Below are 57,671 nucleotides of genomic sequence, written 5' to 3' on the forward strand. Positions count from 1 at the left end.
CACCACCCTGCTGCTGGTGCTGTACGCCGTGCAACTTGAGCAGCAGGCCCGCAGCCACGCGTCGAGAACCTCCGCGCAAGCCCAGGCACAATTGCTCAAGGCCTGGCCGGCCGGGCAGGCGCTGCCCAAGGCCGATCAGGTGCTGACCTTCAAACGCGGTGAAGTGCCGCGCCTCAACGATCAACCGGTGCTGGAGATCAGCGACAGCAACGGCTGGAACGAGATCAATCATCTGCCGCTGTTCGGCAACAACCCGCTGCTGGGCGCCGAAGTGTTCAGTCGTGGCGACGGCGAGCAAGTCGCGGTCATCGCCTATGGCCCGAGCCTGGCGCAAGTGTTCAGTGAACGCTTTGCCAACTACGCGGTGGCGGTGTTCATCCTGATGCTGGCCATGCTCGGCGCTTCGCAGTTGCTGATCCGCTTCCTGCTCAGTCAGCTCAACACGTTGAAGGATGTGATGCTGCACGTCGAGAAAAGCGGTGACCTCTCGGCCCGCGTGCCGCTGGCCTGCAAGGACGAAGTCGGACAAATGGCTAATGCGTTCAACGCGATGCAGGCCGGTTATCAGCGGGTGGTCACCACCGTTGCCAACACCGCGCGGCAACTCGACGTCGGCGCCGCACGTCTGGCGGCGAGCATGAACGAAGTGCGCCACGGCATGCTCGGTCAACAGAGCGAGACCGATCAGGCCGCCACCGCGATTAATGAAATGACCGCCACGGTTTATCACATCGCCCAGCACGCCGGCGCCACTCGCGACCTGTCGCAGACCGCCGATGGTCTGGCCGGCAGTGGCCAGCAAGTGGTCAGCCGCGTGCAACAGTCGATTGCCGGACTCTCCAGCGGTGTGCAGCAGACCGCCGAGATGATCCAGCGTCTGGCCGAGGACAGTCAGAAGATCAACGGCGTGGTCAGTGTGATTCACAGCATCGCCGAGCAGACCAACCTGCTGGCGCTCAACGCCGCCATCGAAGCAGCGCGTGCCGGCGAGATGGGCCGCGGTTTTGCGGTGGTCGCTGATGAGGTGCGCAACCTCGCCAAGCGTGTGCAGACCTCCACCGATGAAATCACCACCATGGTCTCGGCACTGCAGGCCGGGACCCGCGATGCGGTGGACTTCATGCAGGAGAGTTCGTACAAGGCCGACGACTGCGTGCAGCAGGCGCAGGAGGCTGGCGAGGCGCTGGCGGAAATCACTGGCGCCGTGGCGCAGATGCGCGAGAGCAACACGCAGATTGCGGTGGCGGCCGAGCAGCAGAGTCAGGTCGCGGAAGAGATGAATCGGGCGGTGGTGAGCATTCGTGATGTGACCGAAAACACCGTGCAGCAGACCGTGGATTCAGCGACCACCAGCAATGAGTTGGCGACGTTGGCCGGGGAATTGAGCAAGGCCATCGGTCAACTCAAACTTTAAGGGACTCATCGCGAGCAGGCTCACTCCTACAGGGGATTTGTGTGCGCAGCAGATCCTTTGTAGGAGTGAGCCTGCTCGCGATGGCGTCAATTGCAACACCATCGAATCCAGCCATTGCACCTATCACCGCCATAGCCAACCTTGATTCGCCGCCCTATCCGCCCCGGCCTATTCTTCAACCATGTGTTCAACATGGATCGAGGAGTAGTCAACATGGGCAAACGTCACCCCAATCTTCCCGCGTGGCAATGGCGCGCGTACCCGAACAATCACCAGCACCCGACCAATCTGGTGTTGCACCTGATTGCCGTGCCGCTGTTCATCGTTGCATTTCTGTTGATCGTGTCCGGCGTGTTCAGCCTGAGTCTGGCGAGTGTGGCGATCGGCGTGATCGGGATTGTCGCGGCGCTGGGTCTGCAGCGCCACGGCCACAGCCTGGAGGCGCAAGCCTCCGAGCCGTTCAGTGATCGCAAAGATGCCGTGTCACGCTTGCTGGTCGAGCAGTTCCTGACCTTTCCACGGTTCTTTCTCAGTGGCGGCTGGTGGCGCGCCTGGCGGGAGCGCCACCGTCGGCATTGAATGATTCAGGCAAAAATCGTCACAGTCTGCCGACTCATGGCGATCAACTCCCCCTCCGCGCTCCACAGCTTGGCGGCGACATGGCCGTAGCCGTCGGCGGCGTATTCGATGTCTGCCAGGTATTTGCACCAGTCCAGCGTGCTCAGGTCGCGTAGCGGCTGCACGAATTCGATGGTCCAGGTCAGCGTGCTGCCCGGTGCCGGTTTCTTCAGGTACGGCAACAAGGCCGGTGGCCACGCATCCACCAGCGCCAGCAGATGCGCCTCATTGACCGGTTCTTCCTTGACGTCCCCACGCAAACGCACCCAGCCGCCCATCTGCCGCGATGTGTTGCCGGTGAAAGGCATGCCGCCGACACTCCAGCGCATCGCCAGATGCCGCATGAATTCCGGGGTCACGCCCTTGATGTAGGGCAACTCCTGGCATTCATCCCAGTGTTTCATTTCGGCTGCCGGATAGGCGGCAACGGCCACTTCCGAAGGCCGCGAAGCGCCAAAGCTGCCCTGCACGATCGTCACTACCTGACCGTTCTGCACAGCCCGGCCCAGCACCTGGCTGACTGCCTTGCCTTCACGCAACACGTCGACTTCAAAACTCACGGGCACTTGCGGCTCGACCGGGCCGACAAAGGTGATCGCCAACGAACGCACCGGGCGATCAGCAGGCACTTTCGCGCGCATGGTCTCGTATTGCAGCGCCGCCACCAGGCCACCAAAACTGGCTCGCCCCTGACCCCACTCGGCAGGAATGGTCACTTCTGGCTGGCGACGGACCGCCTCGATCAGATCGGAAAAGCGCATGACAACCTCGGCAAGCGAAAAAAGGAATGCAGCGATCTTAACCAGCATGGCAGAGCGCCGCAGCGTCTATTCCGGTCAAATGGACTGACAGAAAGGCCTTAAGGTCAGGAAGATATTCGAATGTGGGAGCGGGCTTGCTCGCGAAAGCGGTGTATCAGTAGACACATCTGTGCCTGACACACCGCTTTCGCGAGCAAGCCCGCTCCCATAGGGGATCTGAGTGGATTCAGGATTTGAAGCAGGCAGCGCTGAGTTTTTCCAGCACCCGATCCGCCTTGGCTTCAGCCTTGATCAGGCCCGCCTGCCAGGTCGCGACGCAGGGTTGCAGATCGCTTTCCAGTTCGGCCCGCGCCAGCCACTGCCAGCAATCGTGCCAGTCACCCAACGCGCCCTGCGCCGACTTCAACCGCGCCAGCGCCGGCTCAGGCAGGCGATCGAGTTCCGGATAGGCTTCGATGCCATAGCGCACGCGTTTGATCAGCAAGCGCAGACGATGGCGGTCGTGGGCCGGATCGTGCAGCGCCTCGTCGAGTTTCTTCCATTGTTTGTGCAGGCGTTTTTCGATGCGTTTGCCCAGGCCCTTGAGCAGGCCCTGGCGCTCGGAAGCACGCAGGAATCGCGGGAAGGCATCGAGGATAATCAGCAGCGAAGCCACTTCGGCGCTCGCCGCCAATGTTGGATAGGCTTCGTCCATTTGCGCCATGCGCCGCTGCGCCGCTTGCGGTTGATCATGCTTGAGCAGATACGCCGCCAACACCTCGCGATCACGCCACGGTGTGGTCAATTGACCAACTGCCGACGCCGCGCCCTCCAGTTGTTCCACTCCCGGCAAACCACGCAAGGGTCGCAACAGGCTGCGCAAGCGCCGTACCGTGGTGCGCAAGTCGTGCAGCGCCTCGGGGTCGGTCCGCGCAGTCAGGCGCGCCTGACAGGCCAGCAGTCGCACTTCCAGGCTCAGGACATGAGCCACCAACCGATCCACCAACGCAGACATCGCTTGCTCCTGATTCACATGGCTTGAAGGATGAGTCTGCCGTGAGAAGGCAGGCGCATCCTTGCGTCAAGTCAGCAGCTTAGCGGCCGGCGCGGGATTCGCGAATATAGAAGCGAGCTTTCTCGGCCTTTTTGCTGCAGCCTTCAAAGCCTTCGAATTGCTGCTGAGTCTTGGCCGCCGTCAGCAACGACAGCGCCTTGGAGTAGCTGACCGTGCCGGCGAAACCCTCGGCCTTGGCCAGGTCCAGTTCATGCCACGCGGCATCCAGCTGACTGCCACAGCTGTCCCGATAAGCAGTCTTGCCAGCGCAACCGGCCAATGCCAGCGCGATCAACGGCACACAGATCCAGGCTTTCATCACTCACACCTCAAAATAGGTCAACAGTCGTGCAGGTAAGACGTTGCGGCGCGGGAAAAGTGCCTTGGCGCCCCATGAATCTGCGGCGACCAAAGCATAGCGCCGAGCGATCACGGAGTATCGAAAAAACGACGCCCCTGCCGTCTCCAGCGACCCAGGCGATTGTCGCCCGCCCCCCGAAGGGTGCATTGTGGAGCCTTGTCGGGAGGAAGTTTGATGAAAAAGCGTGTCGCACTGGTGCTGGGCTCCGGTGGCGCCCGGGGCTATGCCCATATCGGGGTCATTGAGGAGATCGAAAGACGCGGTTACGACATTGCCTGCATTGCCGGTTGTTCGATGGGCGCGGTGGTCGGCGGGATCTATGCGGCGGGCAAACTTGACGAGTACCGCACCTGGATCGAAACCCTCGACTATCTGGATGTGCTGCGGCTGGTAGACGTGAGTTTTCGCCTCGGTGCAATTCGCGGCGAAAAAGTCTTCGGGCAGATCCGCAAGATCGTCGGCGAGATCAACATCGAAGACCTGCGCATCCCCTACACTGCGGTCGCCGCCGACCTCACCAACCAGCAGGAGATCTGGTTTCAGGAAGGCTGCCTGCATCAGGCAATGCGCGCCTCGGCGGCGATTCCCAGCCTGTTCACCCCAGTGATGCAGGGCAACCGGATGCTGGTGGACGGCGGCATTCTCAACCCGTTGCCGATCGTGCCGGTGGTCTCTAGCCACTGCGACCTGATCATCGCGGTCAACCTCAACGCGACCAACCAGCGGCACTACAAATTGCCGGTGATTCAGCGTCCACCCGCGTTTCGTTCGCGCTTCGACAGCCTGCTCACTTCCCTCGGTTCGAAGATGCCATTCCGCCGCAAGCAGGCCGAGCAGTTGCTGTTGCTCGAACAGGAAGCCTTGCGCGCCGAGGCGGCAGACATCAACCCGTGGCTGGAAGGCAGCGAGCCGGAAAGTCAGCAACCGGCAGCGGCTCCCGAGCGCGAAGGCGCACCGAAATCCGCCACCGGTTCGTTCATCATCGACAACGTCGGGCCGGCGTCGCTGCTGGATCTGATCAACCAGAGTTTCGAGGTGATGCAGACCTCGCTGGCGCAGTACAAGATCGCCGGCTATCCGCCGGACATTCTGATCAACGTGCCGAAGCGCGTGTGCCGGTTTTTCGAGTTCTACAAGGCACCGGAGCTGATCGCGCTGGGACGGGAAATTGCGCGGGATACGCTGGATCGGTATGAGAGTGAGCAGAGTAGAGAGCCCTGATGTTCTCGACTGGCTGTAAGGGCCTCTTCGCGAGCAAGCCCGCTCCCACAGTGGCCGGTGAGAAACACAAATTTCAATCACACCGGAGAACCCTGTGGGAGCGGGCTTGCTCGCGAAGGCGGCAGCTCAACCAACCCAAAACCTACAGGCTGTTCTCACTCAACAACCGATACCCAACCCCCGCCTCCGTCACAATAAACCGTGGCCGCGTCGGATCATCCGCCAGCTTCTGGCGCAAATGCCCGACCACAATCCGCAAGTAGTGACTGTCCTCGGTATGCGTCGGCCCCCAGATGTCCTTGAGCAATTGCTGCTGGGTAATCACCCGCCCCGGATGCCGCGCCAGTTGCGCCAGCACCGCGTATTCCTTGCGGGTCAGCGCCACTTCGGCACCGTCGAGCAGCACCCGCCGATACGCCAGATCCACGGTCAACGGGCCAAACGTCAGCGCCGCTTGCTGGGCCTCGCCGGCCGGCGCCTGGCGCAACAAGGCGCGGACCCGGGCGAGGAATTCCTGGATGCCGAACGGCTTGGTCACGTAGTCGTTGGCACCGCCATCCAGCGCCTGGACTTTCTGCCCTTCACTGGCCCGCACTGACAGCACCAGCACCGGCGCGGTGGCCCATTCGCGAAACTCGCGCAGCACCTGCTGACCGTCCATGTCCGGCAGGCCGAGGTCGAGCACCAGCAAGTCGGGCTTGTTCAGCGCCGCCTGGGCCAGGCCTTCGGCACCGGTGCCGGCCTCCAGCACTTTGTAGCCTTGAGAGGCAAGGCTGATGCGCAGAAATTTGCGGATCTGCGGTTCGTCATCGATGACCAAAATGGTCGCGGTCTGGCTCATGAATTCACATCAACACAAAAGATTGGCAAGAGAGTAGCGCAGCCGGGCTCAGGCTTCATTGTCCATCCCCGGTTGCGCCTGCAATGGCAGGTGCAAGGTGATGCTGGTGCCACACCCGTCGATGCCCTCGGCGACGCTGATCCGCCCGCCATGCGCACCGACCATGCCCTGACAGATCGCCAGCCCCAGACCGGTGCCCTGCCCGCCGCGATCACCGCGCGCAGCGGTGTAGAACATGTCGAAAATCTTCGCCCGTTCATCCTCTGGAATTCCCGGCCCTTCATCGCTGACCGTGAAGAAGATCTCTTCGTCATTCGCCCCGGCACTCAATTGCAAACGACCGTGCGCCGGCGAGAAGCGCGCAGCGTTTTCCAGCACATTGACCAGCGCCTGTTCGATCAGCGCCGCATGCACGAACAGCAGCGGTAACTCGGACGGCACGTCGGTGCTGACCTGCAACGGCGCGAGCACCGCACGCAGGCGATTGAGCGAACTGCCGACGATGTCCGCCGGCGCTACCCAGTCGCGCGCGAGCTTCAATGCACCGTGGCCGAGGCGGGTCATGTCCAGCAGGTTCTGGATGTAACGGTCGAGGCGTTCGGCTTCGTCGCGGGTGCCTTCGAGCAACTCGCGGCGATCCTCCAGCGGAATGGCTTCGCCGAGGGCCAGCAGGCTGTCGATGCTGCCGCGCATGGCGGTCAGCGGTGTGCGTAAATCATGCGACACCGAGGCCAGCAACGCGCTGCGCAATTGCTCGGTTTCGCCGTGCAGGCGCGCAGCTTCCAGATCGTCCGCCAGTTGCGCCCGCGCCAGTGCCTGCGCCAGTGGCTGGCTCAACGCAGTGAGCAGGCGTCGACGCTGGCCACTCAAGGTCTGGCCTTCTTTGGCGCAGACCCCGAGCAACGCCAGCGGCCCGTCCTCCACTGACAGCGGCCACCACCACCAGCGACCGAACGGCAACGTGCCGGTGCCCATGCCGGCCGGTTGATCGTGTTGCCAGGCCCAGTCGGCGGCGGCGCGTTCGGATTCGCTGAACTCCAGCGGCCCGCCGGTCTCGACTTTCCAACCGCCCTGGCCGTCGCGGTTGAGCAGGCACAATTGCAGATCGCTCCAGCCGTTGAGGTGCTGCGCCGCAGCGCTGATCACTGCCTGACGATCCGTCGCGGCAGTGAGTTTGCGCGACAGATCCAGCAGCTCCGTGGTCTCTTCCTGCGTGTCGCGCAACGCCTGCAACTGCCGCCGCTGACGCGCCGCGAGGTTACCAGTGAGCGCCGCCATCAGCAGGAAGAACAGCAAGGTCAAAACGTCTTCTTCGCGCTGGATGGCGAAGGAAAAATTCGGCGGAATGAACAGAAAATCGTAAGTCAGAAACGACAGCGCCGCGCAGGCCAGCGCCGGGCCCAGGCTGCTGCGCACCGCCACCAGCAACACCGCCGCGAGGAACACCAACGAGATGTTCGGCAGCGGCAAAATACTCGATACCGCCCACGCCAGCGCACTGGCCAGCAGCGTGGCAACCAGCGCCAACAGATAGTCGAACCAGACCAGCGTCGGCGTCGTTCGCAGGCGCTGTTGCGGGTGTTCATGATCGTTGTCGAGTACGTTGATTTCCAGGCCGTGGGCCTGGCGCAGCAAACGCGCGGCGAGCCCACCACCGAACAGGCGACGCCGCAGACTCGGCCGCGACTGGCCGACCAGCAGCAGACTCGCACGGCGTTCGGCGGCATGCTGGATCAGGGTTTTCGCCACTTCGCCGGCGCGCAACAACACCACCTCACCGCCGAGGCGTTCAGCCAGTTGCTGGGCATTTTGCAGGCGCAGGCGCGATTGCTCGTCGCGCACCGTGCCGTTGTCGACGTGCACCAGACTCCACGGTAAATGCCGACGTTGGGCCACCCGGCTGGCGTGACGCACCAGGCGTTCGGCATGCGCATCGCCATCGACGCCGACCAGCAAACGCCCACGCACCGCCGGAGCCGCCTGACCGAGTTGGCGATAGCCTTGCGCGAGATCGTTATCAACCTGCGCGGCCGCCGTTTGCATCGCCAGTTCACGCAACGCGGTGAGGTTGGTCTGGGTGAAAAACGCATCGATCGCCGCCCGCGCCTGCTCCGGCACGTAGACCTTGCCTTCGCGCAGACGCTCCAGCAATTCACGCGGCGGCAGGTCGATCAGCAGCAGTTCGTAAGCCTCCTGCAGCACCCAGTCCGGCAGGGTTTCGCGCACCTGCACACCGGTGATGCCGCGCACCTGATCGTTGAGACTTTCCAGGTGCTGGACGTTGACCGTGGTGTAGACGTCAATGCCGGCGGCAAGCAGTTCCTGAATATCCTGCCAGCGCTTGGCGTGGCGACTGCCGGGGGCGTTGGTGTGCGCCAGTTCGTCCACCAGCACCAGTTTCGGCTTGGCCGCGAGCAAGCCGTCGAGGTCCATTTCTTCGAGCATCACGCCACGGTATTCCGAGCGCACCAGCGGCTGCTGCGGCAAACCGCCGAGCAGCGCTTCGGTTTCCGCACGACCATGGGTTTCGACGACACCGGCGATGACTTTCACGCCCTGGCGCAATTGCGTGTGCGCGGCCTGGAGCATGGCGTAGGTCTTGCCGACCCCGGGGGCGGCGCCGAGGAAAATCTTCAGCCGGCCACGGCCGTCGCGGGGCAGGTCTGCTAACAGCGCGTCGGCGCGGCCGGAGTCGCTCATGCTTGATCTCTTCAGTCAGATGTTTATGCGTTGCCAGTTGTGGCCTCTTCGCGAGCAAGCTCGCTCCCACAGGTTCAGTGTTGCTCTTGTGGGAGCGAGCTTGCTCGCGAATGGCAGCGCCGCAGAATTACAGCTTTTCCAGCGCCATGTTCAGCTCCAGCACATTCACCACCGGCGGGCCCACCAGCGGCTGTTCGATGTGCGCATCGAGCAGTTGCTGCAAGGTCGCCACCGGCAGGTTGCGCGCTTGCGCGACACGCGCCAGTTGATAGGCAATTGCCGCCGGAGGCAAGTGCGGATCGAGACCACTGCCGGAAGTGGTCAGCAACGCCAATGGCACCGGCCCCTGGCCTGGCACCTGCAACTTGTTGGCGTCGTCGATTACCCGAGTGGCCAGCGCCGGATTGCTCGGCGCGAGGTTGCTGGCGCTGCTCGATACGGTAGCAAACGCGCCCGCCGAAGGACGCGGATGGAACCACGCATCACCGACAAAATCCTGGGCGATCAGCGACGAGCCGCGCACCTTGCCGTCGGCATCGTGCACCAGGCTGCCGTTGGCCTGCTCAGGGAAAGCGACCTGCGCAACGCCGGTCACCACCAGTGGATAGGCCACGCCGGTGATCAGGGTCATCAGCACCACCAGGCTCAGGGCCGGACGTATCATTGTGGACATTGCAAAATCCTCGAATTCGTTGGGCAAACTTTTGCGGGGTGTCAGGGAGATCTTTTCCCCCTCACCCCAGCCCTCCCCCCCAAGGGGGCGAGGGGAAAGGGAGCCGATCTCTGCGCTTTTCCAGACCTGAGTTTGGCTCGCTATCCCAGGTCGGTACGCCTCTTACAAACACCTCAGTCAGTCCCCTCTCCCTCCGGGAGAGGGTTAGGGTGAGGGGCTCTTCCAACCTCAAACCAAATGCAAAGCCGTGAGCAGCATGTCGATCGCCTTGATCCCCACGAACGGCACCAGAATCCCGCCCAGTCCGTAGATCAGCAGGTTGCGGCGCAGCAGTGCCGCGGCGCTCGCCGCTTGCACCCGCACGCCACGCAGTGCCAGTGGAATCAGCACCACGATGATCAAGGCGTTGAAGACGATCGCCGAGAGGATCGCGCTCTGCGGACTGGTCAACTGCATGATGTTCAGCACGCCCAGTTGCGGATAAATCGCGGCGAACAATGCCGGCAGAATCGCGAAGTATTTGGCGACGTCGTTGGCGATGGAAAAGGTTGTCAGCGCGCCACGGGTCACCAGCAATTCCTTGCCGATCTGCACCACGTCCAGCAGCTTGGTCGGGTCGCTGTCGAGGTCGACCATGTTGGCTGCTTCGCGTGCGGCTTGCGTGCCGTCGTTCATCGCCATGCCGACGTCAGCCTGGGCCAGCGCCGGGGCGTCGTTGGCGCCGTCGCCGCACATGGCGACCAGACGACCGTCGTTCTGCTCAAGACGGATACGCGCCAGTTTCTTCTCCGGGGTGGCTTCGGCGAGCACGTCATCGACGCCCGCTTCTGCCGCGATGGCCGCAGCGGTCAACGGGTTGTCACCGGTGACCATCACCGTGCGAATCCCCAGTTTGCGCAGCTCGGCAAAACGCTCGCGAATGCCTGGCTTGACCACGTCCTTGAGATGGATCGCACCGAGCAGCTTGCCGTCGGCGCAGACCAGCAACGGCGTGCCGCCGCTCTGCGCGATCTTGTCGATTTCCCGCGACAGCGCCGGGGCCAGATCGGAGCGCTGTTGACCGAGGAAGGCCAGCAGCGAATCGACGGCGCCCTTGCGATAGACGCGGCCCTGATAGTCGACACCGGAGAGACGGGTTTCCGCACTGAACGGCACGGCAGTCAACGTATCCAGTGCCGGCTCGGTTTGCGGGTGCAGACCGCGCAGGTACTCGACGATGGATTTGCCTTCGGCGGTTTCGTCCGCCAGCGAGGCAAACAACGCGCCTTCGGCCAACTCGCGACCACTCACGCCCGGCGCGGCATACACCGCGCTGCAACGACGGTTGCCGAAGGTGATGGTGCCGGTCTTGTCCAGCAGCAGCACGTGCACGTCACCGGCCGCTTCCACGGCGCGACCGGATTTGGCGATCACGTTCAGCCGTACCAGACGATCCATCCCGGCAATACCGATGGCTGACAACAGGCCACCGATGGTGGTCGGAATCAGTGTGACCAGCAGCGCCACCAGGAACACCAGCGGCAGGCTGCCGTTGGCGAAGTGGGCGAACGGCTGCAGGGTCACCACCACCAGCAGGAAGATCAGCGTCAGGCCGATCAGCAGGATATCCAGCGCGACTTCGTTCGGGGTCTTCTGGCGTTTGGCGCCTTCGACCAGCGCGATCATACGATCGAGGGTCGATTCACCCGGGTTGGCGGTGATCTTCACCAACAACCAGTCGGACACCAGGCGCGTGTTGCCGGTGACCGCCGAGCGATCGCCGCCGGACTCGCGAATCACCGGCGCCGATTCACCGGTGATCGCCGCCTCGTTGACCGCCGCGATGCCTTCGATGACTTCGCCGTCACCGGGGATCATCTCCCCCGCTTCGACGCGCACCACGTCACCTTTGCGCAGGCTGGCGGCGGGCACCACCTGGAAGCTGCCATTGCCCAGTTTGCGCCGCGCGCTGAGGCCTTCGCTGCCAGCCTTGAGGCTGTCGGCGCGAGCCTTGCCGCGACCTTCGGCCAAGGCTTCGGCGAAGTTGGCGAACAGCACCGTGAACCACAGCCACAGAGCAATCTGCGCGGCGACGAAAGTCGGCACGACGTTGTCCGGGATGAAGCACAGCACGGTGGTGAAGATCGCCGTCAGTTCGACCACCAACATCACTGGCGAACGCACCAGTTGGCGCGGGTCAAGCTTGACGAAGGCTTGCACCAGCGCCGGACGCCAGAGGGCCGAGATCGCGGTTTTCGGTGCTTCTGCCGACTTGGTCGGCACCGCAGGTTTTGCAGGAACATGCATATTCATGATGGATTCCTTAGAAGCCCAAGCTCAGGTGTTCAGCAATCGGACCGAGCGCCAGAGTCGGCAGGAAGGTCAGGCCGCCTACCAGCAAAATGGTCACGGTCAGCAGGGTCACGAACAGCGGGCCGTGGGTCGGGAAGCTGTTCTGGCCGATCGGTGCGGTTTTCTTCATTGCCAGGCTACCGGCCAGGGCCAGTACCGGCAGGATGTAGCCGAAGCGACCGATCAACATGCCCAGACCGAGCATCAGGTTGTGGAACGGCGTGTTGGCGCTCAGGCCACCGAAAGCCGAGCCGTTGTTGGCGCTGGCCGAGGTGTAGGCATAGAGCAACTGGCTGAAACCGTGCGGTCCGGGGTTGCTGATGGTCGCCGCCGGGCCAGGCAGAGTGGCGGCAATCGCACCAAGCACCAGCACGCCGATCGGCATTACCAACAGAGTCACGACCAGCAATTGCACTTCCCGCGCCTGCAGTTTCTTGCCGAGGTATTCCGGTGTGCGGCCAATCATCAGGCCGGCGAGGAACACCGCGATCAACACGTTGAGCAACATGCCGTACAGCCCGGCACCGACGCCGCCGAAGATCACTTCGCCGACCATCATGTTGACCAGCGCCACCATGCCGCTAAGCGGGTTGAGGCTGTCGTGCATGCCGTTGACCGAACCGTTCGACGCGGCGGTGGTGGTCACCGACCACAGCACAGTGGCGGTGGTGCCGAAGCGCGCTTCCTTGCCTTCCAGCGGCGCGGTCTGCTCGACAGCGGCGTTGTTCAGGGTCGGGTTCGGCTGATATTCGGCCCACAGCGAAGTCGCGCCGCCGATCAGGAACAGTGCGAGCATGCAGGCGATGATCGCGCGGCTCTGACGCAGGTCTTTCACGTAATGACCGAAGGTGAACACCAGCGCCACCGGGATCAGGATGATCGAAGTGACTTCGAACAGGTTGCTCCACGCGGTCGGGTTCTCGAACGGGTGCGCCGAGTTCACACCGAAGAAGCCACCGCCGTTGGTACCCAGTTGCTTGATCGCAATCTGGCTGGCGGCCGGGCCAAGCGGGATCACTTGATCGACGCCCTGCATGGTGACGGCATTGACGTATTGCGCGAAGGTCTGCGGTACGCCCTGCCACACCAGATACAGCGCCAGCAGCAGGCACAGCGGCAGCAGGCCGTAGAGGGTGGCGCGGGTCATATCGACCCAGAAGTTGCCCAAGGTCTTGGCCGACTTGCGCCCGATGCCACGGCACAACGCAACCAGCACCGCGAGACCGGTGGCGGCACTGACGAAGTTCTGCACAGTGAGGCCGACCATCTGGCTCAGGTAGCTGAGCGTCGCTTCACCGCTGTAGGACTGCCAGTTGGTGTTGGTCATGAAGCTGACCGCGGTGTTGAACGCCTGGGTCCATTCCTGGCCCGGCAGATTTTGCGGGTTCAGCGGCAGGTGATCCTGAAACAACAGGATCGCGAACAGCAGCAGGAAACCGGCAAGGTTGAACGCCAGCAAGGCCAGCGTGTATTTCTGCCAGCTCTGCTCAGCCTGCGGATCCACCCCGGAAATCCGATAGCAACCGCGCTCGACCGGGCCGAGAATCGGCGTCAGCCAAGTGCGCTGACCTTCCATAACCTTGTAGTAGAAGCGCCCGAGGAACGGCGCCGGCAGCAAGACCACCGCAAAAAACGCGAGGATCAGCCAATAGTCATAACTGTGCATAGCCGCTCCTAGTTCCGGTCCGCGCGCAACAGCGCAACCAACAGATAAATGAACAGCCCGGCTGCCAACAGCAGGGACACCCCGTCCAGAACGCTCATGGAAGATCTCCGTATTACGGCGTATTGCCGCGTGTGGAGGCATTGTCGGAAAGGAGGCTGTAAAGGAACGAGACCGAGGGGTGCGGCGGCGCATAAAGAAAGCGTAAAGAGTCGGTTTATGCGTTCGTTACAGGTGGGTTTTGCGTCGTGTTGGCGGGCCTCTTCGCGAGCAAGCCCGCTCCCACAGGGGATTTGTGAACGCCACAGATCCAATGTGGGAGCGGGCTTGCTCGCGAAGACGGCATAACCGACAACATCGCACCCAACTGGCGCACAAAAAACGCTCATCCAGCCGCGAACATCCCCGATACGACAGCTTTCAGCGCATTACGACCTGACTCGCAGCAATGGCACGCCCACTGCACACGCCCTCCCCCGAGCTTTCCAAACCGTTCCGGGAGCATGCGCATGAACACACAACTCAAACCCACGCTGGGCACCTTGCACCTGTGGGGTATCGCCGTCGGGCTGGTGATTTCCGGCGAATACTTCGGCTGGAGTTACGGCTGGGGCGTGGCCGGCACGCTGGGTTTTCTGGTGACCTCGTTCATGGTCGCGACCATGTACACCTGCTTCATCTTCAGCTTCACCGAACTGACCACGGCGATTCCGCATGCGGGCGGGCCGTTTGCCTATAGTCGCCGGGCCTTCGGAGAAAAAGGCGGGCTGATCGCCGGACTGGCGACGTTGATTGAATTTGTTTTCGCACCACCGGCGATTGCGCTGGCGATCGGCGCCTACCTGAACGTGCAATTTCCGGCGCTTGACCCGAAACACGCGGCAGTCGGCGCCTACATCGTCTTCATGGGGTTGAACATCCTCGGGGTGAAACTGGCGGCAACCTTCGAGTTGATCGTCTGCGTGCTCGCTGTCGCCGAATTGCTGGTGTTCATGGGCGTGGTCGCTCCGGCCTTCAGCTTCAGCAACTTTGCGCTCAATGGCTGGGCCGGTTCGGACGTTTTTGGCGCACCAGCGATTGCCGGGATGTTCGCCGCAATTCCTTTCGCTATCTGGTTTTTTCTGGCCATCGAAGGTGCGGCCATGGCCGCCGAAGAAGCCAAGGATCCGAAGCGCACGATCCCCAAGGCCTACATCAGCGGCATCCTGACCCTGGTGTTGCTGGCGATGGGCGTGATGTTCTTTGCCGGTGGCGTCGGCGACTGGCGCACCTTGGCCAACATCAACGACCCGCTGCCGCAGGCGATGAAAACCGTGGTCGGCGATAACTCAGGCTGGCTGCACATGCTGGTGTGGATCGGTCTGTTCGGTCTGGTGGCGAGCTTCCACGGGATCATCCTCGGCTACTCGCGGCAGTTCTTCGCCCTCGCCCGCGCCGGTTACCTGCCGGCGTCGCTGGCGAAACTCTCGCGCTTCCAGACCCCACACCGGGCGATCATCGCCGGCGGCATCATCGGCATCGCCGCAATCTACAGCGACGGTCTGATCAATCTCGGTGGGATGACCCTTACCGCGGCGATGATCACCATGGCCGTGTTTGGCGCGATCGTGATGTACATCATGAGCATGCTCAGCCTGTTCAAACTGCGCAAATCCGAACCCAATCTAGAGCGCACTTTCCGTGCGCCCTGCTATCCGCTGATTCCGTTGATCGCGCTGGTGCTGGCGGTGGTTTGCCTGATTGCCATGGCTTGGTTCAACACACTGATCGGGCTGATTTTCCTCAGCTTCATGGCAGTCGGCTTCGGTTACTTCCTGCTCACCGGGCAACTGCGCGCTGATGCGCCGGCCGATGCGATGCTGACGGGGCGATAACCCATCATGTAGGAGCTGCCGAAGGTTGCGATCTTTTGATCTTGTTTTTGAAAAAGCAAAGTCAAAAGATCGCAGCCTTCGGCAGCTCCTACAGGGATTTCGGGTACACCGGGGATATCGGGCCTAGAATGGAACCACTGCGAACTCACTTCGCTCAAAGTGGTATGCAGCGTCGCTGGCGAAACCCTCGCTCGCCGAGCTGCCATTAAGGAGAGCCGTTATGCCCTGGTATGCCTGGTTGATTCTGGTCGTTGCAATCGGCTCGATCGTTGGCGGACTGATGATGTTGCGCGACACCGCCAACAAGGTTGAACTGACCGATGAGCAGCGGCGCCGCGTCGCTGAACGCAATGCCGAAGCGGATGCCCAGGACGGGCAGGACCGCTGAACAACAAACTCCGCCTGCCCGGCGGGGTTTTGTTTTCCACAGCTACTGTTCCCAAGCGGCCTTGGCCACGTGCAGGCCGTGCAAACCCTTGTAGGCGGCACGCTCCGGCTGGCTCCAGCCATCGAGCAGAGCGTCCTCCAGGCGATAGATCTCCACACCCAGCGGCCGGCATACGGCCAGCGGATCCTGCGCGTCCGGCCCCCACATCGCCAGCGACAGGTCGCCGCCGGGGCAGGTCGACAAGGCGCACAGCAAGTCGATTTCGGCGAAAAACTCCAGGTAGTCGCCCTTCTGCGCCGGACAGGCCTTCATGAAGTACAGGCCGTCGTGATTGAGGCCGGTGCACTGGAAGATATTCAACACGTCATGCACATCGAACTCGGTCAGGCCATGGGGCAGCACGGCGCGGGTCAGGTTGGAATGGCAGTGGTGGTGGAAGTCTTCGCCGGTGAGCATTTTGTTCACATACGGATCACAACGGGTGCCGAGCAAGTCATGCAGGCGTGCGCCGTGCTCGTCGATGCCGTAGGCGGCGAGACTGTCATCGGTGATGGTCACCAGCGGCCGCAGGAACGGCAGGTTCGACCACAAGCGACCGTGGGTGCTGACGTGCGCGCCCTGTAACTGGCGGGTACGCGCCGCCCATAGGCGCTCGCGCGGATCGTGGGCATTCCACACATTGAAGTCGCCCACCTGCGGCCCCACCGGTGTGGTGACACGAAACACGTGCCCGGCCGGCACGTGCCAGGCGCGGCCGGTGCGGATCGGCACCTCGAACTGTTCGATCAGCGTGCGCGCGCTCTTCTCAGCGCGAATCCGCTCGTAGAACGCGGTGTCGACCTGCAATGCCGAGCCTTTGCTGACTTGATAGGCCGCCGGATAGTCTTTGTACATGGGGCGCTTCCTCGCTGGTGGGTGCGAAACGAGCAACCACTATCCATGCCAACTTTTCTCGGCGTTACGACCCAGTTGGACGCATCTGCATGCTTTTTAGAAGTAGAAGTACAGTCACCATACCATTTCCATTGGGTAAGATGGCAACCTTGTTGCGGAGAGTTTCCAATGCGTTATTCGCAGGATCATAAAGCCCAGACCCATCAGCGCATCATCAAGGAAGCCTCCGAGCGATTCCGCAAGGACGGCATCGGTGCGACCGGCCTGCAGCCGCTGATGAAGGCGCTCGGCCTGACCCATGGCGGTTTCTATTCGCACTTCAAGTCCAAGGACGAACTGGTGGAAAAGGCCTTGCAGGCCGCGGGCGAGCAAGTAGCCGGGCTGTGCACGAACATCTTCGCCCAGGAACGACCGCTCGAGGCATTCGTCGATACCTACCTGTCCGAATGGCATCAGACCTCTCCGCACGAAGGCTGCCCGCTGCCAACCCTCTCGGCGGAGCTGGGCTTGCGTGGCCAGCCGAGCCCGACCAGCGATGCCGTGCTCAACGCGCGCCTGGCGCAAATCGCCGGCACCCTCGAAGGCGAAAACAGCGCCGAACGCAGCATCGTCATCATGTCGACCCTGGTCGGCGCCCTCCTGTTATCACGCAGCGTGGCGGACAGCGAATTGGCTCAGCGCATCCTCGACGTCACCCGCGATCAGGTGAAGCGCTCGCAGGACTAAGCCTGCCAGCGCTTGAACAACACGCTGGCATTGACCCCGCCAAAACCGAAGCCGTTGGACAACGCGTACTCGATAGGCAGCGCACGCGCCTGGCCGTGCACGATGTCGACGCCTGCGCTCGCTGGGTCCGGATTGTCCAGATTGAGCGTCGGCGGCACGATCTGATCGCGAATCGCCAACAAGGTGAAGATCGCTTCGAGCCCGCCGGCTGCGCCGAGCAGATGTCCGGTGGCGGATTTGGTCGAGGTCACGGCGATCGCATTCTGCGTGCCGAACAGCGACTTGATCGCCGCCAGTTCACCAAGATCGCCGACCGGGGTCGAGGTGGCATGGGCGTTGAGATGCTGCACCTGGTCCGCCGTGATGCCGGCCTGCGCCAATGCCAGGGCCATGGCCCGCCGCGCACCGCTGCCGTCTTCCGGCCCGGCAGTGAGGTGATAGGCGTCGGCGCTGGTGCCATAGCCGACCAGCTCGGCCAGCGGTTGCGCACCCCGCGCCAGGGCGTGCTCAAGGGATTCGATGACCACCAGACCGGCGCCCTCGCCCATGACAAACCCGTCCCGGGCACTGTCGAAGGGCCGCGAGGCACGCTCGGGCGTATCGTTGAAGCCGCTGGACAGCGCCCTGGCCGCGGCGAATCCGGCAAGGCTGACGCGATCAATGCACGCCTCCGCACCACCACAGATGGCGATATCCGCTTCACCGGCGCGGATCAGGCGTGCCGCATCACCGATAGCCTGCACCCCGGCGGCACAGGCGGTCACCGGAGCGCCCAACGGGCCTTTGAGGCCGTGCTGAATCGACACATGACCGGCGGCCAGATTGACCAGAAACGAGGGAATGGTGAATGGCGACAGGCGGCGCGGGCCGCGGCTGTCGGTGGTGCGTACCGCGTCGGCAATCGCGCCGAAGCCACCGACGCCGGAGCCGATAATGGTCGCCGTGCGCTCCTGATCACCCGCTTCGGAAGGCCGCCAGGCGGCTTGTTCCAGCGCCTGCCGGGCCGCTTCCAGGGCGAACAGAATGAAGCGGTCCATCTTCTTCTGCTCCTTCGGCGGCGTGGCGCGATCCGGATCGAAACCGCCTTCGGAATCCTCCTCCAGCGTCGGCACCACACCACCGACCCGAGTCGGCAGATCGGCAATCACTGCGTCCGGCAAATTGCGCAGCCCGGAACGTCCGGCCAGCAAGCGCTGCCAGACCACTTCGACGCCACTTCCCAAAGGAGACACCAGGCCCATGCCGGTGACGACTATTCGACGCTGATCCATACCGCAGTTACCCCTGATCAATTTTTGTAACGTTGTGCCGCCGAACTGCGCGACAGGTTCGGTGCCATCACCTGACGCGCGGCAACGAATGAATGCCACTCCCCGGCATCGGGCAGCGAGGGAATGGTGATCAACTCACCCTGATCCAGCCCCGCCAGTGCCGCATCGACCATCTCCCCCGCTTCCATGACCATTTCCGCCGGAATGCCACTGGCGTCGATGCCGGAGCGCTCCCAGATCTCCGTACGCGTCACGCCCGGCAACACCGCTTGCACCTTGACCCCGGTGCCGTCGAGTTCGGCATTCAGCGACTGCGTCAGGCTCAACACGTAGGCCTTGCTCGCGCTGTAGACGGCATTGAAACGCTCAGGGAACAGCGCAACCACCGAGGCGATATTGATGATCGTGCCACGCCCGGCCTTGGCGAAACCCGCGGCGGCGGCCGACGCCAGGCGGGTGACCGCCGTGATGTTGAGCTGGATCAGACGCTCCAGCTGCTCCATGTCGGCATTGGCCAACAGCCCCTCGGTGGCGACCCCGGCGTTGTTCACCAGCAGACTGATGGCCGAATCGCTGCGCAGGCGCTGCTCGACTTTGAGTACGTCGTCTTTGTGGGTGAGATCCGCCTTGAGCACTTCTACCTGTACGCCATGCTCCGCGCGCAGCTTGGTGGCGGCAGCCTCCAGCCGCTGTTCATCCCGCGCGACCAACAGCAAATCGTAGCCGCGCGACGCCAAACGTTCGGCGTAAATCGCACCGATGCCGGAGGAAGCTCCGGTGATAAGGGCCGAGCCCTGAGACTGGACAGCGTTCATAAATGTGCTCCCGGTGGGCGTAGGTGATGACATGAGCCATGAGTATAGCCATGACCCCGGAAAATATTACACACGTAATCTCACAGGATGCAAACGAATAAGATGAGCGCAATTGTGTGGCCCGCCGGCAGCTCAGTTCGGGTTCACAAGGAGCCCTTGTTGCCTTTGAAAGCCCGAGAACAGAGCGTTCAGACGAATATGACAGTTTTGCTGTCAATAGCTTGTGGACAGATTTTAGATACGCGAGAATGCAAAATATTGCTAAATATTTTTCAAAAGCGTACTGCGCGGCTTCCGACAGCACCTAATTTTTCAACGTGAGCGTTTAATGAATCTCCCTGCAAAAATACGTTCAGAGAATGAGCATCACGAGATCGATATTCCCGCACTCCTTCGGGATATCTGGAAGCAAAGAGGCATAATTCTGCTATTTACCGGACTGTCTACGGCAATTGCAGTGACTTATGCTTTAACCGCACAACCGCAATATAAAGTCCAAAACTACATTACACCTGTTGCCTTGGTAGAGCTGGACACGCTGAACGAGTCCGGGCTCTATAAAATCGCGCCGGAAGAAGCGCTAAAACGAGTTGGTTCGTCGCTTGAGTCCTATTATGTACGCCTGCAATTTTTCCAGGCAAATCCTGAGTTGCTGTCTCCGGTACAGCCCGATGGGATGTCCACAAAAGATGCGCTCGACCGTTTCAATGCGAATGCTTTTTCAGTTGAGCAGATAGACTCTAAAAAAGCCGCCAGTCTTTCCGATGCGATCCAATTTGGCGCGGAATATCCGTCGGGGATGGATGGCGTTTCTATCGTCAACAACTTCACCGACTTTGTAATCAAGCGCGAAAAAGAAAAAGTCGAAGCAGACTTTAATAAAATCATCGCCAACCGCATCGCCCAAACCGAGAGAAAGCTCGTTTCAAAGAAAGCTGCATATGAAGCTGAAACCGATTCAAAAATTGCAAAGCTTCTAGAGAAAGACCAACTCAAGAAGGAAAACCTTCAAGACGAGCTAAAGGCTCTGCGTCAGCAGTTGCAAACTCGCCGGCAGAATCGGATCAAGCAATTGGACGAAGCAATATCCATTGCCAAGAAACTGGGTATTGTCTCCCCGACTACACCGTCCGCGCTTGGTGAAGCATCGCAGACGAGGCAGGGCAATATGATTCGTACCGAGGTGAGCAACCAGACAATACCTCTGTACTTCATGGGTCAATCGGCACTGGAAGCAGAGCGCGCAACACTGGTTTCACGAAACTCAGATGATTTTACCGAACCTCGCGTTGACGAAATCCAAAAAGAGCTGAGTCTGCTGGCTACCAACCGCCAGGTAGCATTACTTAAACAACGTAGAAACGAAGAGCTATTCTTAAAAGGTTTGAGCGATATCCGCGAGGAACTGGCGCACCTGAAAAACCTGCATATCGACTTCGATCAATTCAATCTCGTTAATATCGACAGGTCGGCTTCACCGCCACCATCACCTATAAAACCCAAGAAAACGTTGATCGTCGGGTTGGGCTTGGTATTCGGGTTCATGCTCGGCATTGCAGTAGCTCTGGCACGGATAGTTATGTTTCCGAAAAAAATGATTGAGACATGAGCTGCACTTATCTGGCAATTATCTAGCGCCTGTCTAGTCCTGAAATAGGTTTACACCTGTTTCACCCTGACGCCCGATGCACCGCATCGGGCGTTTTGTATTTCAAAGACAGGTGCGGACGCTCACCGTTGTAGATCGATACCGACTCACTCACCATCTTCTTCGCCTGCGTTAAATCCTGTGGTCGCTGGAGCATAAGCTCTGTCTTTAATATCCCGTTGACCCGCTCTGCCAAGGCATTTTGGTAGCAGTCATAGCCGTCCGTCATTGAGCATCGAATACCGTACTTCGCGTGCAACGCTTGGTACATCCCCGAGCAATATTGGATACCTCTATCTGAATGATGCACCAACGGCTGCTCTGTCCGACGGTGCTTTACCGCCCGGCGCAGTGCCTGTGCTACCGACTCGGTGTGAAGGCTTTCATGGACGTGATAGCCCACGATCTTTCGCGAAAAAGCATCCGTTACCAGGCTCAGATAGGCCACACCGTCCTGAGTGGGCAAATAGGTGATGTCAGCCACCCAGACTTGTTCCGGGCCGCTTGGAACAACCTGATCAGGACCTGGCTTGAGCAGGTTCGGGTGGCGGTGAAAGCGATGATGACTATTGGTCGTCTTGTGATAAGACCGCTTGCGAGCTACCAATAAACGTCTTTCCCGCAGAATCGAAAACAGCCGATCTCGACCCACTTGCAGTTCAAGTTGGGGCTGGCAATGCAGCAAGTAATGCAGCTTTCGGGTGCCCAAACGCGGCTGCCGCTGACGTTTTTGCTGAACGAAATCGGCAACCTTCTGATCCAGCCCCAGACGAGCAGCATCGGCGCGATTGCGTTTGTAGTAAGCCTGTCGGCTTATCCCCATGAACTGGCAAGCCCTGCTGATGCTCAGGTTTTTGATTCGTTTTTGCGCGAGGACTTGCCGGGACGCTTTTTTACGACAGAGAGACCGTAGTCATTCTTCAAGACATCCACGACCGCCTCGAAAAACTGCGCTTTCTGATTGGACAGAGCTAACTGCTCTTCAAGCTCTTTGATGCGTTGCTCTGGCGTTAATGGTCGGTTTTTGTCGGGCATAGACCCCATCCTCGGCGAGCCAATGTATCTGCCTGGGCTCCAATCCTGCCGACCGTGCTTGCGTAACCACGTCAGAACGGTCGTTTTGCCTTGAATCCCGTAGCGCTCCTGAGCCTCTTTATAACTCAGCTCGCCTTTTTCGACCTGATCGACGACCGACAATTTAAAGGTCAGCGTGTAGTCTCGCTGACTACGCCTTTTTGCTGATTCCATTACGTCCTCCTGAAAAACAGATCAGAAGGTGTAAACCTTATTCAGGACGGGACAGCCTCATTAAAAAAAGGGCCGATCAATGATCGGCCCTTTTTTATATCTTCATTAATTAACTTCCAGCTTGTCACGGTTCCTTTCTAGGATTGCCTTGCCAATTCCCTTGACTTCAAGCAACTCATCCACTGATGCAAATGGTCCGTTATTGTCACGGTATGCAACAATCGCCTTTGCCTTTGCCTCACCAATACCACTCAGCTCGCGCTGAAGCGTGGATGCGTCTGCAGCATTAAGATCAACCTTATCTACATTCGCTTTGGTAACTGAGTCCATCACTACGGAAGACTCCACGGACCCCGTTTTAGCCTCAGGAGCAGCGATGGCGGCAATCGATGCGCCACTCAAGAGGGCAAACACCAACGAGTAGAAATAGCTTGTACGCATAAGATGACGCTCCATGACATTGATTGGGAAGCAGCTTTTCCTAAGCTGCTTCCCAAATTTAGGCGATATGCTGGAGCTGTCAAAAACGCCTACGTTACCGAATGTGAAACGATCAAGGCTCCAACCGGCGCTGCTGGTAGATCCAATCGACAATGTCACCATCGGGAGCGTAACCGCTGACGGTTTCACGAAGAAGCTGGCGAACGCGAACGTAGTCATCCTGCTCGACTGAGCTGAGCAATTCAGTCAGCTTGATTTTAAGCACGTCCCAGGGCAGATGATCCTCGTTGGCAGTCATGATCATCGGGTGTTGGGTGGCCGCCACGTTATCGCCGATCAGCAACTCTTCGTAGAGCTTTTCACCAGGCCGCAAGCCAGTGAACTCTATGGAAATATCGCCATGCAGATTCTTTTCCGAGCGAACGCTCAAGCCTGAAAGATGGATCATTTTTTCGGCGAGCTCGACAATTCTTACCGGCTCCCCCATATCCAATACAAAGACATCGCCTCCCTGCCCCATCGAGCCGGCCTGAATAACGAGCTGAGCGGCTTCTGGAATGGTCATGAAGTAACGCGTTATTTTCGGATGCGTCACCGTCAGGGGGCCGCCGGACTTTATCTGTTTGTGGAACAGCGGAATGACCGAGCCAGAAGACCCGAGAACATTTCCGAAACGGACCATGGTGAAGCGCGTCTTGTTAACGCGGGAAACATTGGTGCTATCACCAAACAAGACTGGAGCCACTTCCCGGCTCAGCGCTTGCAAGGTCAACTCAGCCAGACGCTTGGTACTGCCCATCACATTCGTCGGACGAACGGCCTTGTCAGTCGAGATCAATACGAAGTTGGCCACTCCCGCCTGAAGTGCCGCCTGCGCGGTATTCAACGTGCCGATGACATTATTGAGAACACCTTCGGCAATATTATGTTCGACCATCGGAACATGTTTGTATGCCGCAGCGTGGTAAACGGTATCGACGCGCCAGGTTTTCATCACATCGAGTAATTTATTCTGGTTACGCACCGAACCAAGGATAGGTATAAGCCGTATGTACAATGACTCTCGGGAAACACGTTGTTCCAGCTCGGAAAGAATACTGTATAGATTGAATTCGCTATGCTCGAAGAGCAGCAACGTCGTAGGGCGCAACAACAGAATCTGCCGACACAACTCGGAACCAATAGAGCCACCGGCCCCGGTCACCAGAACTGACTTGCCCTTGACGCAATGTTCAAGCAAATCCGCTTGTGCGGGTACCGCATCGCGCCCAAGAAGATCCGCGATATCGACTTCCTGAATATCATCGACCTTAACTCGGCCACTGGCCAAATCCATGAAACCAGGCACGCTTCGCACATGAAGGGGGAACCCCTCAAGGAAGCCGAGTATTTCACGTCGACGACCGCGATTGGATGACGGGATAGCCAGGAGAATTTCCTGAGCTCCGGTATTATCAATCATCTGTTGGATATGCTTTGGTTTGTAGACCTGTAGCCCGGAAATCACCCTATCGGCGATTCCACTGTCGTCATCAATAAATGCGACGGGGCGCATGACGCGCCCCATCCGTAACGCAGCAACAAGCTGATTACCTGCAGCCCCCGCCCCGTAGATGGCGACCTTCGGCAAGCCATTGTCCCGATTGGTGAACGGTACATGCTGCGCGGCACTGAACCAATCGCCTAAAAAATATTGACGCATCGCCAGGCGTAGCCCGCCGATCATGATCAAACTAAGCCACCAATAGTTGAAAATGATCGATCGCGGAACGACATTTTGATGATTACTGTACCAATACACCACGACACCAAGTATCAAAGACGACAATGTGACAGCTTTGATAATTGCAATCAGGGCATCATTTCCGAAATAGCGCATAACGGCGCGATACATTCCGAAACGAACGAAAAGAGGTATTGCCACGAGCGGTGCGCTGAGAAAGAGCCACAGATGCTGGGTGACCGGATTGACCATCTCGTCAAGCCCCAGACGCACAACGAATGCCATCCACAGAGCAGCCCAAACCAACGCGATATCAGTTAGCACCTGCAGAAAACGCTTGCGTCGCCTTGGTAGACTTAACAACTTTTCCCGAATCTTATCCATAACCCCTCTAAACACCTCTAGAAGCTCCTAACACCGATATCGCGTGCATTTTTCGTCAAAAACTTTTGAGAATCTTATGCTTTTTCGAGTTCACCAGCGTGAAATTTGAAAGCGAGAAAGACCAACGGCAAATATGCCAAAACGAGGCCCACGGCGCCGTCCAGGTGTTGCAGAACAACCAATACAGCGACAGGCAACAACCAGAAAAGATTGATCCCGGCTATCGCCAATGTGACAGGGCGGTGATTTCCAAACTGACGAGATGCATATTGATAGCCATGGCTACGATGCGCTTCATAGACCTTGTCGCCTCGCAACAGGCGTCGCATCAAAGTAAAGGTGGCGTCGACAATAAAAACACCGAGCAAAATCAGCCATACCCACAGATATTCCGCATTACTCCATGCGGCATGGAGCGACAAAATACCAAGCGTCAGACCGAGAAAGCCGCTGCCAGCGTCACCCATGAAAATTCGCGCAGGAGGGAAATTCCAGAAGAGAAAGCCAAGCACCGCCATTACCAACATTCCTGGCGCTACAGCCAACCCGCTATCATTGCCGATCCAATAGGTAACGCAGGCTCCCAGACACACACAGATAGCCTCGACACTCGCCAAGCCGTCAATTCCGTCCATGAAATTGTACAGATTGAGCATCCAGACCAGATAAAACGCACCTAGCACATAGCCAACCCAGCCGAGGTCCACGGTTTGTCCGAACACGTTGAGAGGTGCCACACCGCTAATCCAGTAGAGCGTCCACAGAGCGCCACAGAAATGCGCCAATAACCGCCAACGCGCTGCGATATGTCCATGATCATCGAGAAAACCCACGACAGCGATCCATCCACCGCCACCCAGCAATGCGATAGCCAGAGGCCAGGCAATGTCGCCAGTCCAGGCGAGAACCGGCAGCGCGACAAGGAAGCTGAGCACGATCGCGACGCCGCCACCGCGCGGAGTGGGAACCGAATGTGAACTACGAGCATTGGGAATGTCTATCAAACTCTGCGCCAATGCATATCTACGCAGCGCGCCGGTAGCCAGAAACGACATTCCTACAACTAAAGCCAACAACCATATTGTGTTCAAAAGTTAACTTCCTGAAGCAGCCAAAACCAATTCCTTTATTGAACCTTCGTCATGCGTAATTGACCCGGCTCAATGCTGCCTTTCGTTGGCCAAAAAGTAATTCGCTGTCAATAAAAGGGCATTGTCCACATTGACAGGTGGGGTCCACCCCAACAGCTCTCGAGTTTTGCTTATATCGACCTGTAACGATCCACATAAGCGCTGGGAAAGTGCTCGCTTTCCTAAAAGTAGTGCACTTTTCTCTAGCAGTACACTTGGTACCGGTAACAACCGCGCGGGCTTACCTAATGCCTTCGCCATCCTTTTCAACAGTTGAGTCGTAGATAAATCCTCGTCGTCGCTGACAAGGAAGGTCTGATTCGCAGCAGCCGGATGGCGAATACAGGTCACAATCAAATCAACGAGATTATCCAATGCAACGAGACTTCGCCGATTATGAATGGCGCCAAACGGCAAGGGGATGCCCTTCTCCAACCAACGCATCATGTTCAGAAAGTTGGCTTTAACCCCCGGGCCGTAAACAAGCGTCGGCCGAATGATCACGACCTCCATGCCGGATAGGGCCGCGATCTCGCGTAATCCTTGCTCCGCTTCCATCTTGGAAACACCGTATGGATCTATCGGAGCAGGAGCGGCATCGGCGGTGTACGGCGCGTTGATCGACGTGCCTTCGCCGTTTACTTTGATCGAACTGATGAAAACAAAGCGACGAACCCCTGAGTTGGCGGCCTCACGAGCGAGTTTTAGAGTACCCTCGACATTGACCTTGCGAAATGCCTCAAGCGGGTCTGACTCAGTGTCATTCATAACGTGCACGCGAGCGGCACTGTGAATCACTGTCTCTACTTGATCCAGTGCTTCAGACCAGTCGGTATCAGCCTGAAGACCGGAAATACCCACGGTTTTAACATCTCGATAAAAGTCAGGTAATGCGTGTGCACGAATAGCTGCCACCGGCTCCACATCGTCTGAACTCATCAATCGATCCAGTACCGCACGACCGACGAAACCTGTGGCACCTGTCAATAACACACGCATTCTGAACCTCAGCCGCTTAGAATTTAGACCAGACAGTACGGTTGATGTAGTCGGTGTAACTTAATACAACCCGCACTACTTGCTTCGACACTGGCCCCGCCTGGTAATCCCCTACTACAGGAATGACTCGATTAGCACGATCATGCTGACTGGTGACTACACGCACAGCATCGAGAACGCCCTCGACCTTCAGGCCACTCATGATAAGAGTCCCCTCGTCCATCCCTTCCGGCCGCTCATGAGCGTTACGGATAGTGATAGCAGGCAGGTTCAGCAGAGAGGCCTCCTCAGTGATGGTGCCGCTGTCCGACAACACGCAAAACGCCGACATCTGCAGCTTGATGTAATCAAGCAGACCAAATGGTTTCGAGAAGCGAATCAACGGGTGATCCAAAGACTCACCGATCGCTTCCAAACGCTTACGAGTACGTGGATGCGTAGAAACAATAATCGGGTACTGATACTTATCCGCCAAAGCACGCAATGTCTTCAGCAAGTCTCTGAGGTTTTCTGGGGTATCAACGTTTTCTTCACGATGGGTACTGACAATGAAGAACTTGTCTTGCTCTAGACCTTCCCGAACGAGCACATCTGAAGTCAGAATTTTCGGCATGTAATAGTCGAGCACTTCCTCCATATGCGAACCCGTCTTGATGATGGTTTCGGGGCGGATACCTTCAGCAATCAAGTAACGCCGAGCATGTTCGGTCAATACCATATTGATATCACTGAGGTGATCGAGCACCTTGCGATTCAATTCCTCGGGAACACGCTGGTCAAAGCAGCGGTTACCTGCCTCCATGTGGAAAACCGGAATTTTGCGACGCTTCGCAGCGATTACCGCCAGGCATGTATTGGTATCACCATAAAGAAGCAGCGCATCAGGCTTTTCGCTTTCAAAAACCTCGTCGGCCTTGGAAATAACCTCGGCAATGGTCTTCGCTGCCGTTTCCCCCGCAGCCCCTAAAAAGTAATCGGGCTTGCGAATTTCCAGATCGTCGAAAAAAACCTGATTCAATTCGAAATCATAGTTTTGGCCAGAATGAACCAATACATGGTTTACCTGCTTATCAAGTTCGGCAATCACGCGGCTCATCTTGATGAGCTCCGGACGCGTGCCTACTAGCGTCATGACCTTAAGCATCGAGCTTCTCCTGAATGTATTCGAGATTCAAAAGAACCTTCTTCACGCCCGCAACATCCAATCGCTCAGTATTGTGCGAAGTGTAATCATCCAGGTCGGAAATCTCTTGTTCACCCTCAACAAAAAATTTCTTGTAGTTCAAATCGCGATTATCCGAAGGAATACGGTAGTAACGCCCCATATCCTCTGCTTTGGCCATTTCTTCACGAGAAATAAGCGACTCGTAAAGTTTCTCGCCATGACGAGTACCGATAACTTTTACATCGTTATTGCAGGAAAACAGCTCTTTAAGTGCTTGTGCCAGGTCCGCGACTGTGGAAGCCGGAGCTTTCTGTACAAAAATATCACCTTGCTCCGCATGCTCGAATGCGTGCAAAACCAGATCGACCGAGTCTTCAAGCGACATCAGGAAACGGGTCATGTTCGGATCAGTGACCGTCAGTGGCTCGCCACTCTGCAGCTGATTGATAAACAACGGAATTACGGAGCCGCGGGAAGCCATGACATTACCGTAACGTGTTGCGCAGATAACAGGGCCAGTCGCTGGGATCATCCGCGACTTGGCCACCATCAGCTTTTCTGCCATCGCTTTGGAGATGCCCATGGCATTGATTGGATAGACCGCTTTATCGGTACTGAGAACAACAACTCGCTTGACGCCAGAAGCGATAGCCACGTTCAGGACGTTTTCGGTGCCAATCACGTTAGTACGTACGGCTTCCATTGGATAAAACTCGCAGGAAGGTACTTGTTTCAAGGCGGCAGCATGGAAAATATAGTCCACGCCGACCATAGCTTGAGCAAGACTATCGCGATCACGCACGTCGCCGATATAAAACTTCACTTTGTCGTTCGACAAAGCAATACGCATATCTTCCTGCTTTTTCTCGTCCCGGCTAAATACACGAATTTCTTTTACATCTGTATCTAGAAAACGTTTCAAAACCGTGTGACCGAATGAACCGGTTCCGCCGGTAATCATCAAAATTTTATTATCAAACATATCCACCTTCCTAAACTTTATATAAATTTGTAATTAGCGCGAAACTTTCATCGACTTGACCAAATCCACCCAAGATGGGGGGACATAGCCTGTCGCGGATTGAAATTTTGATGAGTCTAGCGAACGATCTATCGCTACGTTATCGTCAGCAACAATATCGATTTCTTTTTCGTAAACTTCCGCCACCAACTTGAGCAGCGACAGCTTATCAATAGGATTTACCGAAACATGATACAGGCCTTGCAGTCCGTCATTCGGAATAACATAGTCACGAATCACCCGCGCAAGTTCTACAGTCGGAAGTCCGGAAAAAATGGCTTTTCTGTAGCCTTTGACCGAACCGCTCTGCGAAAGAAACCAGTCTACGAGCGAATAATTGCTGCCCAATTCGTGTCCGATAATGGAGGTCCGCAGAGTAACTGCATTGGAAGCAGTGTGTAGCTCACCGATATATTTCGACTTTCCGTACAGATCCTCCGCATCGGAAATATCATTTTCGGTATAGGAACCCTTGCGACCAGAGAACACACAGTCGGTACTAATATGAATCACGCGAGCGCCGGACAACGCACATAGTTTCTGAATACGATGCGGCAGCATTGCATTGATAGGGAGCGCAGATAGTGGATCCTTGGCATCAGCCAGTTGCTTGATCAAACCAACGCAATTGATCACGACATCCGGCTGGACACGCGTCAGTACGGAAACAAGTGAATCCTGATCAAGCACGTCTACATTACTGATCAACGAACCGCGGGCGTTTTCAGAAAAATGTCTTGCACCCCCCGGGTTGCGCAAGGTTCCCCAGACTTCGTGGCTCGGATCTTCGTGGAATAGCCGGAACACCGCACTACCCAGCATCCCAGTGACCCCTAGTACGAGAACTTTCATTTTCAATTACCCTTCAATTCATTGATCCTAATCCCGAGTATTTCGACCAGACGCTCGCTCTGCCGGCCCATTTCGAAATGCTCAAGGTAATACGCTCGCCCCGATTGCCCCAGCGAATCACGTTCAGCAGCACTCATGTGATATAGCTGCTCTATGCGTCTAGCCATATCAGCAGCATCATCTGCTGGGCTGGTGAAACCAGCCTTTGCTTCATCTATGACTCGCGCGCCTTCGCCATCAAGCGCGGCGACAATCGGCCTCCCTGCTGCCAGATAAGCCTGGACTTTGCTTGGAATGGTATAGGAGAACGCTTCATCCCGCCTCAACGTCACCAACAATCCACCGGCCCTTGAGAAGAAATGAGGCATTTCGTCAGCCGCAAAGCGGCCTGCCAACACCAGGTTGTCCAGTTTCCTAGACTCTTTTTCACTTTTGATCCAGGCCGACATACTACCACTACCAACCAGCATGATTCTCAATCCTGAGAGGTGCTTCAGCTTGTCTGCGACCTCAACAAGTGTTTCCACAGACTGAGCGGTACCCAAATTCCCTGCAAAAACCAAGCAAAAATTATTGCTGAGCTCATCAAGTAATTCCGCAGGGATGCGAGTCGGGTGAGTGTCTGAATGCACTTCTTGATAAGAGTTTGGGTAATACACGATCTTGCTGGTGTCCGCGTAGCGCGATACAGGCTCCCGAAAAGCCCGGGATTGTACCAACAGTGTATCGGCAGCAGAGTATATCCATTTCACTAGATAACCGACTAATCGCAACACCTGATTATTCTTTATGAAACCAGTAGCACTGAGGCTTTCAGGCCACAAATCCTGAATCCAAATTGCCAGATGCGCTTTCAACTTCCACTTCAAATAAATTGCAGGGATAGCCGAGATTATAGGAGAAGGAGCAAATACAAAAATGGCATCAAAATGTTGGCCCTTTACTGCTTTTGGATAAAATCTCAGGCCATTTACAACAAACGATAGATAATTTAGTACCAGATTCTTTGCGCCTGAAGTAAAACGTGGACGAAGCGGTGCGCGACAAACAGTGACGTTTGTTCCGTAACGTTGCTCGGAATAACCCGACGCACTATAGCCATCGAATATCGCTCCCTCCGGGTAGTTAGGTTTTCCGGTTAAAACCTTAACAACATGCCCCTTAGCAGCCAAGTTTTTGACCAAATCATTAATAATGAATGACTCGGGCCAAAAATACTGCGAAACCACCAGGATGTTCATGTTTTAACGACCCTCTGCCGATCGAGGTGCTAGCGCTAGAAGTGCAACCCACGTCTTTTTACAAGTTTCAGCCCAGTCAAATTTATCGCTTTGCCTCGCGGCTGCACTTGCTAAATCTTCCAGCGTCTGCGGACTTGTCAATGCCGACGACAAAACATTACCGATATCATTGGAATCAAACGGTGAAAAATAAAGGGCCGCATCTTCGCCAAATTCCGGCATTGGCATAACATTAGAGCAAACCATCGGCCTGCCAGACGCCAGTGCCTCAAGAAGAATATTAGGGCAATTCTCACAAGATGAGGCAAAAAGGTTCAGATAGGCGTGGTGATATAATGGAGGCAAACTTTTATAGGGAATAGCGCCTAGCAGAACAACCTGCTGCTCGAGCCCAAGCTGTTGAATCAGAGCTTTAACCCGCTCTGCTTCAGGCATATTGGTCTCGCCAACCAGAATCAACGAGAATCGCGCACGAAGTTCTGCAGAAAGAGTTGCGTAGGCCTTTACAACTTCAAAGTGATGCTTATAAACATCGAACCTTGAAACATATAAAATATACTCACCCGCAGTTAAAAAATCAGGTCTAGGAACAACAGTTCCGTGAGTACGAAATATGGAACTAATTCCATGAGGGATCGTTACCGCATTTTTAACAGTTGTGAGAGACTCAATCACAGCCCTTGCATAATTAGAAATGAAGATGGTCAGGTCTGCATTAGCCATGCTTTTGAGCATAACTCTATTCAGCAACCAAACGCGCAAGCGCTGTAGACCCCAAGAAATGTTCTGTTGAACTCGCGAATCGAAGGGAATCATATTTCTAAACATGGTAACGACTTTGCAACCCTTCGGTGGAACAGTTGCTACCACACCACCAGGACAAAACAGGACATCCGCCCGCTCCTTCTTCAGAAACCGGGGCAACATCAGTTTTTCCCAAACAGTTCGCAAGATTGGATTTTCGGTTGGCCACGAAGTCTCCACGCGCCGAATGTGAGCATGGCTAGGCAAATCCAGACTTTTAGGAGCAAAAACCAAAACTTCAAGATCGTCCACGTCCGGCATATGCTCAAAAAGATTGAGCAAATAAGTTTGCCCCCCACCCAAGCGAGCCGAGTACGCGTTAACAATTATTTTCATACCTTACCGATCATCCAATATCGATTGAAGACTGTTTTTCAAGCCATGCCTGGAACATTAGAATATTCCATAAATGGAGACTTCTGTCGTAGGTTCCTTGCAAATGCTGGGACCATATCAGACGGATCTTATTAGTGTCAAAATAGCCTTGGTCTCGAAGCTTTTCTGCATCCAGTAGCGACTCAGCCCACTCTCGCAATTCACCACGCAACCATTGTGCTAGAGGAACTGAGAATCCTGCTTTGGGGCGCTCGAAAAAAGTCGAAGGAACATACTGCTTAAGCACTTCGCGCAACGGCCACTTCCCCGTGCCATTTTTAATCAAATGGTGTGTAGGCAATGCGAAGGCCAACTCGACAACTCTGTGATCTAACAATGGAGCACGAGTTTCGAGGCTAGCACTCATTGCGGCACGATCCACTTTCACTAACAAATCGTCTGACAGATATTGATTGAAGTCCCATCGCCTCATTTCTTCGATGGAGTCGGCTCCCGACGCCCAAAGAGGCGCTGGTTCGTTCAAACTATCAATGCCTAGCACCAAGTTATCAACACGCTGCCACTGTGACATCAACCCCGTATACATATCCGCCAGGCGTTCAGAAGCCACAAGTTCAGACATTCGATAAATACGCCGGCCATTTATCTTTTTACGAGCTGCGCCTGGTAATACTGAACACACACTATCCCAACTCTTGGCGGACAATAAGCGCAAGGCCGAACCGGCCATCCGGCGCATCGGCAACGGGATAGACTCCATTTTATGCCATAAGTCTGATGTAACCTTATACCTTGGATAACCGGCGAAAAGCTCATCGCCACCATCCCCCGACAAGGCGACGGTGACGTGTGCTTTCGTCAACCTGGAAACAAGTACGGTAGGAATCTGAGATGAGTCTGCAAAAGGCTCATCATATATCGCAGGTAAATCTGGAATAACTTTAAGCGCGTCTTTCGCACCTACATATAACTCAGTATGGTCCGTCCCCAAATGCTTTGAAATCGCTCTTGCATAAGGCGCTTCATCAAAGCTTTTTTCTTCAAAGCCAATTGTGTAGGTCTTAATTTTTTTTACACTTTGGGCCTGCATCAATGAGACAACCAAGCTCGAATCAATCCCTCCAGAAAGGAATGCGCCGATTGGTACGTCTGACACCATCTGCCCTTTGATTGCTTGCAGAAGCCGCTCATTAGTTAATTTAACAACATCCGCATCGGAGGCCGTCTTGAGTCTTAGACTGAGGTCTCGCTGCTCTGCCGTATCAATGGTCCAATAGCCGCGAGGGAATAGCGAACTCCCTAAGGATTCAATAGAGACGAAGTGCCCGGGTTCTAGTTTTGAAATGCCTTCATAGATCGACTTTGGAGCGGGTACGTATCCAAATCTTACGAACTCACAGAGAGCGCTCCGATCGATTTTAAGCTCGTCCTTGAAAACGAGATTGATTGATTTTAACTCAGAAGCAAAAACAAACCGATTACCAACATAACCATAATATAAAGGTTTTTCTCCGGCCCTGTCTCTCGCCAGAATGATTGAGCCTGTCTCTCTGTCCCACAAGGCAAATGCAAACATTCCGACCAAACGCTTGAGAGTCTGCTCAACGCCCCAAAACTCAATAGCCGCGAGCAGTACTTCAGTGTCAGACTCGCCTCTCCATTCGACGTAACAATTCGAGTCTATAAGCTCCTGCTTAATGGCTAAAAAATTATATATTTCGCCATTATAAGCAATGGTATATCTGCCACTTGGGGAAATCATCGGCTGATGCCCCAGCGGGGACAGGTCCAGGATAGCGAGTCGCCGATGGCCGAAAGCTACGCCGAATTGATCATCTGCCCATACGCCGAAATCATCGGGCCCTCGATGGAAAATTGGAGAGGTCATTTTTTCAGCGATTTGACCAACGCTATAACCTGCATTCCAGGTCGCAATACCAGCAATCCCACACATAAGCAACACCAACCTGTAAAGTACAGTTTAATCTTTAGAACAAATCAAGTTCTTCATAATACTACATCGAGCACGTAGACAACCATTCAATGGTTGCAAGCTCCGAATTTTGTATACAGGCACTTGGCAAACTCACTACCTATTTACCTATGTTCCGGGACGCCAAGCTGCCCCCCTTCCACTTGATGAAGCGGCAGGCCCTTATCCTCTGAAACCCCGCCAGGCCCACGATGCCCTTTAGGCTTTTTCATAACGAAAAAGAGCATCAGTACCGGTGCAATATTTATTAAATATCGATAGTCCACGATAGGCGAAATCGAATAAACAAGAAAGAACGAACAAATAACTAACGAGGAAGAAAGCTTTTCCGCTGTTCCGGAAAATCGCCATGGGAGGTATACAGCGCTACAGAAACGAAGCCACAATATGGCAATCACAAAGACCAAATAGAGACGCGCAAAATACACGCCCCAACCCAACACCGAATAATCAATAATAGCACTCCGGTAAAGGTCGTATACATACTGAACAGGCTTCAGTACATTCAACAAGAATGACCCAATGTAATATTGACTATTCAACGTTGAAATCCAATAGGCAACACCACCTTCAGAATAATAACTGTGCGCAAGAAGTGACTCATTGCTTTCTAGATAAAAAGCAACAGCTGAGCAGAGTATATAAAGAAACACGATTTTGAAAATTAATTTTGCCCGCCCTACTCTTGCACCGGCACCGCCAGTTAAAAAAATAGAAAAAGCAAACACCAGAAAGAACTGCAGTCTTATTGGACAAAGAAGCAGAACAAGAAATAAATCCTTTTTTCTGCGCAGCATTAAATAGGAGACAAGCGATACGTAAAATAAAACGCCAAAGCTGTCTTTATTTATCAGAATGGAAAACTGCAATACGGAAAATAAGCCCAACCAATAAAAAATAGGCAAAAACTTCTGAGTGACTCGAAAACATAGCAGTTCGGTACGGCAGTATGCATAACTGAGGATAATAAGATTCAGAGCTAGTGAGACAAGAACTAAATCTGACATCCCCAACTGAAAAAATACCGAATAGATAAAACTGACCACATAATTATTAAGCGAAGAAATATCAGGCGTCAAACCGAACCCGGTTACCACCCCCTCATAAAACATGTGATCAGGTATATTCAGATAATTACTAGCAGAAGTAAAATAATATTCAAAATTTATATAGAAAACTGCTTGAAAAAAAGCCAAAACACAGAAAAAACATACCAACCTAATAGCAAAGCGCAGAGAATTATTATTAATCATATGCCCACGCAGACCTCAAGCAAAAATCAACACCGGCATCGCGCCACTCGCAAAACAAGTCAAAAAACATGCAGCAGCACCTATATAAGCTAAGCATATCTTTGTAGAAATATTAAATAATAGTTTTGCACAGTACGCTCACAAAATTGATAGTGTTTATGAAATCCCCTACACTTCCGACAAATACCTTCGTGAAACTTCTTCAATTCCGTAGTCTTTCAAGAAACCACTCACAGCTTCAAAGGGCAGCTTACCTTTTCCACCGCACTTTTCTACAAACGCTTCGAGCTTATCAGGCCTATCCAGGTCATCAGTAGTCATTATCACCGTATGCCCCTCTTCAGCGTAACGAGCCAATAAAGGTGAAACGTCAGCACTTGCATTTGCAATGTCGATTATTGGTTTTCCAGTGGCAATATATTCGACTATTTTACTTGGAATCATAGAGCAATTGGTATTCTCTATATTCACTAGAAAGTCCGCTTCGCCTATCACCCTAGCGACACTGTCACGTTCCAAAGGACCATGCCACTTAATAGTGGAATTGCATACAGAAGCTAAATCCACACCATTACTGGCACCATAGATATCAAATATGATACGACGGTCGTTACTTGCAGCGAAAAGCGCACTAAGCCGCTCTATTATAGCCGCGGCCAAAAAAGGTTCTCTAATTCCACGATGGAAATTCCCGATAAACACTAGCCTTGTAACTAGCGGATCAGTAAGTTCCTGAGTATTAGAGTAAACGCTTTCAATATCTGCCAAATGCGGAATGACATGGGCATTGCTCATGCCCCCAAAAGACGAAAAATAATCGTCGTAGGTATTATTGCTGGTAAAGCAAACCTTACTAGCGCGCTTAATAACAGACGATTCAACGCAAGAATTCAGCCGCCGGTAAAGAAAAATATTATTATTTGGCATAGAAATAGAGGTAGAAAATGGATCACCATAGTCTGCCACCCAGTGGAATTTTTTACGACTTAGCTTAAAAAACAGCAAAACAGCCAAATGAGCAGTAAACGAAGGAGAATAGCTTACAACCAAGTCGTAACGTACTTCCCTACGTTTAAAGAGTTCTTTCATGGCATAAAAAAACCAATGCCAGAGCCCATCAGGCCAATATATTTTTCTATAAAAAAATCTAGCTACTTTTTTAAATACTGAAAATACGCTCGTTTTTTTCCCAGCAGTTTTCGTACCGGAGAGTTGCTCAACTTGAATTTTTTTAGCTGGAATAAACCCTACTCGAGTAACATCCACACCATTTATGCATTCTGTATTGGACGTACCATTAACTTTCGAACAAACGACATCTACCTCAAAACCTTTAGCTGCCCAGTATTCAGCAAGTTGAGCCCAACGATATGCGTGCGCGTCCACCATAGGTTTATAATAATAATTAACCAACAGTACTTTCAATTGACCTCTCCTTGCTAGCATTCCATATCATCAACAGCGCTATGACTAAATAACCCATAACCATGCTGAGCAAAGGTCCCAAGTCCGAACTTATCAAAGCAAATATAGGTGTGACTGCCACCATTACTAAAAAGCCAATTAAAACACCCTTGAGCATTGCTCTATAGCTGTTGAATGCGAGAAGCTGATTTACCGCTACTGTTGAAACCAATGAAATAGCCGAACAAGAAGACAGGATGACAAAAGCGGTCCGTAAACCAGGATATTTACCGCCGTCAACATACGGAATAGCCCACCATATGAATGCAATAGCGATGATTAAACACAGCATTGCCACCGGTAGCACTTTGTAAAACGCGCTGGTTTGAGCTCTGATGATATCTTTCCTGTTGCAAAACCTAGCGATCACCACGGTATTTACAGCCATTATCGCCATGGAAAATATCGCCTGATATCTCATAGCGGCGCCGTATGTAGATATAAGCGTCTCGTTCCGCATCACCGTAGCGATAATGAACGGGTAATAGGGTATCGCCCCACCCAAAACTGAGTAGAGCACCACATCTCCCCTAGAGAAAAAATACCTAGCGGATGATACAAGTTGCCCCCAAGAAAACGAGGAAGATTGTTTCTTTTGAGCAGCATTGTTGGACAGCATATACAACAGACTGTTTGCGAAAATCGCCAACAGCGCGTAGGTACCTAACGCAAAAAAATCATTCGCTATATAAGGCACACTCACCGCAGTTGCGAACTTCAAATACAGCAAACCAAGCCAAGTAGCGTTTCTTAACATATCCACGAATGAATATATAAAAAAGCGCTCTTCCTTCTGCTTCTTAATTCGCTGCACTTGATACTTCGTGCACAAATAGGTCAAAACCAACGTCAAAATCGAAGCGCGCACATCTGCATGAAAGAAAATATATGCGGAGACAGCAAGGCCGAACACCAATATTAAGACGAAGCTACTGAGAGCACCCTCTTTTTCATAATTTTCATGATCAGATATATACAGCCTTTCAACAATACCGCCGATTATCTGATACGTCATCATACTTGCCGTGAAAACCACACTAAATTGTGCGAATTCACTTATCGATAGATATTTAATCAAAACCAATGACGCTAGCGCCAGAAAAGCTTTGGAAATTCCATCGACAACAAATAGAACCAGCATTGGGCTCATAAAGCTTTTAGACTCTGTTTAATATACCAAGGCATCGTTTTCTCTATGCCCTCATTGATTCTGAAAGCCGGTGCATAGCCCAGCAAGCGACCAGCTTTAGATATATCCGCCAAAGAGTGCCTAACATCCCCTCCACGAAAATCTCCGAATATTGGGGACAGCTTGTACTCATATCCATGCCCAGACAGACAATTAGACAGGTATACAAATAATTGATTGAGCGTCGTTCGCTCGCCAAATGCTACGTTGTAAATGTTATTTTTTGCGGTCTCATCTGCAGTAGCAGCGAGCAAATTAGCCTGCACAGCATTTTCGACGAAACAAAAATCTCGACTGGTTTCGCCATCACCATTAATCGATATATTTCCACCGGAAATCATGGATGCCGTCCATTTAGGGATTACCGCTGCATAAGCTCCTGCTGGATCCTGCCGCTTACCAAATACATTAAAGTAGCGCAGACCGATGGTATTAAAATTATATGTTCTGGAAAATACCTCGGCGTACAACTCATTGACGTACTTGGTCACAGCATAGGGGGAGAGAGGTCTACCAATAGTATCTTCTACTTTTGGGAGGCCAGGATGATCACCATACGTTGAACTAGACGCCGCGTAGGTAAAGCTCTTTACCTCAGCGTCCCTCGCCGCAACCAGCATATTGAGGAAACCGTCAATATTCGTACTATTGGTTATTATCGGATCATTAATCGAGCGTGGAACTGAGCCAAGCGCTGCTTGGTGCAGCACGTAATCAACCGAAATTAATTCAGCATCATTTTCAGGCGATTGGAAGGTCATGGCCTTGCGGCAGTCTTCGAGTTTGCGAATATCTCCCTCGACTAACTGGAAATTCTTCCAACGTAGATCACCTACAATAGACTCAACCTCATCAAGATTACGCTGATGGCCGGTAGCAAAGTTATCCAGACCGACAATTCTCTGATCCAGCATAAGCAGCGTTTCCAGAAGATTGGAGCCAATAAAGCCGGCAACCCCTGTAATCAACCAAGTCTTGGGTGTTTTGCGTAATTCAACTAACAATTGTTCGTAGCGAGTCATGTCTATATCCGATCCAAATCATTATACTTAATGTGTATTTACCAACTAAGCGTTGACTATTCACTAAAGACGCAAATCAGATTGCTCGGCACTCAAAATATATTTAAGGTCGTACAGTACATGGTCGGGCTTACCTAGGCGGCGGATATTATCAACACCTAACTCGGCAAACTGACTGTGTGCAACGGCTAGAATAATGCCGTCGTATGCACCGACTTCGGCCTCTTTGATCGGTGTAATATTATACTCATGTTGAGCTTCAGCGGTATTCACCCAAGGATCCAGAACATCTACTATAATATTGTATTCAGCCAGCTCTTTTACAATATCGATAATTTTAGTATTGCGCAGATCTGGACAATTTTCCTTGAAGGTCAAACCCATAATCAGAACGCGAGCGCCATCAACATGGATACGACGTTTTACCATTGACTTTACTAATTGGGAAACAACATAAGCGCCCATGCTATCGTTCAAGCGACGGCCAGCGAGAATGATTTCGGGATGATATCCGATCGACTGTGCCTTATGAGTCAAATAGTACGGATCTACTCCTATACAATGACCTCCGACCAAGCCTGGGCGGAACGGAAGAAAATTCCATTTGGTACCAGCTGCCTCTAAAACGGCCTGGGTATCAATTCCCATTTTATTGAAAATAAGTGCCAGCTCGTTAATAAGTGCAATATTTAGATCGCGCTGGGTATTTTCAATCACCTTGGCAGCTTCAGCAACTTTTATACTACTGGCCTTGTGTGTACCAGCAGTAATAATCTGATTGTATAACTCGTCAACGAGATCAGCGACTTGCGGATTTGATCCCGACGTAACTTTTTTGATTGTGGTGACACGGTGCTCTTTGTCACCTGGATTTATACGCTCCGGGCTATAGCCTGCATAGAAATCAACATTGAACCGCAGTCCCGAGACCCGTTCCAATACCGGAACACAATCCTCTTCAGTAGCACCGGGATATACCGTAGATTCGTAAATTACAATATCACCCTTCTTTAAAACTTTCCCGATAGTTTCGGAAGCTTTAATAAGAGGAGTCAAATCCGGCTGGTTATATTTATCGATGGGAGTCGGCACAGTAACAATATATGTATTACAGGTATCAAGTTCGCCAATATCAGAACTATAAGTCAATAGCGAAGCTTCTTTCAGTTCGGCGTCACTTACCTCTAGGGTAGCGTCATGCCCCGCATTGAGCGCATCGATACGCGACTGGTTGATATCAAAACCGACCACAGACCTCTGCTTGCCAAACTCCACCGCCAATGGCAGACCAACATAACCCAGACCTATAATAGCAAGTTTAATATCTTTCAATTGATACATAATCAGAAGCCTAAATAATAGAATGAATAATTTTTATCAACGCTCAATATTTTTTTCATATCAACGCCATCCATAATCCATTAGAAATAAATAACTGTTCAACTCTTGGATTAGACCTCGAACCCAGAGGAAGCATAATTATCCATTTCTCCATTGAAAAGCGCATACTCCTTGCCAGATTACATATCTCCCAGGCGTCGTTATCCAGTTAGTATTTTCCGTTGAAATTGGACGCACCTTATATAAAGCGGACCCTTTATCTAAAATTTTTATCGCGCATCTTGAATCGTCAAAAAAAAAGTAGCCGCTTTCGCGAGCACACGCTGGAGCAATAAAAAAAGTGAGGATTTCAGACCGGAATCTTTCTCCGCGACAGAGAAGGTGGTTCACCACTCGGTACAAACTTGCGAAAGCCAGGCCGGCAAGAGTCAACTGCCTGAACGGCGGTCTTGCGGAGACGAACAACGCAGGTCGCACTTCGCGACTTCGGTGAGCCTCATGACCACCTCGGATGACAGAGCCTTCAGGTGACCTTGGCGGCCGGGAGAATATTTCATTCGAGCGAGGGCCGCAGAGCGGCTTGGCTGACTCAAAAGCCAAAGCGCCACGGCATTTTTTAATGTGTTCCTTGTTATTTAGAGATTGGCTTCCCACATCGCCCGCTCTAACCCGCATCGGATTTCCTTCCCGCCGTCAAGCAAAAAAAACCGTCTAAACTGTTTTTTATCAAAACCATGCAGCCAACGTGCATTTTTCAGGACATTATGCCTGCCTGCAAGCCAACGGTAACGCAATTGAATTATTATACGACCACTGGAGCAGATTCCGTTACTCGAAATTGAAATTTGGAATCATGAATTTTCTGGTCTGGATCAACCCCGCTGCCACAGACTCGCTGAACGCGGATTGCTCAACAGATTCCAACGCCAGCATGGATGGATCGATTACTGAGAAGACTAATAGCGAGGAACCACGAGAAGTAATTGCGAGAAATACGAAACAAAGAAGTTTGCCATGTAGTAATTGTATTTAGGAGGTGTATCAACCGCAGGAAAATACCCCCCTATAGGAAAAACCTGAAATCTCACCCTTTATCTTGCCCTACAGGCTTTTCTCTGGTAACAAAACCTCTAAAAAGTGCAAGTAACACTCCGAGAGCTAGCCCCAGCAAAGCACCTACCGCATAGATAAATACTTTCTTTGGTTTGATGGGCGATTCTGGCAGTTGAATCTCTCCGTCCTCGCGATATACGGCTACATCCTGTTCAGGGATATTTAACCCCTTCAGCAAATCCGAACTGGCTTCCAGTTTGCGCAAATCTTCTATAAAGGGGTCATCGGCTTCACGCGCTTCCAGATTTTCGATTTCTGCTCTTAAGGCTTTTGCACCGCGCATGTATATAAGCGGGCCTTCCATACTCCCAGACAAATCAGCAGAGAGATTTCCAGAAATAATTAGAGGCTTCTCAAGACCAATTGCCTCCGATATCTTCAAAGCCTCTCGCAATTGAACAATAGAATCTTCTCGAGTCTTCCGTGCTCTTTCGCGATGCATATCCATTTGTTGATCTAGATTTCGAGCCTTCCCTTGCGCTTCACGCAGAGCATTCTGAATAACCTCTTGCGTGGCAACAACACCCGCCCTGTTGATATAGCCCGCCGCCCAGTCTGCAGCCTGCTTTGGATCGTATCCTTGAAAAGCTACTGTGTATCGGTCAACCAAGTCTTTGCCTGGAGGAGAGATCTTCAACCGGGAGGAAAACGTTAAGTACAACATATCTGGCGACTGCTTTTTTTCAGCTTCGCTCAACGAGTGCAGATAGGTATCTTCGAAGAACGCCCGCTTTAACGACTCTGACTGCAAGTTCCGCAGGAAAACGTCGTAAACATCTTTTCCAGAAAAGGGGACCAACTCGGAGTTCTTATCACGTCCAATATTGAAACTTACTATTTGACTTTGCTTGGGAGGCAATACGTAAACTTTAGCTTCGAAGACGGGGACACTGAGATTTGCATAAAGCACTGCGACCAAAACAAACAGGCCTGTGACACTCAATATCAATAGTTTCTGAGAAAACAGCATCCTGAATATTTCAAGCACATCAATTTCGTCAACTCGAGGCTCAAAATCATGGCTATTTGGCATTATCGTATCGCTTCCCTTATTTTTTTGTGAGACCAGCATGCTATAAGCAAAATAAAAAATAGCAGAGATCCGTTTACATAATAATTGTTACAGAAAGCGCTGTAGATAAAACCTTTAAACTGAACAGCTCTTTTATAGATTTCAGCACACCATCAACCTGGATAGGACTTAATGTTCTGTGACTCCATGCCGATGCGACGACACGCGGCGTCTGCGCACCACGACGCCAAGGGCGAGAACAGGCCCTATTGCCATGCCCAACAAGAGAGCAAGAATGACAACAAGCGAAGCGGGCAGATCAGGGGCGCCCCAACCGAATAACGTCAGCTTTATCGGATTCTGATTCTCGAGCACAAATGCGAAGCAAATTAAGGCGATAACCAGGAAGAGCACAGTCAAGATGACGCTTTTAACTCGGCGCATTATCAGCCCTCTTCACTTGTGTTCATAAATTCCACTGCCCTCTTCCTCCTCATTCACTCGATCCCGAAGCTCCTTGCCCGGCTTGAAATGCGGAACAAATTTTCCATCAAGGCTCACAGACTGGCCGGTCTTTGGATTACGACCCACACGCGGCGCACGATAGTGCAGAGAAAAGCTGCCGAAACCACGGATCTCGATACGGTCGCCGGTAGCCAGGCACTGGGACATTTGTTCAAGCATGGTCTTGATGGCCAGCTCCACATCCTTGGATGAGAGTAGCCCTTGATGGGTGACAATTCGTTCGATCAACTCCGACTTCGTCATATTTTTCCCTTCTTTTTCAAGCAGCTAGATCAGCGCTTGAAAGGTTTTAGCACGCCCGGAAGATTTTGAACAGCCCAGGGATTGACATATCTTCCTTGGCGCCGAAACGCCTTTTTTCAGTGCACAAAAGCACAAGCCGAAGCAGCAAACACTCATCGACACATGACCAGCATGGTTCGAGTGACGTAGCCTGCGGGATTGAAGCCAAACGGATATTCATCTTCATCCTTGGCCTGATCAGATCGGGTGATTACCCTATAACCTGCCCCCTTACACTCCTTAGCTGCGCGCTTCTGGCATTTCTCCCAACCCGAACCCAGCCCAGAGCAGTCGATCTCGATACCGCTGACGCCACGCACGGCATGCGTTTTGGCGCTTGTGGTGCAGCCAGCCAATACCAACACCGCAACCAACACAATAAATCTGTTCATCCACTTCCTTATGCCAGGCTACGCCCGACTACTGCACGACTAATACCCAGCTTAGTCGCGAATAGGCGATTGATCCGATTAAAGAAACAGACAACCCGCTGAAGGGATTGGTTTCACCAAACTCCACCCCCAACCGTACCGCACAAATCGCAGGCACAAAAAAGGGCGACCGAAGTCGCCCTTTTTCATGATCAAGCAGAACTTAGTTCTGTTTGGCCATTGCTTGACGCAGCAGTGCCGCCATAGTGGTGTCAGCTGCTTCGCCTTCCGGAGCTGCTTTCAGGCTCTGGATGGCTTCTTTCTCTTCAGCATCGTCTTTCGACTTGATCGAGAGCTGGATTACGCGGCTCTTGCGATCAACGCTGATGATCTTGGCTTCAACTTCCTGGCCTTCTTTCAGAACGTTGCGCGCGTCTTCAACGCGGTCACGGCTGATTTCGGAGGCTTTCAGGGTTGCTTCGATGTCGTCGGCCAGAACGATGATGGCGCCTTTGGCGTCAACTTCTTTCACGGTACCGGTCACGATAGCGCCCTTGTCGTTAACCGAGACGTACTCGGAGAACGGATCGCTTTCCAGTTGCTTGATGCCCAGGGAGATGCGCTCGCGCTCTGGGTCAACCGACAGGATGACGGTGTCCAGCTCGTCGCCCTTCTTGAAACGACGTACGGCTTCTTCGCCCACTTCGTTCCAGGAGATGTCGGACAGGTGAACCAGACCGTCGATGCCGCCGTCCAGACCAATGAAGATACCGAAATCGGTGATCGACTTGATGGTGCCGGAGATCTTGTCGCCCTTGTTGAACTGGCCAGAGAAGTCTTCCCATGGGTTCGACTTGCACTGCTTGATGCCCAGGGAGATACGACGACGCTCTTCGTCGATGTCCAGAACCATGACTTCCACTTCGTCGCCGACTTGTACGACTTTCGAAGGGTGGATGTTCTTGTTGGTCCAGTCCATTTCCGAAACGTGTACCAGACCTTCAACGCCTTCTTCCAGCTCAGCGAAGCAGCCGTAGTCGGTCAGGTTGGTTACACGAGCGGTAACGCGAGTGCCTTCTGGGTAACGGGCTTTGATAGCAACCCATGGATCTTCGCCCAGTTGCTTCAGGCCCAGGGAAACACGGTTGCGTTCGCGATCGTATTTCAGAACCTTGACGTCGATTTCGTCACCAACGTTGACGATTTCGGAAGGATGCTTGATACGCTTCCACGCCATGTCGGTGATGTGCAGCAGGCCGTCCACGCCACCCAGATCGACGAATGCGCCGTAATCGGTGAGGTTTTTGACGATACCTTTGACTTGCTGGCCTTCCTGCAGGGATTCCAGCAGAGCTTCACGCTCGGCGGAGTTCTCGGCTTCCAGGACGCTGCGACGGGAAACGACAACGTTGTTGCGCTTCTGGTCCAGCTTGATGACCTTGAATTCCAGCTCTTTGCCTTCCAGGTGCGTGGTGTCGCGCACTGGACGGACGTCAACCAGGGAACCTGGCAGGAACGCACGGATGCCGTTAACGTCGACAGTGAAGCCGCCTTTAACCTTACCGTTGATAACGCCCTTGACCACTTCCTCAGCTGCGAAGGCTGCTTCCAGAACGATCCAGCATTCAGCGCGCTTGGCTTTTTCACGGGACAGCTTGGTTTCACCGAAACCGTCTTCAACCGAATCCAGAGCAACGTGAACTTCGTCACCGACATTGATAGTCAGGTCACCAGCATCGTTGTAGAACTGTTCCAGCGGGATGAGTGCTTCAGACTTCAGGCCAGCGTGAACGGTTACCCAGCGAGCCTGGTAATCGATATCAACGATAACACCGGTGATGATGGAGCCTGCCTGAAGGTTCAGGGTCTTTAGGCTTTCTTCAAAGAGTTCCGCAAAGCTTTCGCTCATTTTAATTCCTGTAGATGAGGGCGAAGAATACGCCCATCTCCACACCCCAGACGGTGTGGGTTAGTTTCATTTAAAAGAAGCACTGCAGGACTATGACTGGTCCCCTGCGGCCTTCTTGGTCACCCGGCGATATCGCGAATGGCGATCTCGCTCATGATGCGTTCAAGCACCTGATCGATGGACAACTCCGTTGAATCCAGCTGGATCGCATCAGCCGCCGGCTTGAGCGGGGCTACTGCGCGCTGGGTATCACGCTCGTCGCGTGCACGGATCTCATCTAGCAGACTCGACAGACTAACATCCTCGCCTTTGCCCTTCAACTGCAAATATCGGCGGCGCGCCCGTTCCTCGGCGCTGGCGGTCAGGAAGATCTTCAATGGCGCATCAGGAAAAACCACCGTGCCCATGTCGCGACCATCAGCCACCAGGCCCGGCGCTTCCTGAAAAGCACGCTGGCGCTGCAGCAGCGCCTCGCGCACGGCCGGCAACGCAGCCACTTGGGACGCGCCGGCACCGACGCTTTCAGTACGGATGACATCGCTGACTTCATCACCCTCAAGGATGATGCGCTGCAGCTGACCTTCGGTCGCCGCGATGAATTGCACATCCAGATGAGCGGCCAGTTTCTTCAGCAACTCTTCATTGGTCAGGTCGACACCATGGTTGTGCGCAGCAAACGCCAGCAGGCGATACAGCGCACCGGAATCCAGCAGGTTCCAGCCCAGACGCTTGGCCAGAATACCGGCGACCGTGCCCTTGCCCGAACCGCTAGGCCCATCGATGGTGATGACCGGTGCAATGTTTTTCACGACTGAGCCTCTTGAGCCACACGAATGCCGACCTGCGCGCACAACGCGAGGAAGTTCGGGAACGACGTCGCGACGTTGGCGCAATCATGGATGCGGATCGGTGCAGTGGCGCGCAGCGAAGCCACGCTGAAAGCCATGGCGATACGGTGATCACCGTGACCATGCACTTCGCCGCCACCGATCTGGCCGCCATCGATGATAATGCCGTCCGCGGTCGGCTGGCATTTGACGCCCAGCGCCAGCAGGCCGTCCGCCATCACCTGAATGCGATCCGACTCCTTGACGCGCAGTTCTTCAGCACCGGTCAACACGGTGCGACCTTCGGCACACGCCGCCGCCACGAACAGCACCGGGAATTCGTCGATGGCCAGTGGCACCAGCGCTTCCGGAATCTCGATACCTTTCAGTTTAGCTGCGCGAACGCGCAAGTCAGCTACAGGTTCGCCGCCGACTTCACGCTGATTTTCCAGAGTGATATCGGCACCCATCAGACGCAGTATGTCGATGACGCCGGTACGGGTCGGGTTGATGCCAACGTGCTCCAGCACCAGCTCGGAACCTTCGGCGATCGACGCCGCCACCAGGAAGAACGCCGACGACGAGATGTCGCCCGGCACTTCGATGTGGGTAGCGGTCAGCTTGCCGCCGGACTCGACCGATGCGGTGGCGCCATCGACGCTTACCGGGTAGCCAAAACCGCGCAGCATGCGCTCGGTATGGTCACGGGTCGGGGCCGGCTCGGTCACGGTGGTCTTGCCTTCCGCGTACAGACCCGCCAGCAGCAGGCAGGACTTCACCTGCGCACTGGCCATCGGCATGGTGTAGGTCAGACCCTTGAGCTTGTGCCCGCCACGAATGGTCATCGGCGGACGACCTTCGGCAGCGGTTTCGATCACGGCGCCCATTTCACGCAGCGGATTGGCCACGCGATTCATCGGACGCTTGGACAGCGACGCATCGCCGGTCAGGGTGCTGTCGAAGTTCTGCGCCGCCAGCAGGCCGGACAGCAGACGCATCGAGGTGCCGGAGTTGCCCAGATAGATCGGACCCGGCGCAGGCTTCAGGCCGTGCAGGCCGACGCCGTGAATGGTCACACGACCGTGGTGCGGGCCTTCGATGACCACGCCCATGTCGCGAAATGCCTGCAAGGTCGCCAGAGCATCTTCGCCCTCGAGGAAGCCTTCAACCTCGGTCACGCCTTCGGCCAGCGAGCCGAGCATGATCGAACGGTGGGAAATCGATTTGTCACCTGGTACGCGAATCCGACCGGACAGGCGGCCACCAGGTTGAGCCAGGAAAATCAGATCGTTGGAATTCATAGCGTCCACATAGGCCCTGCGGGCCAGGATTTTACTGAAATGCTCGCGGGCAACCCGGGCGCGCGTGAAGACGCCCAACAATTGGTGCCCATCCCCTGCATCGACCGCGTCGCGCAAGGCGTCGAGGTCGCTGCGAAATGTATCGAGTGTGCGCAGGACAGCCTCGCGGTTGGCGAGGAAGATGTCGTGCCACATCACCGGGTCGCTTCCGGCGATTCTTGTGAAATCGCGGAAACCGCCCGCAGCGTAACGGAAGATCTCAAGGTTTTCATTGCGTTTGGCCAACGAGTCGACCAGACCAAAGGCCAGCAGGTGCGGCAGATGACTGGTCGCAGCCAGCACTTCGTCGTGGCGCTCGACCTGCATGTGCTCGACGTCGGCACCCAGTTCGCGCCACAGACGATCGACCACCGCCAGTGCCGCCGGATCGGTTTGCTCGAGCGGCGTCAGGATCACCTTGTGCCGACGGAACAGCTCGGCATTGGAGGCTTCCACCCCACTCTGCTCGGAACCGGCAATCGGATGGCCCGGGACGAAACGCGCCGGCATGCCGCCGAACGCCTCGGTCGCCGCACGCACCACATTGCCTTTGGCGCTGCCGACATCGGTCAGAATCGCCTGGCCCAGATCAACACTCGCCAGACGCGCGAGCACCTTCTCCATGGCCAGAATCGGCACTGCCAGTTGAATCACGTCAGCGCCCTGACACGCAGCGATCAGGTCATCCTCACAACGATCCACCACACCCAACTCGACCGCCAGCTTGCGCGATTGCGGGTCGAGATCGACCCCGACCACTTCGCGGCAGATACCGCTTTCACGCAAGCCTTTGGCAAACGAACCACCGATCAATCCCAGACCGACCACCACAAGGCGACCGATCATAGGTGCAGCAGATTGCAGAGCAGTGACATCACCCACGAGCCAGAACCTTACGCAGCGCTTCGAGGAAGCGGCTGTTTTCCGCCGGCAGACCGATGGTCACCCGCAGGTGGTTCGGCATGCCGTAATTGGCCACCGGACGCACGATCACGCCTTCACGCAAAAGCCCCTGGAAGACCGGCGCGGCTACCTGACCGAGATCGACGCAGATGAAATTGCCCTTGGACTCGATCCAGCTCAAACCCAACTCACGAAAACCTGCCTGCAACTGCAGCATGCCGGATTCGTTGAGCTGACGGCTCTGCGCCAGATACTCGTCGTCCTTCAACGCCGCACAGGCCGCGGCCAGGGCCAGGCTGTTGACGTTGAACGGCTGGCGTACACGGTTGAGCACATCCGCCACCACCGCAGTAGACAGGCCATAACCCACGCGCAGCGCTGCCAGGCCATAGGCCTTGGAAAAGGTGCGCGATACCAGCAGATTCGGGTACGCCGCGAGGAAATCCAGACCGTCCGGCAGATCACTGCCTTCGGCGTACTCGATGTACGCCTCGTCCAGCACCACCAGCACGTGCTCCGGCACGTCCTGCAGGAACTCGTCCAGCGCTTCGGCGCCGAACCAGGTGCCGGTCGGGTTGTTCGGATTGGCGATGAATACCACGCGGGTATTGGCGTCGATGGCCGCGAGCATCGCAGGCAGGTCATGCCCCCAATCCTTGGCCGGAACCACTTTGGCCTGCGCACCGACAGCTTGGGTCGCGATCGGGTAAACGGCGAACGCATGCTCGCTGAACACGGCGTTCAGGCCCGGCGCCAGATAGGCGCGCGCCACCAGCTCGAGGATGTCGTTGGAGCCGTTGCCCAGGGTCACCTGATTCAGCTCGACGCGGCACTGCTCGGCCAGCAGCGATTTCAGCGCAAAGCCGTTACCGTCCGGATAGCGGGTCAGCTCGGCAAGCTCTTCGCGGATCGCCGCCAGCGCTTTCGGACTGGCACCCAGCGGGTTTTCGTTACTTGCCAGTTTGACGATCTTTGCCGGATCCAGATCCAGCTCGCGCGCCAGTTCGTCCACGGGCTTGCCCGGAACGTACGGCGAAAGTTGTTGCACGCCCGGCTGTGCCAGAGCGAGGAAGTTGCCACTCATTTGCTACCGCCCCTTAGAGAACTGCTTTCGGGTAGGAACCCAGCACTTTGAGTGCTACTGCTTCCTGACTGATCTTTTCCAGCACACCTTTGATCAGCGGATCACGGTGGTGGCCGACGAAGTCGATGAAGAACACGTAGGTCCATTTGCCGCTGCGCGACGGACGGGTTTCGATCCGGGTCAGGTCGATCCCGTTGTCATGGAACGGCACCAGCAGCTCATGCAGCGCGCCAGGCTTGTTGCTCATCGAGACGATGATCGAGGTCTTGTCGTCGCCGGTCGGCGGCACTTCCTGGTTACCGATCATCAGGAAGCGCGTCGAGTTGTCCGGACGATCCTCGATCTTCTCGGCCAGACGCGTCAGACCATACAAGCCCGCAGCCATGTCGCCGGCAATCGCCGCCGAATTCCACTCACCCTTGACCCGCTTCGCCGCTTCGGCATTGCTCGACACTGCCACGCGCTCGACATTCGGGTAATGCGCGTCCAGCCACTTGCGGCACTGGGCCAGCGATTGGGCGTGGGAGTAGATGCGACTGATGCTGTCGGTCTTGGTGTTTTCACCGACCAACAGGTGATGGTGGATGCGCAGCTCGACTTCGCCGCAGATCACCATGTCGTGTTCGAGAAAGCTATCGAGGGTGTGGTTGACCGCGCCTTCGGTGGAGTTCTCCACCGGCACCACGCCAAAGTTCACCGCACCCGCTGCCACTTCACGGAACACTTCGTCGATCGCTGCCATCGGTTTGCTGATCACCGCGTGGCCGAAGTGCTTCATGGCCGCCGCCTGGGTGAAGGTGCCCTCAGGGCCGAGGTAAGCCACTTTCAGCGGCTGCTCGAGCGCCAGGCACGAGGACATGATTTCGCGGAACAACCGCGCCATCTCTTCGTTGCCCAACGGCCCCTGATTGCGCTCCATCACGCGCTTGAGCACCTGAGCTTCACGCTCGGGACGATAGAACACCGGCACTTCGCCTTCGGCCAGCGAGGCCATCTTTACTCGCGCAACTTCCTGGGCGCAGCGGGCACGCTCGCTGATCAGCTCCAGGACCTTGCTGTCCAGAGCGTCGATGCGAACGCGCAGTGCCTTGAGTTCTTGCTCGGACATCAGCCGTGTTCCTTCTCGAATTCAGCCATGTACGCCACCAGCGCGTTGACGGCGTTGATGTCGACGGCGTTGTAGATGGAGGCGCGCATCCCGCCCACGGAGCGGTGGCCCTTGAGGTTGAGCAGGCCGCGTTCGTCGGCACCGGCGAGGAACGGTTTGTCCAGACGATCGTCAGCCAGACGGAACGGCACGTTCATCCACGAGCGGTCCGACTTGTTGATCGGGTTGCTGTAGAGGCCGCTGGCGTCGATGAAGTCATACAGCGTGCGCTGCTTGACGTCATTCAGTTTGGCGATCGCTTCGACGCCGCCCTGCTCTTTCAGCCACTGGAACACCAGACCGGAGAGGTACCAGGCCAGGGTTGGCGGGGTGTTGTACATCGAGCCGTTGTCGGCCGCGACCTTGTAGTCGAGCATGGTCGGGCACAGTGCACGAGCCTTGCCCAGCAAGTCTTCGCGAATGATGTTGACGACGATGCCGCTCGGGCCGATGTTCTTCTGTGCGCCGGCGTAGATCATGCCGAAACGCGAGATGTCGACCGGACGCGAGAGGATGTCCGAAGACATGTCGGCCACCAGCGGCACATCACCGGTTTCCGGGATCCACTGGAATTCCAGACCGCCGATGGTTTCGTTCGGCGCGTAGTGAACGTAAGCGGCGTCTTTCGACAGGTTCCACTCGTTCTGGCCAGGAATGGCGAAATAGTCGTAAGGCTTGGCGGTGGCAGCAACATTGACGTGACCGTAGCGCGAAGCTTCTTCGATAGCTTTCTGCGACCAGATACCGGTGTCGATGTAGTCGGCGCTGCCGCCTTCAGGCATCAGGTTCAGCGGGATCTGCGCGAACTGCTGGCTGGCGCCACCCTGCAGGAACAGCACTTTGTAGTTCGACGGGATATTCAGCAGGTCACGCAGGTCCTGCTCGGCCTGGGTGGCGATGGACACGAACTCATCACTGCGATGGCTCATTTCCATGACCGACAGACCCTTGCCGTGCCAATCAAGGAGTTCACCCTGGGCACGCTGCAGGACAGCTTCAGGAAGCGCCGCAGGACCGGCACAGAAGTTATAGGCTCGCTTGCTCACATCCAATCTCGCTCTGATTTGGTGGTATCACGCATTACATCATCAGCCGACACAAATCGAATGTGGGAGCGGGATTGCTCGCGAAAGCGGTTGGACTGGCGACATCGTCATTGAATGTCAGTCCCTCTTCGCGAGCAAGCCCGCTCCCACAATGGATCTTCATGGGTGTCGAAATTTCATACCGGACAAATAACAAGGGGGCGAATTTTCATCCGCCCCCTCGCTTGTCCGCTTATTCCTGCGGCTCTTCGTCAGCTGCGGCGTCGAGTTGCTGGTCCTCGGCAACGTCGTCGATCACGACATCCCCTTCGAACCCGGCACCCTCTTCACCTTCAAGCTCGTCGCCTTCGACTTCCGATGGCTCCTGAACCCGCTCCAGACCGACCAGGGTTTCGTCCTTGGCCAGTTTGATCAGGGTCACGCCCTGGGTGTTACGGCCCAGGCTCGACACTTCGTCGACACGGGTACGTACCAAGGTGCCCTGATCGGAGATCAGCATGATTTCTTCGCCGTCGAGCACCTGAACCGCACCGACCAGACGGCCGTTACGCTCGTTGCTGACCATGGCGATCACGCCCTGGCCGCCACGCTTGTACTCAGGGAACTCGGTGATCGCGGTGCGCTTGCCATAACCACGCTCGGAAGCGGTGAGGATCTGGCTGCCTTCTTCCGGGATCAGCATCGAAATCAGCTTCTGCCCTTCCGGCAGACGCATGCCGCGCACACCGCGGGCGGTACGGCCCATGGCACGCACGTCGGACTCTTTGAAGCGCGTGACCTTGCCGCCGTCGGAGAACAGCATCACTTCGCGCTCGCCATCGGTGATGGCCGCGGAAATCAGCACGTCGCCTTCGTCCAGCTCCAGCGCGATCAGACCGACGCTGCGCTGACGGCTGAAAGATTCCAGCGGGGTCTTCTTCACGGTGCCGTTGGCGGTCGCCATGAAGATGTAGTGACCTTCGGTGTATTCCTCGACCGGCAGCATCGTGGTGATGTATTCACCGTCATCCAGCGGCAGCAGGTTGACCAGCGGACGACCACGGGCGGCGCGGGACGCTTCCGGAATTTCGTAAGTCTTCAGCCAGTACACCTTGCCCTTGCTGGAGAACAGCAGCAGCGTGGTGTGACTGTTGGCCACCAGCAGGTGAGCGATATAGTCCTCATCCTTGACGCCGGTCGCCGATTTACCTTTGCCGCCACGACGCTGTGCCTGGTACGCAGCCAGCGGCTGAGTCTTGGCGTAGCCACCGTGGGAGATGGTCACGACGCGCTCTTCTTCCGGGATCATGTCGCCCAGGGTCAGGTCGAGACGCGCATCGAGAATCTCGGTGCGACGCACGTCGCCGTATTCGGCGCGGATCACTTCCAGCTCTTCGCGGATCACTTCCATCAGGCGCACGGCGCTGTTGAGGATGCGGATCAGCTCGCCGATCTGGTTGAGGATCTCTTGATACTCGGCCAGCAGCTTCTCGTGCTCCAGACCGGTCAGACGGTGCAGACGCAGTTCCAGAATGGCTTGCGCCTGTTCTGGCGACAGGAAGTACTTGCCTTCGCGCAGACCGTATTGCGGATCGAGATTTTCCGGACGGCACGAATCGGCGCCGGCACGTTCAACCATCGCGACTACGGCGCTGGATTCCCAAGGGGTGCTGACCAGTGCTTCCTTGGCTTCCGACGGAGTCGGCGACGCCTTGATCAGAGCGATCACCGGGTCGATGTTCGACAGGGCAACGGCCTGACCTTCGAGAATGTGACCACGCTCGCGGGCCTTGCGCAGTTCGAACACGGTACGGCGGGTAACCACTTCGCGACGGTGACGGACGAAGGCTTCCAGCAGATCCTTGAGGTTCAGAATCCGCGGACGGCCGTCGATCAGCGCAACGATGTTGATGCCGAATACCGATTGCAGCTGGGTCTGGGCGTAGAGGTTGTTGAGGATCACCTCAGGCACTTCGCCGCGACGCAGTTCGATCACGACGCGCATACCGTCCTTGTCGGACTCGTCGCGCAGCTCGGTGATGCCTTCGAGTTTCTTCTCTTTTACCAGCTCGGCGATCTTCTCGATCAGACGCGCCTTGTTCAGCTGATAAGGGAGTTCGGTAATGACGATCTGCTGACGGCCACCGACCTTGTCGATGTCTTCGATGATCGAACGGGCACGCATGTAAATGCGGCCGCGACCGGTGCGGTAGGCTTCGATGATGCCGGCACGACCGTTGATGATCGCGGCCGTCGGGAAGTCCGGACCGGGGATGTATTGCATCAGCTCATCGACGGTCAGCTCGGGATTGTCGATGAGGGCCAGGCAACCGTCGATGACTTCACCGAGGTTGTGCGGCGGAATGTTGGTCGCCATGCCCACGGCGATACCGCTGGAACCGTTGACCAGCAGGTTGGGGATGCGCGTCGGCATCACCGCCGGGATCATTTCGGTGCCGTCGTAGTTCGGCACCCAGTCCACGGTTTCTTTATGCAGGTCAGCCAGCAGCTCGTGCGCCAGCTTGGTCATGCGCACTTCGGTGTATCGCATGGCCGCGGCGTTGTCGCCGTCCACCGAACCGAAGTTGCCCTGACCGTCAACCAGCAGGTAGCGCAGGGAGAAAGGCTGAGCCATGCGGACGATGGTGTCGTACACCGCGGTATCACCGTGCGGGTGATACTTACCGATCACGTCACCGACAACACGGGCAGATTTCTTGTACGGCTTGTTGAAGTCGTTGCCCAGCTCGCTCATCGCGAACAGTACGCGACGGTGCACGGGCTTGAGGCCATCGCGCGCATCCGGCAGTGCACGGCCGACGATTACGCTCATCGCGTAGTCGAGGTAGGACTGTTTCAGCTCGTCTTCGATATTGACCGGGAGGATTTCTTTGGCCAGTTCGCCCATGAGAAGCCTGATTCCTTTTTCTGGTGAAACTTCGTCATGTCCATATGGGATGAACGAAGCTCGTCGGGGCAGGCTGAGTGCCATGCGCCGACTTACGACAAATCAACAAATCGAACCGTGGATTTGCGCAGTAAAGACAGCTCCGTGAAGCTGCCTCGGAAAACGCCGGATGTTATCACAAGAGCCGCCACGCACCTATCCCCCAGATGCGCATGGAGCATAGTTAGTTGACCGATGACAGGCGTAAAGGGGACGAGAGAGGCTCAGAGCTTCTTTGAATGCAGATTTTGAGGCTGATTTGTGGATGTTTATTGACTTTTAGGGCCCCTTCGCGAGCAAGCTCGCTCCCACAATGTTCTGTGGCATGCACAAACCCTGTGGGAGCGAGCTTGCTCGCGAAGAGGACAACGCAGACATCAAGCCAATCAATGCAGGCGCTTGCGGCACATCAACTGGGCCATTTTCGCCGTATCCGGCCGCTCGACGATGCCCTTCTCGGTAACGATCGCATCGATCAGATCCGCCGGCGTCACGTCGAACACCGGATTGAACGCCTCGACGTCCGCGCCCACGCGCTTGCCACCGACTTCCAGCAGCTCGGCGCCGTCACGCTCCTCGATCGGAATGTCGTCGCCGCTGGCCAGATGCATGTCGATGGTCGAACTCGGCGCCACCACCATGAAACGCACGCCATGGTGCATGGCATTGACCGCCAGTTGATAGGTGCCGATCTTGTTCGCCACGTCGCCATTGGCGGTGATCCGGTCAGCGCCGACGATCACCCAGGTCACGCCTTTGGTCTTCATGATGTGCGCAGCCGCCGAGTCGGCATTGAGCGTCACAGGGATGCCTTCGTTCGCCAGCTCCCAGGCCGTCAGGCGTGAGCCCTGCAGCCACGGCCGGGTTTCATCGGCGTAAACCCGCTCGACCATGCCTTCCAGATACGCCGCACGAATCACCCCCAGCGCCGTACCGAAGCCACCAGTGGCCAGCGCGCCAGTGTTGCAGTGGGTCAGGATTGCCTGAGCATTGCCCTGATGCTTGCGGATCAGATCGACGCCGAGCTGGGCCATGGTCAGGTTGGCTTCGCGGTCGCTTTCATGAATGGCAATGGCTTCGGCTTCCAGCGCCACCAGCGGATCGGCATTGTCCTTCAGGCGATCGAGCCGATCGTGCATGCGATTCAGCGCCCAGAACAGGTTGACCGCCGTCGGCCGCGAGTCGGCCAGCAGAGCGAAATCCTCTTCCAGCGCCGCGTACCAGTCGCCGCCTTCGGCCACGCGGGCGCGGGCCGCCAGCACAATGCCATAGGCCGCGCTGATGCCGATCGCCGGTGCGCCACGCACTACCATCGAACGAATCGCCTCAGCTACACCGGCAGCGCTGGTGTAGGCAATCCAGGTTTCCTCGAACGGCAAAATACGCTGATCCAGCAGGTGGAGCGCGCCATCTCGCCAATCGATGGCCTTTACTTTCTCCGCAGCCAACAGTCGATCGCGCATCCCTCACCCCGCACTCATGAACAAAAGCCGCCGATTATAGCGATCCCCCCGCGAAGACGCTCGGGTATACTTCGCCATCCTTTACAAAAGCACTGGAACCGACCCTCGATGCCGAAACCTGCCATTGCGCTCGACTTATTATTGCTGCCGACCTGGCTGGTACCCGTCGAACCCGCAGGCGTTGCGCTCAAGGAGCATGGCCTGGGCATTCGCGACGGTCGCATCGTGTTTATCGGCCCGCGCGCCGAAGCATTGAAGTGTAACGCCACTGAAGTCCGCGAATTGCCGGACGTATTGCTCGCCCCGGGCCTGATCAACGCTCACGGGCACGCGGCGATGACCCTGTTCCGTGGCCTGGCCGACGATCTGCCGCTGATGACCTGGCTGGAAAACCACATCTGGCCGGCCGAAGCCAAATGGGTCGATGAAGAGTTCGTTCGTGATGGCACTGATCTGGCGATTGCCGAGCAGATCAAGGGCGGCATCAGCTGTTTCTCGGACATGTACTTTTTCCCCAAAGTCGCCAGCGAGCGCGTGCACAACAGCGGCATTCGCGCACAGATCGCGATTCCGATCCTCGATTTCCCGATTCCTGGCGCCGCCAGTGCCGATGAGGCGATTCGTCAGGGCGTCGAGCTGTTCGGCGATCTGAAGCATCACGAACGGATCAAGATCACCTTCGGCCCTCATGCACCCTACACCGTGGGCGACGAGAACCTGGAAAAAATCCGCGTGATCGCCGAAGAGCTGGACGCGTCGATTCACATGCATGTCCACGAGACCGCCTTCGAAGTCCAGCAATCACTGGAGCATCGCGGCGAGCGGCCACTGGCCCGCCTCGGTCGCCTCGGCCTGCTCGGCCCGCGCTTCCAGGCGGTGCACATG

The 57,671-nt window shown here is 55.5% G+C and carries 47 protein-coding genes and 1 pseudogene (2 of these 48 cut by a window edge); 8 read left to right on the top strand and 40 right to left on the bottom strand.

Features of this window, described 5'->3' with window-relative positions; translation table 11 throughout:
• Together ACS4NR_RS13260 and ACS4NR_RS13265 are read left to right on the top strand one after the other, a co-directional pair.
• A protein-coding gene (locus ACS4NR_RS13260) for a methyl-accepting chemotaxis protein (protein ID WP_456020320.1) crosses the window boundary here: on the top strand, window positions 1-1,414 show its 3' portion. 68 nt of this gene lie to the left of the window's left edge; 1,414 of the gene's 1,482 nt are visible here — the last part of the coding sequence; the start codon falls outside the window, past its left edge; its stop codon occupies window positions 1,412-1,414.
• 213 nt (window positions 1,415-1,627) lie between these two features.
• On the top strand, window positions 1,628-1,993 hold the full coding sequence (locus ACS4NR_RS13265) for an Mpo1-like protein (RefSeq protein ID WP_047295495.1): 366 nt from the start codon (window positions 1,628-1,630) through the stop codon (window positions 1,991-1,993).
• 5 nt (window positions 1,994-1,998) lie between these two features.
• Here ACS4NR_RS13265 and ACS4NR_RS13270 read toward each other — a convergent pair whose 3' ends face one another.
• The 3 genes from ACS4NR_RS13270 to ACS4NR_RS13280 all read right to left on the bottom strand — a co-directional run bounded on the left by ACS4NR_RS13270 (window position 1,999) and on the right by ACS4NR_RS13280 (window position 4,145).
• Window positions 1,999-2,793 carry an acyl-CoA thioesterase gene (locus ACS4NR_RS13270; protein WP_456020321.1) on the bottom strand — a complete coding sequence of 265 codons (795 nt, stop codon included), beginning with the start codon at window positions 2,791-2,793 and terminating at the stop codon, window positions 1,999-2,001.
• Between the two features lie 226 nt (window positions 2,794-3,019).
• Entirely contained in the window at window positions 3,020-3,787 is a 768-nt protein-coding gene (locus ACS4NR_RS13275; protein WP_456020322.1) for a CHAD domain-containing protein, read from the bottom strand.
• 79 nt (window positions 3,788-3,866) lie between these two features.
• Window positions 3,867-4,145, bottom strand: a complete 279-nt coding sequence (locus ACS4NR_RS13280; RefSeq protein ID WP_041069470.1) for a hypothetical protein — start codon at window positions 4,143-4,145, stop codon at window positions 3,867-3,869.
• 216 nt (window positions 4,146-4,361) lie between these two features.
• On the opposite strand from ACS4NR_RS13280, the gene ACS4NR_RS13285 reads away from it, so the two are divergent.
• Window positions 4,362-5,408 (top strand): patatin-like phospholipase family protein, encoded by a 1,047-nt coding sequence (locus ACS4NR_RS13285; RefSeq protein WP_095137287.1) that lies wholly within the window; start codon window positions 4,362-4,364, stop codon window positions 5,406-5,408.
• 142 nt (window positions 5,409-5,550) lie between these two features.
• On the opposite strand, the gene ACS4NR_RS13290 is transcribed toward ACS4NR_RS13285, so the two are convergent.
• The 6 genes from ACS4NR_RS13290 to kdpF form a co-directional block, all read right to left on the bottom strand.
• Window positions 5,551-6,249 carry a response regulator gene (locus ACS4NR_RS13290; protein WP_007963684.1) on the bottom strand — a complete coding sequence of 233 codons (699 nt, stop codon included), beginning with the start codon at window positions 6,247-6,249 and terminating at the stop codon, window positions 5,551-5,553.
• Window positions 6,250-6,297: 48 nt separating this feature from the next.
• Window positions 6,298-8,949: a DUF4118 domain-containing protein gene (locus tag ACS4NR_RS13295; RefSeq protein ID WP_456020323.1), complete on the bottom strand. Its 2,652-nt coding sequence runs from the start codon at window positions 8,947-8,949 to the stop codon at window positions 6,298-6,300.
• A gap of 127 nt (window positions 8,950-9,076) precedes the next feature.
• Entirely contained in the window at window positions 9,077-9,622 is a 546-nt protein-coding gene (gene kdpC / locus ACS4NR_RS13300) for a potassium-transporting ATPase subunit KdpC (protein ID WP_095137285.1), read from the bottom strand.
• Between the two features lie 228 nt (window positions 9,623-9,850).
• Window positions 9,851-11,914 (bottom strand): potassium-transporting ATPase subunit KdpB, encoded by a 2,064-nt coding sequence (kdpB, locus tag ACS4NR_RS13305; RefSeq protein ID WP_166496848.1) that lies wholly within the window; start codon window positions 11,912-11,914, stop codon window positions 9,851-9,853.
• Between the two features lie 10 nt (window positions 11,915-11,924).
• The gene (kdpA, locus tag ACS4NR_RS13310; RefSeq protein WP_115984027.1) at window positions 11,925-13,619 is read right to left on the bottom strand and encodes a potassium-transporting ATPase subunit KdpA; all 1,695 of its coding nucleotides are present in this window, start codon (window positions 13,617-13,619) and stop codon (window positions 11,925-11,927) included.
• Between the two features lie 8 nt (window positions 13,620-13,627).
• Window positions 13,628-13,717: a K(+)-transporting ATPase subunit F gene (kdpF, locus tag ACS4NR_RS13315; protein WP_007963673.1), complete on the bottom strand. Its 90-nt coding sequence runs from the start codon at window positions 13,715-13,717 to the stop codon at window positions 13,628-13,630.
• 408 nt (window positions 13,718-14,125) lie between these two features.
• On the opposite strand from kdpF, the gene eat reads away from it, so the two are divergent.
• Window positions 14,126-15,490, top strand: a complete 1,365-nt coding sequence (eat, locus tag ACS4NR_RS13320) for an ethanolamine permease (RefSeq protein ID WP_456020324.1) — start codon at window positions 14,126-14,128, stop codon at window positions 15,488-15,490.
• Window positions 15,491-15,710: 220 nt separating this feature from the next.
• Window positions 15,711-15,878 (top strand): DUF2897 family protein, encoded by a 168-nt coding sequence (locus ACS4NR_RS13325; protein WP_285420637.1) that lies wholly within the window; start codon window positions 15,711-15,713, stop codon window positions 15,876-15,878.
• Between the two features lie 42 nt (window positions 15,879-15,920).
• On the opposite strand, the gene ACS4NR_RS13330 is transcribed toward ACS4NR_RS13325, so the two are convergent.
• Complete coding sequence (locus ACS4NR_RS13330; protein ID WP_456020325.1) at window positions 15,921-16,772, bottom strand: urea carboxylase-associated family protein; 852 nt, start codon at window positions 16,770-16,772, stop codon at window positions 15,921-15,923.
• A 168-nt stretch (window positions 16,773-16,940) separates the two neighbouring features.
• Here ACS4NR_RS13330 and ACS4NR_RS13335 point away from each other — a divergent pair, with 168 nt between their 5' ends.
• Complete coding sequence (locus ACS4NR_RS13335; RefSeq protein WP_456020326.1) at window positions 16,941-17,498, top strand: TetR/AcrR family transcriptional regulator; 558 nt, start codon at window positions 16,941-16,943, stop codon at window positions 17,496-17,498.
• Here ACS4NR_RS13335 and fabF read toward each other — a convergent pair.
• Complete coding sequence (gene fabF / locus ACS4NR_RS13340; RefSeq protein WP_456020327.1) at window positions 17,495-18,769, bottom strand: beta-ketoacyl-ACP synthase II; 1,275 nt, start codon at window positions 18,767-18,769, stop codon at window positions 17,495-17,497. The two genes, ACS4NR_RS13335 and fabF, sit on opposite strands and share 4 nt — an antisense overlap.
• Before the next feature lie 17 nt (window positions 18,770-18,786).
• The gene (locus ACS4NR_RS13345) at window positions 18,787-19,584 is read right to left on the bottom strand and encodes an SDR family NAD(P)-dependent oxidoreductase (protein WP_456020328.1); all 798 of its coding nucleotides are present in this window, start codon (window positions 19,582-19,584) and stop codon (window positions 18,787-18,789) included.
• A 328-nt stretch (window positions 19,585-19,912) separates the two neighbouring features.
• Between ACS4NR_RS13345 and ACS4NR_RS13350 the strand changes: the two genes are divergently transcribed.
• Entirely contained in the window at window positions 19,913-21,193 is a 1,281-nt protein-coding gene (locus ACS4NR_RS13350; RefSeq protein ID WP_456020329.1) for a Wzz/FepE/Etk N-terminal domain-containing protein, read from the top strand.
• Window positions 21,194-21,226: 33 nt separating this feature from the next.
• On the opposite strand, the pseudogene ACS4NR_RS13355 reads toward ACS4NR_RS13350, so the two are convergent.
• From ACS4NR_RS13355 to mtnA, 28 genes and pseudogenes are all read right to left on the bottom strand, one after another.
• Window positions 21,227-22,480: pseudogene (locus ACS4NR_RS13355) on the bottom strand (IS3 family transposase).
• A gap of 105 nt (window positions 22,481-22,585) precedes the next feature.
• A complete protein-coding gene (locus tag ACS4NR_RS13360; RefSeq protein ID WP_456020330.1) occupies window positions 22,586-22,921 on the bottom strand; it encodes a ComEA family DNA-binding protein in 336 nt (111 codons plus the stop codon).
• A gap of 112 nt (window positions 22,922-23,033) precedes the next feature.
• The gene (locus ACS4NR_RS13365; RefSeq protein WP_456020331.1) at window positions 23,034-25,028 is read right to left on the bottom strand and encodes a polysaccharide biosynthesis protein; all 1,995 of its coding nucleotides are present in this window, start codon (window positions 25,026-25,028) and stop codon (window positions 23,034-23,036) included.
• A gap of 74 nt (window positions 25,029-25,102) precedes the next feature.
• A complete protein-coding gene (locus tag ACS4NR_RS13370; protein WP_456020332.1) occupies window positions 25,103-26,119 on the bottom strand; it encodes an MraY family glycosyltransferase in 1,017 nt (338 codons plus the stop codon).
• A gap of 69 nt (window positions 26,120-26,188) precedes the next feature.
• Window positions 26,189-27,157, bottom strand: a complete 969-nt coding sequence (locus ACS4NR_RS13375) for a UDP-glucose 4-epimerase family protein (protein WP_456020333.1) — start codon at window positions 27,155-27,157, stop codon at window positions 26,189-26,191.
• 16 nt (window positions 27,158-27,173) lie between these two features.
• Window positions 27,174-28,301, bottom strand: coding sequence for a non-hydrolyzing UDP-N-acetylglucosamine 2-epimerase (wecB, locus tag ACS4NR_RS13380; RefSeq protein WP_456020334.1), 1,128 nt, complete (start codon window positions 28,299-28,301; stop codon window positions 27,174-27,176).
• On the bottom strand, window positions 28,294-29,304 hold the full coding sequence (locus ACS4NR_RS13385; RefSeq protein WP_456020335.1) for a polysaccharide biosynthesis protein: 1,011 nt from the start codon (window positions 29,302-29,304) through the stop codon (window positions 28,294-28,296). The genes wecB and ACS4NR_RS13385 overlap by 8 nt, the downstream gene beginning before the upstream one ends.
• A 33-nt stretch (window positions 29,305-29,337) precedes the next feature.
• On the bottom strand, window positions 29,338-30,195 hold the full coding sequence (locus ACS4NR_RS13390; protein WP_456020336.1) for a dTDP-4-dehydrorhamnose reductase family protein: 858 nt from the start codon (window positions 30,193-30,195) through the stop codon (window positions 29,338-29,340).
• A gap of 2 nt (window positions 30,196-30,197) precedes the next feature.
• Window positions 30,198-31,436 carry a glycosyltransferase family 4 protein gene (locus tag ACS4NR_RS13395; protein ID WP_456020337.1) on the bottom strand — a complete coding sequence of 413 codons (1,239 nt, stop codon included), beginning with the start codon at window positions 31,434-31,436 and terminating at the stop codon, window positions 30,198-30,200.
• A 3-nt stretch (window positions 31,437-31,439) separates the two neighbouring features.
• Entirely contained in the window at window positions 31,440-32,576 is a 1,137-nt protein-coding gene (locus tag ACS4NR_RS13400) for a glycosyltransferase family 4 protein (RefSeq protein ID WP_456020338.1), read from the bottom strand.
• A 10-nt stretch (window positions 32,577-32,586) separates the two neighbouring features.
• Window positions 32,587-34,530 (bottom strand): asparagine synthase (glutamine-hydrolyzing), encoded by a 1,944-nt coding sequence (gene asnB, locus ACS4NR_RS13405; RefSeq protein ID WP_456020339.1) that lies wholly within the window; start codon window positions 34,528-34,530, stop codon window positions 32,587-32,589.
• 143 nt (window positions 34,531-34,673) lie between these two features.
• Window positions 34,674-35,822 (bottom strand): hypothetical protein, encoded by a 1,149-nt coding sequence (locus ACS4NR_RS13410; protein WP_456020340.1) that lies wholly within the window; start codon window positions 35,820-35,822, stop codon window positions 34,674-34,676.
• 168 nt (window positions 35,823-35,990) lie between these two features.
• Complete coding sequence (locus tag ACS4NR_RS13415; protein ID WP_456020341.1) at window positions 35,991-37,247, bottom strand: glycosyltransferase; 1,257 nt, start codon at window positions 37,245-37,247, stop codon at window positions 35,991-35,993.
• A complete protein-coding gene (locus ACS4NR_RS13420) occupies window positions 37,228-38,436 on the bottom strand; it encodes a hypothetical protein (RefSeq protein ID WP_456020342.1) in 1,209 nt (402 codons plus the stop codon). Before ACS4NR_RS13420 ends, ACS4NR_RS13415 begins: the two co-directional genes overlap by 20 nt.
• Window positions 38,433-39,497 (bottom strand): NAD-dependent epimerase/dehydratase family protein, encoded by a 1,065-nt coding sequence (locus tag ACS4NR_RS13425; protein ID WP_456020343.1) that lies wholly within the window; start codon window positions 39,495-39,497, stop codon window positions 38,433-38,435. Before ACS4NR_RS13425 ends, ACS4NR_RS13420 begins: the two co-directional genes overlap by 4 nt.
• Before the next feature lie 63 nt (window positions 39,498-39,560).
• Window positions 39,561-40,838, bottom strand: coding sequence for a Vi polysaccharide biosynthesis UDP-N-acetylglucosamine C-6 dehydrogenase TviB (gene tviB / locus ACS4NR_RS13430; protein WP_456020344.1), 1,278 nt, complete (start codon window positions 40,836-40,838; stop codon window positions 39,561-39,563).
• A 1,084-nt stretch (window positions 40,839-41,922) separates the two neighbouring features.
• On the bottom strand, window positions 41,923-43,023 hold the full coding sequence (locus ACS4NR_RS13435; RefSeq protein ID WP_456020345.1) for an LPS O-antigen chain length determinant protein WzzB: 1,101 nt from the start codon (window positions 43,021-43,023) through the stop codon (window positions 41,923-41,925).
• 129 nt (window positions 43,024-43,152) lie between these two features.
• Window positions 43,153-43,407, bottom strand: a complete 255-nt coding sequence (locus tag ACS4NR_RS13440) for a lipopolysaccharide assembly protein LapA domain-containing protein (protein ID WP_456020346.1) — start codon at window positions 43,405-43,407, stop codon at window positions 43,153-43,155.
• A gap of 12 nt (window positions 43,408-43,419) precedes the next feature.
• Entirely contained in the window at window positions 43,420-43,731 is a 312-nt protein-coding gene (ihfB, locus tag ACS4NR_RS13445) for an integration host factor subunit beta (protein ID WP_456020347.1), read from the bottom strand.
• 152 nt (window positions 43,732-43,883) lie between these two features.
• Window positions 43,884-44,162: a hypothetical protein gene (locus ACS4NR_RS13450; protein ID WP_135296310.1), complete on the bottom strand. Its 279-nt coding sequence runs from the start codon at window positions 44,160-44,162 to the stop codon at window positions 43,884-43,886.
• 202 nt (window positions 44,163-44,364) lie between these two features.
• Window positions 44,365-46,050 carry a 30S ribosomal protein S1 gene (rpsA, locus tag ACS4NR_RS13455; protein WP_027612422.1) on the bottom strand — a complete coding sequence of 562 codons (1,686 nt, stop codon included), beginning with the start codon at window positions 46,048-46,050 and terminating at the stop codon, window positions 44,365-44,367.
• A gap of 119 nt (window positions 46,051-46,169) precedes the next feature.
• Window positions 46,170-46,859: a (d)CMP kinase gene (gene cmk, locus ACS4NR_RS13460; protein ID WP_007963625.1), complete on the bottom strand. Its 690-nt coding sequence runs from the start codon at window positions 46,857-46,859 to the stop codon at window positions 46,170-46,172.
• Entirely contained in the window at window positions 46,856-49,063 is a 2,208-nt protein-coding gene (locus tag ACS4NR_RS13465) for a bifunctional prephenate dehydrogenase/3-phosphoshikimate 1-carboxyvinyltransferase (RefSeq protein ID WP_243753574.1), read from the bottom strand. The genes cmk and ACS4NR_RS13465 overlap by 4 nt, the downstream gene beginning before the upstream one ends.
• A 28-nt stretch (window positions 49,064-49,091) precedes the next feature.
• Window positions 49,092-50,204 (bottom strand): histidinol-phosphate transaminase, encoded by a 1,113-nt coding sequence (hisC, locus tag ACS4NR_RS13470; RefSeq protein WP_456020348.1) that lies wholly within the window; start codon window positions 50,202-50,204, stop codon window positions 49,092-49,094.
• Between the two features lie 13 nt (window positions 50,205-50,217).
• Window positions 50,218-51,312 (bottom strand): prephenate dehydratase, encoded by a 1,095-nt coding sequence (gene pheA, locus ACS4NR_RS13475; RefSeq protein ID WP_003226907.1) that lies wholly within the window; start codon window positions 51,310-51,312, stop codon window positions 50,218-50,220.
• Window positions 51,312-52,397, bottom strand: a complete 1,086-nt coding sequence (gene serC, locus ACS4NR_RS13480) for a 3-phosphoserine/phosphohydroxythreonine transaminase (RefSeq protein ID WP_095137262.1) — start codon at window positions 52,395-52,397, stop codon at window positions 51,312-51,314. The genes pheA and serC overlap by 1 nt, the downstream gene beginning before the upstream one ends.
• A 232-nt stretch (window positions 52,398-52,629) precedes the next feature.
• The gene (gyrA, locus tag ACS4NR_RS13485) at window positions 52,630-55,284 is read right to left on the bottom strand and encodes a DNA gyrase subunit A (RefSeq protein ID WP_027612418.1); all 2,655 of its coding nucleotides are present in this window, start codon (window positions 55,282-55,284) and stop codon (window positions 52,630-52,632) included.
• 425 nt (window positions 55,285-55,709) lie between these two features.
• Entirely contained in the window at window positions 55,710-56,786 is a 1,077-nt protein-coding gene (mtnA, locus tag ACS4NR_RS13490) for an S-methyl-5-thioribose-1-phosphate isomerase (protein WP_096794920.1), read from the bottom strand.
• A gap of 108 nt (window positions 56,787-56,894) precedes the next feature.
• Between mtnA and ACS4NR_RS13495 the strand changes: the two genes are divergently transcribed.
• A protein-coding gene (locus tag ACS4NR_RS13495; protein ID WP_456020349.1) for a TRZ/ATZ family hydrolase crosses the window boundary here: on the top strand, window positions 56,895-57,671 show its 5' portion. The gene runs 558 nt beyond the window's last position; only the first 777 of its 1,335 coding nucleotides appear in the window; it begins with the start codon at window positions 56,895-56,897; the stop codon falls past the right edge of the window.

The organism is Pseudomonas sp. JQ36 (genome assembly GCF_053851495.1).

Excerpts from the sequence above, each read along its gene's own strand:
- tviB (WP_456020344.1), bottom strand. The coding sequence starts at position 40,838 with ATGTATCAATTGAAAGATATTAAACTTGCTATTATAGGTCTGGGTTAT.
- ACS4NR_RS13465 (WP_243753574.1), bottom strand. The coding sequence starts at position 49,063 with ATGATCGGTCGCCTTGTGGTGGTCGGTCTGGGATTGATCGGTGGTTCG.
- ACS4NR_RS13360 (WP_456020330.1), bottom strand. The coding sequence starts at position 22,921 with ATGCGTACAAGCTATTTCTACTCGTTGGTGTTTGCCCTCTTGAGTGGC.
- ACS4NR_RS13325 (WP_285420637.1), top strand. The coding sequence starts at position 15,711 with ATGCCCTGGTATGCCTGGTTGATTCTGGTCGTTGCAATCGGCTCGATC.
- kdpA (WP_115984027.1), bottom strand. The coding sequence starts at position 13,619 with ATGCACAGTTATGACTATTGGCTGATCCTCGCGTTTTTTGCGGTGGTC.
- kdpB (WP_166496848.1), bottom strand. The coding sequence starts at position 11,914 with ATGAATATGCATGTTCCTGCAAAACCTGCGGTGCCGACCAAGTCGGCA.
- ihfB (WP_456020347.1), bottom strand. The coding sequence starts at position 43,731 with ATGACGAAGTCGGAGTTGATCGAACGAATTGTCACCCATCAAGGGCTA.
- ACS4NR_RS13330 (WP_456020325.1), bottom strand. The coding sequence starts at position 16,772 with ATGTACAAAGACTATCCGGCGGCCTATCAAGTCAGCAAAGGCTCGGCA.
- ACS4NR_RS13265 (WP_047295495.1), top strand. The coding sequence starts at position 1,628 with ATGGGCAAACGTCACCCCAATCTTCCCGCGTGGCAATGGCGCGCGTAC.
- ACS4NR_RS13395 (WP_456020337.1), bottom strand. The coding sequence starts at position 31,436 with ATGAACATCCTGGTGGTTTCGCAGTATTTTTGGCCCGAGTCATTCATT.
- pheA (WP_003226907.1), bottom strand. The coding sequence starts at position 51,312 with ATGTCCGAGCAAGAACTCAAGGCACTGCGCGTTCGCATCGACGCTCTG.
- ACS4NR_RS13295 (WP_456020323.1), bottom strand. The coding sequence starts at position 8,949 with ATGAGCGACTCCGGCCGCGCCGACGCGCTGTTAGCAGACCTGCCCCGC.
- mtnA (WP_096794920.1), bottom strand. The coding sequence starts at position 56,786 with ATGCGCGATCGACTGTTGGCTGCGGAGAAAGTAAAGGCCATCGATTGG.
- kdpF (WP_007963673.1), bottom strand. The coding sequence starts at position 13,717 with ATGAGCGTTCTGGACGGGGTGTCCCTGCTGTTGGCAGCCGGGCTGTTC.
- asnB (WP_456020339.1), bottom strand. The coding sequence starts at position 34,530 with ATGTGTGGGATTGCTGGTATTGCGACCTGGAATGCAGGTTATAGCGTT.
- eat (WP_456020324.1), top strand. The coding sequence starts at position 14,126 with ATGAACACACAACTCAAACCCACGCTGGGCACCTTGCACCTGTGGGGT.
- ACS4NR_RS13365 (WP_456020331.1), bottom strand. The coding sequence starts at position 25,028 with ATGGATAAGATTCGGGAAAAGTTGTTAAGTCTACCAAGGCGACGCAAG.
- ACS4NR_RS13385 (WP_456020335.1), bottom strand. The coding sequence starts at position 29,304 with ATGTTTGATAATAAAATTTTGATGATTACCGGCGGAACCGGTTCATTC.
- kdpC (WP_095137285.1), bottom strand. The coding sequence starts at position 9,622 with ATGTCCACAATGATACGTCCGGCCCTGAGCCTGGTGGTGCTGATGACC.
- ACS4NR_RS13410 (WP_456020340.1), bottom strand. The coding sequence starts at position 35,822 with ATGATTAATAATAATTCTCTGCGCTTTGCTATTAGGTTGGTATGTTTT.
- ACS4NR_RS13435 (WP_456020345.1), bottom strand. The coding sequence starts at position 43,023 with ATGCTGGTCTCACAAAAAAATAAGGGAAGCGATACGATAATGCCAAAT.
- ACS4NR_RS13290 (WP_007963684.1), bottom strand. The coding sequence starts at position 6,249 with ATGAGCCAGACCGCGACCATTTTGGTCATCGATGACGAACCGCAGATC.
- ACS4NR_RS13275 (WP_456020322.1), bottom strand. The coding sequence starts at position 3,787 with ATGTCTGCGTTGGTGGATCGGTTGGTGGCTCATGTCCTGAGCCTGGAA.
- ACS4NR_RS13450 (WP_135296310.1), bottom strand. The coding sequence starts at position 44,162 with ATGAACAGATTTATTGTGTTGGTTGCGGTGTTGGTATTGGCTGGCTGC.
- gyrA (WP_027612418.1), bottom strand. The coding sequence starts at position 55,284 with ATGGGCGAACTGGCCAAAGAAATCCTCCCGGTCAATATCGAAGACGAG.
- rpsA (WP_027612422.1), bottom strand. The coding sequence starts at position 46,050 with ATGAGCGAAAGCTTTGCGGAACTCTTTGAAGAAAGCCTAAAGACCCTG.
- ACS4NR_RS13440 (WP_456020346.1), bottom strand. The coding sequence starts at position 43,407 with ATGCGCCGAGTTAAAAGCGTCATCTTGACTGTGCTCTTCCTGGTTATC.
- ACS4NR_RS13285 (WP_095137287.1), top strand. The coding sequence starts at position 4,362 with ATGAAAAAGCGTGTCGCACTGGTGCTGGGCTCCGGTGGCGCCCGGGGC.
- ACS4NR_RS13425 (WP_456020343.1), bottom strand. The coding sequence starts at position 39,497 with ATGACTCGCTACGAACAATTGTTAGTTGAATTACGCAAAACACCCAAG.
- ACS4NR_RS13350 (WP_456020329.1), top strand. The coding sequence starts at position 19,913 with ATGAATCTCCCTGCAAAAATACGTTCAGAGAATGAGCATCACGAGATC.
- ACS4NR_RS13420 (WP_456020342.1), bottom strand. The coding sequence starts at position 38,436 with ATGAGCCCAATGCTGGTTCTATTTGTTGTCGATGGAATTTCCAAAGCT.
- fabF (WP_456020327.1), bottom strand. The coding sequence starts at position 18,769 with ATGGATCAGCGTCGAATAGTCGTCACCGGCATGGGCCTGGTGTCTCCT.
- ACS4NR_RS13335 (WP_456020326.1), top strand. The coding sequence starts at position 16,941 with ATGCGTTATTCGCAGGATCATAAAGCCCAGACCCATCAGCGCATCATC.
- ACS4NR_RS13270 (WP_456020321.1), bottom strand. The coding sequence starts at position 2,793 with ATGCGCTTTTCCGATCTGATCGAGGCGGTCCGTCGCCAGCCAGAAGTG.
- ACS4NR_RS13345 (WP_456020328.1), bottom strand. The coding sequence starts at position 19,584 with ATGAACGCTGTCCAGTCTCAGGGCTCGGCCCTTATCACCGGAGCTTCC.
- ACS4NR_RS13390 (WP_456020336.1), bottom strand. The coding sequence starts at position 30,195 with ATGAAAGTTCTCGTACTAGGGGTCACTGGGATGCTGGGTAGTGCGGTG.
- ACS4NR_RS13400 (WP_456020338.1), bottom strand. The coding sequence starts at position 32,576 with ATGAAAATAATTGTTAACGCGTACTCGGCTCGCTTGGGTGGGGGGCAA.
- wecB (WP_456020334.1), bottom strand. The coding sequence starts at position 28,301 with ATGCTTAAGGTCATGACGCTAGTAGGCACGCGTCCGGAGCTCATCAAG.
- ACS4NR_RS13280 (WP_041069470.1), bottom strand. The coding sequence starts at position 4,145 with ATGAAAGCCTGGATCTGTGTGCCGTTGATCGCGCTGGCATTGGCCGGT.
- hisC (WP_456020348.1), bottom strand. The coding sequence starts at position 50,204 with ATGAGTGGCAACTTCCTCGCTCTGGCACAGCCGGGCGTGCAACAACTT.
- ACS4NR_RS13375 (WP_456020333.1), bottom strand. The coding sequence starts at position 27,157 with ATGCGTGTGTTATTGACAGGTGCCACAGGTTTCGTCGGTCGTGCGGTA.